Consider the following 57671-nt stretch of genomic DNA (forward strand, 5'->3'; position numbering starts at 1 on the left):
ACCGAAAAACCCATCAGTAAGACCAACAAGACAAAAAAGAAAAATATGAAGAAGATAAATTTAAACATAACCTGATCTTTTTTAGCGCATCCAATAGGTTGCAAATATATGAAAAGCCGAATACAAAATCAAGTTTGCTTGAATTATGTCAAGGCGTATTCTGTATTCTATAAATAAAAAAAACGTATCTATCCCTTTTTGTTAAAAACAGACAAGACGATATACAGGAGGATGGTGCCGGCTATCCCGAGAAATCCCCAGAGGATCACAAACAAGAGAGCGCCAACAACCAGTATATAACGAATTTCGTTCCCTTTCCAGGAGAGCGATTTTATTTTTAAGGAGAACATCGGAATCTCGGAAACCAGTAATAAGGAAGATAAAAAGGCGGTCAAAACAGTGAGACCGACAAATAAACATTCGTTCCCTGCAATCACCGGACGAACCGAACACCCTATCGCTGCCCAGAAAAGCGCATGCGCCGGCACGGGAAGGCCGATAAAAGAGGTCGTCTGTCGCTCATCGATATTGAATTTGGCTAGTCGTAAAGCCGAAAAGACCGGAATCACAAACGCCAGATAAGGCAGATATATATTGATATTTCCCAATGGCAAGATAGGAGCCGCCTCGCTGAGTAGGCGAAATACGATCATGCCCGGAGCCACTCCGAAACTCACCATATCCGCCAGCGAATCCAACTCTTTCCCCATCGGTGAATAGGCCTGCAACAGACGTGCCGCAAATCCGTCCAGAAAATCAAAGAGTGCTGCTGTGATAATCCACCAGGCCGCACCCCAAAGATCCCCTTGCAGGGCATTTACGACCGCAACAGATCCCGCTACCAGACTCAGGCAGGTGATTGTATTCGGTATATGTTTGCGTATATTCATTGATCACTCTTTTTTTGCATCCGTGCCAATACCGTTTGATTCCCCGTTACCTTATCCCCCATTTCGATCAAAACTTCCGAATCCAACGGCAAAAAGATATCTACCCGTGAGCCGAATTTAATGAAGCCCATCTGTTCGTCGACATGACACGGCTCACCTATTTTGGCATATGTCACAATCCGGCGTGCCATCGCTCCGGCGATCTGACGGGCGAGGATCTCTACCCCGTCACGGGTGGTGATTACGACGGTCGACCGTTCGTTCTCCGTACTGCTTTTCGGCAGGTAGGCAGCCATAAACCGTCCGTTGTGATGAGCGGTGTATTTCACCGTGCCATTGACAGGAAACCAGTTGGCATGCACATTAAACACCGACATAAAGATAGAGATCTGCAGCCGTTTTTCATGCAGTACCTCATGTTCCATGACCTCTTCGATGGCGACGATCGTTCCGTCGGCCGGCGCGATCACTAACCCTTCGGAGTCGAAAGGAAACCGGCGATGCGGACTGCGGAAGAAGTTCAGTACCAATAGGAATAGAATAGCAGAAATTGTGGCAACCGAATAAAACAGCGTGTTACGGCCGGAAGTGTGGTACAACGTCACGTTTACGATAAAAAGTATCGTAAAGAGGGTAAGTAGCAGACCTGTTCCTTCCCGGTGTATTTTCATGCGTACCCGACGTATTTTTATTCCCATACGCGTTCGTTTGATTAGCGTTTTAGATGCAAAAGTATTTAAATTTATGGAATAAAGCGAATCAGAGGTTAAAGAAGTTGTTTGTTGCGGTGCGGGTTGAGAGTCATGATGCCAGATAGTCAGGGTATTAATAAGTTGTACGGTTTGGTGAGTGCAAAGAAATCTGTTTAGTGAAAGCTTTGCCTGAACCTTCCCCTCTTGAGAGGGAGCAGGGGGATTATACTCTTCTTTCTTTGATTCTTGCTTTCTTTGCTTGAACCTTCCCCTCTTGAGAGGGGGCAGGGGGTGTGTTATGAGCGGAGCGAATTTTCTACGAGAAGAAGAACCAATTTGAAAAAAATAATCAACTAATCTGTTCCATCCTCGTTTCCTTTTTCGATATAATCCAAAATCACCCCTATAACATAATCGATATTCCCCAATACCTCTGCGTCCTGAAAACGAATCAGTTCTATCCCCAGCGTGCGAAGATAAGCTTCTTTCCGCTCATCTTTCTCTACCGTTTCTTCCCAATGATGAGAGATCCCATCTAATTCTATGGCTAAATGCAATTCTTTACAATAGAAATCCACAATATAGACTCCAATCGGTTTCTGACGGATAAAACGGTATCCTAATTGTTTCCCTTTTAGATATTTCCATAAATAAATTTCAGAACGGGTACTTTCATTGCGGAGGTTGGATGCTAAGGCTTTAAGTTTTTTGTTGTATCGGATGATCATATGCATAAAATTTTGGTTATTAGAAGATAAAGATAGTTGTTTTTGATAAAATGCAAAAATTAATAGGCTTGTCTTTGACTGGTGATTTGCTGCAGCCTTCGCTTGTGCCCCCCCCTCCTGAGAGATTCGCTTCGCTCATAACACACCCCCTGCCCCCTCTCAAGAGGGGAAGGCTCAGGCAAGGCCTTCGTTGAGGAATGGGCGGTGTTCAAAAGTTTAATGTTCAATGGTTAATTATTCCTTCTCCATTCCCTCTCTTTTTCAAACCGGATCAATCTGATTCAGTTCAACGTACCATAGATAGCCTTCCACCTCTTTATACCCCATTTCACCGATCAGTTTCATATAATGGGCAACTTGTCGGCGGTGGCGTTGTTCTTTGTGTTCGCCGAACTTATAATCGATCACGGTGGCGCGTCCCTCTTTGATGACCACCCGGTCGGGGCGTCGTGATGCTGTCTTGTCGAAAAGGATATCTACCTCGTTCAATACCGTAGCCGAGCCGTCGAACCATTTGCTGATCACCGGACGGTCGAGTAGCTGCTGCAGTTGTTCGGTGATCATCATCGCCTCTTCCTGGTCGATCATACCCATCTGCCGGAAACCCTCTACCGCCCGGGGAATATCCTGGCGGGTGTGGATCCGGCTCAGTACGTCGTGCATCAAAGCGCCGTGTTTGCGTTGTGGCTGATCGAAGAAAAAACCTTTGCCATGCAAGCGGAGGCTTAACCGGTCGTTGGGTGTGGCCGACGACAATCGTCCTGTCGTCAGTTCTTCGTTGTCGCTATGCGACGATTCCGTCTGGGGTGGCAGCTGCCAGGTACCCGATTCAAAAAGTCCCGATTCAGCATCAAAATGTGCGGTTAAATCGGTAAAATCGTCTTTCTGTTCCGGTGGATCGACTGTGGTGACCAGGCTGTTCCAAAGCAGTGTGGATATAGAGTCTGTTTTTTCGATTTCACCGGTTTTTTCGTCTATTTTCTTCGGGCGTGGGCTCAGGAGGATCAACTCCTCCTTGGCACGGGTCAATGCGACGTATAAGGTGTTGAGGTTGTCGATCGATGCATGGAGTTTCTCATTGAAATAATCCCCGGCAAAAATCGTCTGGCTCAAGGTTTGTCCGTAGCGGACAGGTACCAGTTGCAAGCGGTCGAACGGTGCTTCCTTGGGATGACACCAGAGAATCACCGGTTTCCCGGCTTTGTGGTCGATCTCCCACTCTCCGAAAGGGAGGATTACCACTTTGAATCCCAGTCCTTTCGATTTGTGTATCGTCAGGATACGGATCGCATTCTGCCCATCGGGGGTGGCGATTGCTTTTTTATAACCTGTCTCGTCCCACCAGGTTAGGAAGCGGTCGATATCACTCTGCTCTTTCCGGGAGAAATCGGCGACCTGGTCGAAGAAGGCCTGTATAAATACCTGTTCGTTCTCAGGGAGTTGGTCGCTTAACAGGCGGTAGATGGTTTCGGTGGTTTCGTAGAGGGAGTGGGAGGTCAAGCCTTCAAAGAGGGAAGGCTCGCCTGTGGCTCGTGACACACTCCCGACCCCTCTCAAGAGGGGAGAGGCCTGCGGCTCGTGACACACCCCCTGCCCCCTCTCAAGAGGGGAGGAAGAGAGGTTACCCTTCTTGTGGGGAGAGGAAGAGAGGTTTTCGTTGGTGGCGCGATAGGCCAATTCGGCTAACTGGCGAGCGGTCTGATCTTCCGGGTTTTTCAGGTGGCGCAACAGGGCGACCATCAGGCGCACGGCGGGTGAACTGCCGACCAGTAACGCCTCGTCGGAGATAATGTCGTAGGCCCAGGGATCGTCGGGATGGTTTTCGCTGTAGGTCAGTAGTTTATCGGCCACCAACGCCCCTTCCTGGTTGGTGCGTGTCAATATAGCGATATCTTTCAGTTGATACCCGTTGGTTTGCAATTGGCCGAGGATCTCGGGCAGCCGTTCCAGTGCCTGTGTTTTCCAGTCGGATGTTTCGTCTGTCTGCGGCAGGAATTCGATCCTGACATGTCCCCCTTTTGTCCGGAACGCGGATGGCGACTGCTGTTGACTGTCGCTGTAGGCTGAGAGGATACGGGAGGATAATTGGTGATTGCTTATTGATGATTGACCATTAAAAAGTGGGGAGGACTCCAGTTGTTCGTTGTACGTCTGTTGCAACAACAGGGGGGCGATATGGAAGAGTGCGTTGTTGAACGCTACGATCTGTTGGCCACTTCGCCAGTTGTCGCGTAAGGTCTCTTTGCGCAACAGGCGCGAAGGGAAGTCGTTGTATAACTGTTCATCAAGCAGTTTCCAGTCGGAATTCCGGAAGCGGTAGATGCTCTGTTTAACGTCGCCTACGATCAGATTCGTTCGTTCGTGAGCCAGACTTTCCTCGATCAAAGGGCGGAAATTGGCCCATTGCATACCACTGGTATCTTGAAATTCGTCGATCATATAATGGTCGACCATTGTGCCTGTCTTTTCGTAGATAAAAGGGGCGTCGCTGCCGTCGATCACTTTGTTGAGCAGTTCGGTCGTATCGGCGATCAACAGGATATTTTTCTCTTCGCGATAGACGGCCAGCTGCCGGGAGATATCAGACAGAATGCCGAGTGTATACGAGTAGCGGGTGATCTCTTTAGCGGTAAAATACGCGGTCAAATCGCTAAAACGGTGAATAATTGCCTGGATATGTTTGTTCAGCCCTCCCTCGAATGTTCGGATGATCGCTTCCCGGATCTCGGGATCGGTGGTTTTCGTGTAACACCCCTCGACGTGATCGGCCAGAGCGATAAAGGTGGCCGACGGTGGTTTTGTCTCCCCTTTCGCCAGCCGCTCGAAAAATAGGAGGGGCGACCGGCTACCTCCCTTGAAATCTGTCGGTTCCAGTCCGAACCTCCGGAGCAGTACCAACCCCTCTTCGCCGAGTGTGCGCATCTCCTGTTCGACCGACCGGATCATCGTGTATAATGTTTTCAGGTAGTCGTCGAGCGATTCTTTATCTTTAATATCCCGGATAACCTCCTCGCTGAAAGCCTTGTAGCTCTCCTTGAACAGTTCGCGGCTAAGTTCTGTGATGTCCTTGCGCAGGTTCCATTGTCCGCCACTTTCGATCTTCTCCTCGGCAAAACGGAGTAGCCAACCCAATAGTGGTTTCTGTTCCGGGCGTTCCAGTCCTGCCAATAGACTGTCGATCACCTCGGTCAGTACCAGTTCCTGATCCATCTCGATCCCATAACCACCCTGCAGACCAATCTCCCGTGTAAAGGCCCGCATCGTCTGCTGGAAAAAACGGTCTATCGTACTGATATTGAATGATGAATAGTCGTGCAGGATCCGGATCAGGATCTCCTGTGCCTGTCGGCGTACATCGGTTTCCGAAAGGGTGTAGGTCTCCGCCAGTGCGGAGAGGTAGGCCGACCGTTCGCCCGATGACAGCTGATAAAGTTCTTCGATGATGCGGCGTTTCATCTCGTCGGTCGCCTTATTGGTAAAGGTAACCGCCAATATCTTACGGTATGCTTGCGGGTGGGCAAACAGCAATGTCAGGTATTCACCCGTTAGTTTGTGGGTCTTACCTGCTCCGGCGGAAGCTCTGTAGATTGTTAATGCCATTAACAATCTACAATTGAAAGTTGATAATTGGCAACCTCCGTTTGATAATTGGCAACCTCCGTTTGATAATTGGCTAAGGCCGATCTTCGATTGATCATAGATAAATTAGTATTATGCATTTTTTGCGTATTCATCGTTGTTTTTAATTATTCTTTTATTTGTTTTCTCTTCTCTTCTGGCGAAGGTATACCTGAGCCTTTCCCCTCTAGAGAGGGGGTAGGGGGTGTGTTATGAGCGAAGCGAATCTTCCAAGAGGGGAAAGGGGCGTGTTGCGAGCCGCAGGCGAGCCTTCTCTTCGCGAGCGAAGCCCTCTCCTAAGCAGCGCAGGTTGAACCTGCTTCGCGGTTGTTGTGAGTGGGGTAGCTATCTACCCCGGGGTTATGCATATATTACCCCCTGCGGGGTAACTGCTTATAATAATAACTGCTTCAAAGAACGTTTTCTTTTTTGAGGTACATCTTTCTTTATTAGAACGTCCATCTGCGGGTTGTTACATACTCACTGCTCCTCTCGGAAGATTCGCTTCGCTCATAACACACCCCCTGCCCCCTCTCGAGAGGGGAAGGCTCAGGCAAGCCTTCGCAAAAATAATACCTCTCAAATTGTCCATTACCGCACGCAATGGACGTTTTTTTCTCCATTCTCAACTGTCAATTCTTACCGCGCCATACCCTTCTCCTTTCAGGATCTCAGCGACTTTTTGCCGGAAATCGCCCTGGATGATAATCTCCCCATCCTTGGCCGATCCGCCGACTCCGCATTTGACTTTCAATAGTTTACCCAAAACCTCCAGATCGGCAGCACGGCCACGGAACCCGGTGATCAGTGTCACCATCTTACCACCTCGGTTACGTTTGTCGAGCGAGATACGCAAGCGTTGTTTCTCTTTCGGTAAGGTCTCCTCTTCGGCAGTGTCGCCGGTATCGTATTGAAAATCGGGATTGGTGGAGTACATAACCCCTAATCGCTCTTTCCAGTCGTTTTTTGCCATAGGTTTCTGTTTTTACTATACATTATATTATATAGGCGCAAAAGAATTATGAATGATGAAGTATGAGTTATGAGTTGAAGAATAAGCGTTATTCATCATTCATAATTCATACTTCATCATTCTTCATTGCATTACTCTTTTCTCTGTTCACAAAAATAACGAATAAAATCGGTTTCTATATAAACGGTTGGTTCTATTTGTTGGCACTTTCGAGATTCTTCACTGTGGCGATCCGATTCGATCGGCAAGGGAAATTCGTTTGACAACTGTCGAATGAATGGTCTACAATTGTTAAATGATCATTCGACAATTGTGTAATGATCGTTTGACGATTGTCGAATGAAAATTTGATCACCTCTCCCCTAGCCCCTCTCCACAAGAGAGGGGGAAAGAGATCCCTTATCCCTCTATTAACGTGAGTTCGGTATAAAGAGTTCTCTTTGGATTGTGTAAGATTGGAAGATTTCAAAATTAGTAAGTGGACATTCTCTGCTCCTTGCCTGGACAGGCGAGGGGGACCGCTGCCCCGCAGCGGTGGAGTGGTTGTATGGTGATTGAGTGGCTGATAATATTGTTAGTGTGTTGGCCATAGCTATTTAACCCCAAAAACAACCTCTCCACCCCCCCCCGCAAGCGGCGGTCCCCCTCTCCTGGCCAGGAGAGGAGCCAAGATAGTACTGGTCGCTATATTTGTATCTTCACATTTTCTTCCATTCGCAACTCACATGAACGGGTATACTCTTTGTCTTTTTGCAGGAAAATCCCTGGCAGGATTTCCACCTAAAAGCGATAAACTTATTCCCTCTATAAGTATTCTTCTATAAATCTCTAATGGTATCTCCTTCCCCCTCTCTTGTGGAGAGGGGCCGGGGCGAGGTGTATTCCTTTGAAAATGAGCCCAAAATCTTACGTTTGTTGAATAAATGGTTTAACATCTTGTAAAAATGCTTCGTTGTCTAAACCGTGGGTTTGGTACCTCAAAACGACCCAAAAGGATAAGAAAGGGGTAAAAAGGGGAAAAAAAAACGGGAAATCAATTGCTTGTATGAAAAGTATCCGTATTTTTGCTGACGGATTCTACTTGGGGGTATTCCCTCCGGGTGTATTCGCTAACCCCTGATAACAGGGATTGATGAAAACAAAGAACTTATTTTAATTAACACTTTATTTTTTTATTCATTTAAATTATTAAATTATGAACAAAAAGTTTTTTACACTTGTGGCGCTATTTATGGCCATGGTCGTAGGAACGGTTAATGCTCAAACGCTATATAATAGTGGATTGGACATTACTAATTTCGACGAAAGGGTAACTTCTGTTTATGAAGACTACTCTTATCAGTTGACTACGGCTGGAGGTACTGAGTACCTTTATATGTATGAAGGTGCAAATGGTTTGTATTATTTAGCTGTTGGTTCTTGGGCTACTCCTGTAGACCCTATTGGTAACAGAATTGACTTGATGCAAACATTATGGACTGTGAAAACACAACCGAATGATGAGTCAGTTATTTCTTGGACATTTGTTAACAAAGCTTTCGGCATGGAGTTGACATTTAACTCGGAAGATGCTCTTGTTAACGGTACGACTGTTTCAATACCTAATGTTCCTCAAGCTGTTGGTGGTGACGTTAGTCCTTGGAAATGGTTTAATGGAACGTATGGTGTAGGACTTACTCCTGGAGGGGTAGAGAATCAAAAAACATTGGAACATAGCGTTTCAGCAAAAGACAGAGTTGTTGTGGCTGTTAATGGTTTAAGTCAAGTTTACACTGTAAAATATAATGTAAACGAAGCTTTGAACGGTGCTATTTCTGTATTGAAACTGGAACCTCGTCAAGCTGCTCCGCTTTATCTGACTGCTGACGCGTTGAATACCATGTTAGGTACACAAGAGGCTAAAGAAAAAATGAGCCTTGGGTTTACTAAAGATCAGGAAAATGGTTTGCCTAACCTTTGGACAAAGAAATATGAGGCAATGCAGGCTATCGGAACAAACGCTGCATTCTTTGCTGCTGGCGCAAGTACTGCTGCTGATCAGGCTGTTGTAGATGCTATCGTAGGAGCTTGGGAAGATCCTGCATTGTTTACGGATGCTGTTGACGATTATAAAACTACAAATCCTGGTTTGGATGCTGCTACAGTAACTGCTCTTGATAATGCGGCTACTGCTGCAACTAATCCTGCTGCTGGGTTTGCTGATTTAGCGACTGCGATTACAGATGCTACAGATGCTAAAGATAAAGCTACAGAGATAGATGCTCTTCTCCTAGAATTTACAACTGCCTTTGTTGGATTTACTTATGGACCATCACCTGATATTGAGGATGTAGATGGCTGGAATGCTGAATTAGCTAATATTGTTCCAACTGGGACGTATGCAATTTTAACATCTGCAGAAATCGATGCTATCCAAGCTGCTCTTGCAATCACAGCGCCTGGAACAACTCTGTTAGCAGATGATGCTGCTGCTGCTACTTATTATAATGTTTTAGTTGCTGCTCAAGCACCAAATCCATCAACTGCAGATCTTACAACTATTGAAACAGAATTAATGGCTGCTCAAACAGCCTTATTAGCTACTGTTGCTGCAGACGCAGCTACTGCAGCTACTACTGCTATCGGTGCTAGCACTGAACCTGCTGTTGCAGATTATACTACTAATGCTGTTTTAGGTGGTACAGACTATACTGCTGATTACTCTGCAGTAGATGCATGGGCTACAGCTTATACTCCTACAAGTACAGTCATTACTCCAGACTATACACATGCGTATGTAGATGGTATTGGTGTAAATAAAAAGTTACCAACTCCTGATGATTTAGACTGGTTGTCTTTATCTGCTGGTGATGACAAATATTTAATGGTGGATACTACGTTGTTAACCAATGGTATTGGAGCAAGAAACTTGGCTTTCGGTGTGAAGAAATTTGACGTTCCTACGTTGAATTCAACAGGTGGTGCTATCGGTGCTGATATGGCTGCTGATTTCGAAGGTCGTTATAACTTTACATTCTACTATTTCCCAAGTCAGGACTCAGTGATTATCACTGCCGGTGGTTTCTCTATGATCCCACAAACAGGTGCTACTAAGAAATGGGTAGATATGACAGATGCTGAAGTTCAAGAATCTTGGTATTATGGTGACGCTACTAAAACTCGTGCTGCAAACTTGGTTAAGTTGGCTCACTTAGGTAAAGATCATAAAGAGGTGACTCTTGGTCGTTACGAAGAAGTGTATGGTGATGCTGGTGTAGTTGTAGACTGGACTATGAATACCCGTATCTTTATCGGTTATAGCTATGACTCTAACAGAACTACATTGCCTTCAGGATTGTATTTCTTCAACTTAGTGAAAAAAGACGATGTACAGAACGGTTACTACTGGGTAGCTAACTATGCTGGTGATAAGAGAGTTTATGAAACTGAAGAAAGTATGCAGTTGTACAACAAGGCTCAGGACTTCGGTCATATGCCACGTACACAGTGGGTTGTTAAACAAAATCCTGGTGTTGCCGGTCAACAGACTGTGACGATCACCAACCGTGAATTCCCACACTTCCAGTACAAGAACGTACAGCTTCTGAAAGATAAAGATGGAAACATCTATGCTTCTGCATTCAACGCCGATGATGTTTATTCAGCCACATTGGTAATGACTCAGAAACCGAATTCAGGTGCAAATGTGAACAAGTACTTAGGATACAAGAAAATTTCTGAAAAAGACTTGTTCGAAAAATATTATGCCCTTGAATATCTGCATGGTATTGGTTTAGGTCACTATGTAAATGTTAGTTCAAGCAACAACGATACAACTGTATATGTTGATGTGAAAGGTAACTCAGCATTCTTCCAGGTGCTTGAAGCTCCAGGTGGATCTTATTTCGGCGCGGATAACAAATATGGTTATGCTGATTCAACAGTAAATGGTGCAATCCAATTGTACAGAACAGCTTATGTCTTCAGAATCCACGACTCTAATAAACTGTCTAACGATGGTAAATATTTAGTTTACGATGAAGGTAGCAACTCTTATACTGTTTCTAACTTAGAATCAAGATTTGCTAACGACAGTATTGCTAAATGGATTACATCTAGAAAGTTACCTGTATTCTTCCTGAAAGAAGAAAATCAATTGTTCCCAGGAGCAACTGAGTCAGTAAAAGATACAACTTGTTACTTTGCTTTACAAGAAGCTGAACCACTTTGGTCTTGGAAACCTGGAACTACTGCTCATTTGGATTCTATTGTATATACACAGTATAATCCGACATCTCCAGCTATCATTAATGAAAATGTATGGGGTCGTAACAAACGTGTTGGTGTACGTGACGCTTCATTGCTGCTCACTCAGGAGCCAATTCAGAACGCTGGTACAGGTGGTGAAAAACGTATTGCTACATTCACATTACGTGATAACCCAGTTCCATTGTATCGTCGTTTAGGTGTTACAGATCCGGAAGATGGATTTAAAGATATGCAACCTGCAGAAGGTGCTAAGATCTATACCATTATGAGTAGCGAAAGACAGTATCTGTATGAAGATGCAAACTCTAAATATGCATTGAAACCTGACGGAGGAAATATTCCTTCTGACGATAGAGGAAGCATTAAAGACCAGATCAACTACTTAGGTTATGAAGGTAAAGGTGACGATATGTTGTCAACACTTTATGTAGATACAGCGTATGTACGTTTCGAAACAAATATGCCTCAGTATATGTTTGCTGTTGGTGTAGATGTTCAAGCTGAAGGTAAATGGTGTCCTTACGACCCAGAACACAACACAACTGAATGGCGTGATAAGAATGGCGGACCATGTCCTCACGCAGTTCCAACTGCTGGTTACAAAACTGGTCGTTATTTGATCAATGCTGAAGACTCAGTGAAATGGGCGATCAACAAGAACAATACGGATTATGTATGGCAGTCTAAATACACTCGTTTGGCATTTGTTCCTGCAAAACATATCAACGATACATTGATTATCGAACGTAATGGTGGTTATGACAAAGATGTAATCGAAACAAGAGACTCTATCTTCTTAGGTGACAACTTGCATAATATCAATACTGAAAACGGAAAGAATACATTTGCTAAATTACCTGCTGATTATCTGAATGAAAAAGGTAATGAAACTATCAAACGTATTCACGAATCTCATAAGTATGGTATCAAGAATGCAGTATTTGCATTGCGTTTGATCAACGATGAACCTCAAGCTGACTTCTTAATCGAGTCTACTGGTAACCAGAAATTGCCTACTAACAACACAGGTCGTTGGGTAGCTATCAAGAATGGTGTTCCTGTAGTAGCTGCTTATGCAACATACAATGACGCGATTATCGATGCTGAACGTTTCAATATCGAAGTATCTGAACTTGCTCCGACTTCTAACGAAGGTCCTGCTGCATCTGATTTCGCAGTAGTAGCTGGTAACGGTGAAGTGACTATTAAGAATGCTGCAGGTAGCAAAGTTGTTATCTCTAACATCTTAGGTAAAGCTATCGCTACACAGACTATCTCTTCTGACAACGCAACTATCGCAGTACCTGCTGGTATCGTAGTAGTAGCTGTTGACGGACAGGCAGCTGTTAAAGCAGTAGTTAGATAAGTAATCACTTATTCTAAATAAATTTAAAGAGCGGGGTGAAAACCTCGCTCTTTTTTTTGTGTTTTGTGTTTTGCTTTTGTTTTTTGTTTATTCTTTATTCTTCTCCAATCCTCCCCCTTCCTCTAAATCTCCGCTAATTCTTTCAGTCTGTCTTTATATCTATTGGCTGAAGCACCAGCAATCAAAGATCGGCTTTAGCCAATGGATAAAAGAGGGCTGAAAGCATCCTGCAAGAGATAAAAGAGCACTAACCTCTAAGAATCTTCACCTTTTATTTCTTTCGAAGTCCATTTTTAGATTGAGTTCATGTTAAATGAAAAAAGACCTCTCTTCAGAATGAAAAGAGGCCCTTCTTTTGCTTATACGGCTTGTCGCTTCGATTAATCCTTCCCAAAAAACGCATCAAACGCATGCGCAGATGGCTGGAAATCGATCTGTTTGGTAAACGCACACGACTCACGCGCACCGTGTTCACGGTCCATCGCACTGTCTTCCCACTCGATTGAGAGCGGTCCCTGGTAGCCGATGCTGTTCAGTGCGCGGATAATCTCTTCGAAATTGATTTTTCCTCGTCCGACGCTCCGGAAGTTCCAGTAACGGCGTGGATCGCCGAAGGGGACGTGTCCGCCGAATACACCTACCTGCCGGGGGGTGTCGCTCCAGTAAACATCTTTCATATGTACATGGAAGATACGGTCGGGGAACTGATAGATGAAATCGACGTAATCGACACCCTGGTACCCCATATGGCTGGGGTCGTAGTTGAATCCGAAAGCGGGGTGGTTGCCGACCGCTTCGAGCGCTCGCCGGGCTGTGACGGTATCGAAAGCGATCTCGGTAGGGTGTACTTCGAGTGCAAAGCGGACACCCAGTTTCTGGTATTCGTCGAGGATAGGGGTAAAGCGTCGGGCGAAATCGCGGAAGCCGTCTTCAATCATACGTTCGGTTACCGGTGGAAAGGAGTATAATAACGGCCAGATCGCACTTCCGGTGAAGCCCACAACGGTATCGACACCCAATGCCTTGGCGGCATGGCCGGTACGGATCATCTCTTCGGTGGCTCGGCGGTGGACACCTTCGGGATCACCGTCTCCCCAGACGTGTTCGGGCAGGATACTTTTGTGGCGCCCATCGATCGTGTCGCAAACGGCCTGGCCTACCAGGTGGCTCGAGATGGTGTGTAATTGCATACCGTGGTTCGCTAACAATGTTTTGATCCCTTGGTAATAGGTGGGATCGGTCTGACGAACGTCGAGGTGATCGGGTAGACCGATCTCAATGCCGTCGTAACCAAATGCTTTCGCTTTCTGACAAACTGTTTCCAGTGATAAATCTCCCCACTGGAGGGAATACAAAGTAACGGGACGTGCCATTTTTTCAAGGTATTAATGTGAATAAATAGGGGATTATTCCTCTTTTTCTGCTTTTTCGATCTTTCTTCATTCCTTTTTTTCTTATTTCTATCTTTCTTCTTCGGAATTCTTTCTCCAAATCTACTAAAATTCAACTTCTTCCTCCTGTTTTGCGGACTTAATATTTTTTAATTAGGGAAAGAATTGCTTTTTTTATAGAAGATAGAACTTCCATCTTCTTTAAAATAATTACTAACCAATAAATATAGACTATGAAAAGATTGTTTTTAGGCGTTTTAATCGCTGTTGTCTGTTTTTCTTCTTGTATGTATTCCGAGCCGGATCGTGTCGTTATTCCGGATAAATCCAGCACGTTGCAATGGCGTCTGTTGTTGGATGAGACATTACTCCCTTTTGGGGATACGCGGGTGATGCCACCCTGTTTGATCAATGAGCCGCAGGTGAAGGGTGGTGGAGGGGAGGAGTTGGAGTTGACCGACCTCTGTCAGACGATCGAATACCTGGTGTTTGATCTGGATGATGCCTACCGGAAAGTGAAACATAAGGTATATGAACCGGAAGATGAAGATTTTGGGATTGTCTACGACTCTCTGCCGGCTGGGAATTATCAGTTTGTACTGATGGCTCACAAAGCGGAAGCGTCGGAAGTTATCGGGCAGGTGATGACTTTCGGACAGTTGTCGGATACCTTCTATCATACTTTTACTGAGGAGATCAGCGTGGGTGAGGAGGTGATTGTGGAGAAAGTCTTGTCGCGCATTGTCGGGATGATCGAGTTTGTGTCGACGGATCAGGTGCCGGTCGGGGCGGAACAGTTGGTGATCGATATCACCGATTATCCCTGTGGGCTGGATCTGTTGACCGGATATGGTATCCCTTCGGAAGAGGTGGTGCGTAAAACATTTCTCTTCGATCCGGAGGATATCGGACAATCGGGGCATACACACGGTTTTTATGCCTTTGTTCCTGAAGAGGGAGCGGGGATGGGACTCGTATTGCGCACGCAGAAAGCCGGAGATGTTGTTATGAATGAACGGACGGTAACCGATGTCCTGCCTGTTGCCAACCGCATCCGCCGATATACCGGCCGCTTGTATACCGCCTCCGATTCGGAAGAGACCTTCGAAATTACCATAGCCGACAACGGTGCGTGGGGTGAACCGATCGAGGAGAATTTGGAGTAATCATTCACCATTCACCATTATTTTACGTATTTTTGCGGACAAAACAGCTATACGTTATGATGGGGATAGAACAACAGCTTATCGCAGCGATACAAGCCGGACTGCAGACGCTTTATGGAGCAGCGGTCGAGGCCGATCAGATACAGTTGCAAACGACAAAAAAAGAGTTTAAGGGGCACCTGACATTGGTGGTCTTTCCGTTTTTGCGGATCTCGAAAAAGTCGCCGGAGCAGACGGCTCAGGAGATTGGAGAGTATCTGCAGACTCAGGCACCGGCCGTTGCGGGATTTAATGTCATAAAGGGTTTTCTGAACCTGACGGTGGCATGCTCTGAATGGGTCGCACTGTTGAATGAGATCCATCTGCAGGAACAGTATGGTATAACTGCAACGACAGACGAATCGCCGTTGGTGATGGTCGAATACTCCTCGCCGAATACGAATAAACCGCTTCACCTGGGGCATATCCGTAATAACCTGTTGGGCTATAGCCTGGCTGAGATCCTGAAAGCGAACGGTAATAAGGTGGTGAAAACCAATATCGTGAATGATCGTGGTATCCATATCTGTAAATCGATGCTTGCCTGGCAGAAATGGGGCAACGGAGCGACGCCCGAATCGACCGGAAAGAAAGGTGATCATCTGGTCGGGGATTTTTATGTGTTGTTCGACAAGCAGTATAAAGAGGAGTTGAAAACACTTGAAGCGACAGGGTTAACCAAAGAAGAGGCGGAAAAACAGTCTGTCTTGATGGCTGAAGCGCGGGAGATGCTCCGCCAATGGGAAGCGGGAGATACGGCGATTTATGCGTTGTGGGAGATGATGAACGGCTGGGTGTATGGTGGATTTGACGAGACTTACAAACAGATGGGTGTCGATTTTGATAAGATTTATTATGAATCACAAACCTATCTGGAAGGGAAAGAGACAGTCTTGGAAGGATTGGAAAAGGGTGTTTTTTATCGGCGCGATGATGGTTCGGTCTGGGCCGACCTGACCGGAGACGGCTTGGATGAGAAGCTGTTGTTACGGGCTGATGGTACGTCGGTCTATATGACACAGGACATCGGAACGGCCAAATTGCGCTTTGACGATTATCCGATCGATAAAATGGTCTATGTCGTGGGGAATGAACAGAATTACCATTTTCAGGTATTGTCTATTCTACTGGATAAATTGGGCTTTGCTTTCGGAAAAGGATTGGTGCATTTCTCTTATGGTATGGTGGAACTGCCTGAAGGAAAGATGAAAAGCCGTGAAGGGACTGTGGTGGATGCCGATGACCTGATGGTCGAAATGATCGGTACTGCCCGTGAGATCTCGCAGGAGCTGGGCAAGCTGGATGAACTGACCCCGGAAGAGGCTGAACAGATTGTCCGTATGGTAGGGCTTGGTTCACTGAAATATTTTATCCTGAAGGTCGACCCTCGTAAGAATATGACTTTTAACCCGAAAGAATCGATCGATTTTAACGGGAATACGGGACCTTTTATCCAGTATGCCTACGCACGTATCTGTTCGGTATTGCGTAGAGCAGCCAGTCAGGGGATTGTTTTGCCGGAGCGTTTGCCGACCTCCTTGCTACTGTCGGAAAAAGAAGAACACCTGATTCAGCTGATTGCCGCATATGCGGTGACCGTCAAAGAAGCCGGAACGGAGTATAGTCCGGCGTATATAGCCAATTACATCTATGAACTGGTGAAAGAATACAATCAGTTTTATCACGATTACTCCATTCTGCGCGAAACAGATACCGAATTGCGCGATTTCCGTCTTGTCTTATCGGCAAATGTGGCGAAGATTATCCGCTCGGGCATGGCGCTATTGGGGATAGAAGTACCGGAAAGAATGTAAATATAATTAATGATTAATGGTGAATGATTAATGGCTAAAGGAATTAGAAGTCCCAATTAATCTTCACCATTCACCTTTAATAATCGGATTTAAATCCGATGATTTCCCGCACGTCTCTCAGTGTTTTGGAGGCGTTTTCACGGGCTTTTTCGGCACCCAATAGAGAGACTTTCTGCAGGTGCTCTTCGTCTTTTAGGAGTTCGAGGATACGTTCGCGGATAGGTGCACAGAAAAGGTTGATATCTTCCGCCAGTTGTTTCTTCATATCTCCATACCGGATCTGACAGGTATTATACAACTCATTGAAATGGTCGTAAGTCGATTTGTCGGAGACAATCTCCATCATGGTAAACAGATTGGCGATCGGTTCGGGCTTTTCGGCATTGGGCTCGGTAGGTCCTGAATCGGTGACTGCACGCATCACTTTCTTTTTGATCGTCTTCTCGTCGTCAATGAGGTAAATGGCGTTTCCTTCGCTTTTCCCCATTTTGCCTGAACCGTCCAAGCCGGGGATTTTTACCGCTTTATCGGAGAAGGAATAGGAGGCGGGTTCCGGGAAATAGTCGACCCCATAGATCTGGTTGAAACGGCGTGCGAATTTACGTGCCATCTCCATATTCTGTTCTTGGTCTTTTCCTACCGGCACTTTGGCGGCTCGGTGAATGATGATATCTGCTGCCATCAGACAGGGATAGGTCAGTAGTCCGGCATTGACATTGTCGGGTTGTGAGCGCACTTTATCCTTAAATGAGGTGACCCGTTCCAGTTCACCCAGATAAGCATTCATATTGAGGTAGAGGTAAAGTTCTGCTACTTCGCGCACATCGCTTTGTACATAGATCGTTGCCTTCTCGGGATCGATGCCGCAGGCCAGATATTCGGCCAGAATAGTCTTGACACTGTTACGGATATTTTCGGGATGGGGATGGGTCGTCAGCGAGTGCCAGTCGGCAATGAAAAAATAACAATTGTATTCGTATTGCATTTGTACAAAACTTTTTACCGCACCGAAATAATTACCCAGGTGCAGATTGCCGGTTGGGCGTATACCGCTTAATACTGTTTCCATCTTTCTTTTAAAATTTATTCACAAGTGGGCGCAAAGATACAAAATATATTCCCATCTTTGCGGCGACAAAAACATTTATTATCAAATACAAGCTCCATGATTTCGAACCGATTATTACTCTTAATGTTCGGCTTATTATTCGTCACTATTCACCTTCTTGCCCAGGAAAAACGATTTACTATCAGTGGAAGTATCAAAGATCAAAGTAACGGCGAAGACCTGATCGGCGCAAGTATCCTTGTGAAAGGTAGCCGTACCGGTGTGGTGACCAATGCGTATGGACTGTACTCCCTGAATCTTCCTTCCGGAAGATATACCCTGATCTATTCGTATATCGGTTATGGCTCGAAAGAGGTGGCAGTAGACCTGTATGCAGATACGCGTCAGCATGTGCAGTTGGCACTTGCCAGCAAGGCGTTGTCGGAGGTGGTTGTGTCGGCGGAAGGGCGAAATGCGAATGTTTCCAAAATAGAGATGAGCACGGAGAAGTTGTCTGTGAAAACCATCAAGGCAATCCCTGCTTTGATGGGTGAGGTCGATGTGATCAAGGCGATTCAGTTGTTGCCGGGTGTACAGTCTACCTCGGAAGGCTCATCGGGTTTCAGCGTCCGGGGAGGGGGACACGATCAGAACTTGATTCTGTTGGATGAAGCGACGGTATATAACGCCTCTCACCTGATGGGGTTCTTTTCGGTGTTTAATAACGATGCGATCAAAGAAGTGACTTTATATAAAGGGGATATCCCGGCAACTTTTGGCGGACGTTTGTCGTCGTTACTGGATATCCGCTCGAAAGACGGGAATAATCAACAGTTCTCGGGCGCAGGAGGGATTGGGTTAATCTCCAGCCGGTTGACATTGGAAGGTCCTATCGGCAGTGACAAAGCTTCTTTTCTGATTTCCGGCCGGCGTACTTATGCCGATCTTTTCTTGAAATTAGCCTCTGATAAAGACATCCGTGATTCGGGATTGTATTTCTATGATATGAATGCCAAGTTGAATTTTCGGATCAATGACAATAACCGCATTTACCTGGCGGGTTATTTAGGGGAAGACCGTTTCTCGACCCGTTTTGCCGGAATGAATTTTGGAAATAAAGCATTAACGCTCCGATGGAATCATATTTTTTCGCCAAAATTATTTTCCAATTTCTCCCTGGTTTCCAGTATCTATGACTACTACCTAAAGCTTGATCTGAATTCTCAGATCCGGCAGGACTGGAAATCTCAGATGCAGGATTACGGTTTTAAAATGGATTTCTCTTATCATCCGCATCCGGCACATACGTTGAAGTTTGGTATTAATAGCATGTATCATAATTTTATTCCGGGAAAAGGGGGAGGATTGGGTGAAGAAGCCGTAGTAGAACGTTTCAGTATGCCGCGACAATATGCGTTGGAAAGTGCAGTCTATCTTTCGAACGAATCTTCAATCGGTGATAAACTGAAACTAAAATACGGCCTCCGTTTTTCGCTTTTTCAGAATATAACGAATGGGGAGGAACTTGATTTTCTGGAGGATTATGAGGTCGCTTATACCAAAAACTATGACAAAGGGAAAATCTATCATCATCAGTCGCAGTTTGAACCTCGTTTGGGTGCGGTTTTTATGTTTAATGACGAAAACTCCGTTAAAGCGAGTTATTCGCGGACGGCACAATATATCCAGCTGGCTTCCAATTCGGCATCAGGTTCTCCTTTGGATATCTGGTTTCAGGCTTCTCAGAATGTAAAACCGCAGTTATGCGACCAGTTTGCTTTCGGATATTTCCGTAATTTCGCGGATAATGGGTATGAAGCCTCTGCAGAGGTCTATTATAAAGATATGCAGAACGTGATCGATTTTAAAGATCATGCGGAGTTGATGGGTAATGAGGATCTGGAGCATGAGGTACGTTTCGGGAAAGGGTATGCGTATGGATTGGAATTGATGTTACGGAAAAACAGCGGACCGTTGACCGGATGGGTGAGTTATACCTTATCGAAAAGCCGGCGAAAAGCGGATGATATCAATGAAGGTGCGTGGTACCGTTCGCCTTATGATAAACCGCATAACATCTCTGTTGTAGCGACATATGAACTTTCGCGCAAATGGTCGGTCTCTGCCAACTGGGTCTATTCGACAGGAATGCCGGTGACTTACCCGACGGGTCGTTACCAGATAGAGGATAATTATGTACCGATCTACTCCGGCAGGAATGAATACCGTTATCCGGACTATCATCGGTTGGATCTATCGGCCACCTTACAACTGTCGAAACCGGGGAAACGTTTCAGGAATGAGTTGAACTTTTCATTGTATAATGCCTACGGTCGAAAGAATCCCTGGACAATTTCTTTTATGGAGGATGAAGATCAACCGGGGGTGATGTATGGTGAAATGGTCTATCTCTTTTCTTTTATACCGTCGATCACCTGGAATTTTAATTTTTAAACCGAAGCGCCATGAAATTGAAACAAACCTATTGGAAAAATAGTCTGGTCGTACTGTTCGTTTGTCTGTTTATCGTACTTTTCTCGTGTACCGAACGTATTCAGATCACCACGGAAGATGCTCCTGAACATCTGGTGATTTATGGGTATATCACCAATGAAACGATGGCTCATTCCGTTCGGATCACCCGTTCGACCGGTTATTTCTCGCCGAATACTCCGGCAGGGGTGAGCGGTGCGGTAGTGCAGATCACGACAGGTAAAGAGGTTTTTAAGCTGACTGAAAATAAAAAAGATCCGGGTTTGTATGAGACTAAACCGGATGTGACTGGAGTCGCCGGAAAAGAATATGTATTATCTGTTTCTGTCGATGTTGATGGAGACGGGGTGAAGGAAGAGTTTGAGGCGACAGACTGTATGCCTTATCCGGCGGAGATCGATTCGATCAAGTTGCGTGAGTCGGTGGCCATTGACGATCACCTGGAGGTTCAGCTTTACGGAAGAGTACCCAAAGAGAATAAAAACAGCTATTTTAGTTTTCATGCGTATCGCAATGGGGCGTTGGTCAACGATTCGTTAACCGGCTTTTTTATCATGGATGATGAACACCTGGTGAAAACGGAATTTTTCGGGCTTCCCTGCTTCTATCTGGATCAGGACGATGATGTGAGTAAACTCAATCCGGGCGATTATATCACATTACGTGTAGATATACTGACCAAAGCGTATGCCGATTTTCTAAATAGAGCGCAAATGCAAGTCTACGGATCGAATCCGATTTTCAGCGGACCTCCGGCTAATGTGGAATCGAATATCCGTAGCGTGCGTAATACCAACAAGATACCGATAGTCGGGTTCTTCGGTGCTTTTTCAGGTAAATTGAAGAGTGCGGTGTATGAGTTGGAGAAATAATACAGTATCTCAAAAAAACAAAGTAGTTAAGTAGAAAAACAAATTGTTCTTACTACTTAACTTCTAATAAATGTCGAGTATAAACTACTCAGACTATCTTCTCTTATTTATATTCCTGCCAGCTTTTGATTTGAATCTCTTCGATCGGCATATTGCAGAATGCGTCGATAAAGGCACTGGCCAAGCGCGCATTGGTGATCAAAGGAATGTTGTGATCGATAGCTGCACGGCGGATTTTATATCCGTTGGTTAATTCCCGTTTGCTATGGTCTTTCGGAATATTGACAACTAATTCGAATACATGGTTGCTGAACATATCCATCACATTCATGCCTCCCTCTTCATCAGGCCAGTTGACGGCAGTTGTTTTGATGCCGTTATCGTTCAGGAATTGAGCCGTTCCAGCCGTTCCGTAGATGGTATACCCCTTTTCATGCAATAAGCGGCAAGGTTCCAACAGATCGACTTTACTTTTTGCTGCTCCCGAGGAGACCAGGATATTCTTTTTAGGTATGGTGTTGCCGACAGCGATCATCGCCGACAATAACGCTTCATTGAAATCATCGCCGATACATCCGACCTCTCCGGTAGAACTCATATCCACACCCAAGACCGGATCGGCTTTATGCAAGCGGGCAAAAGAGAACTGAGATGCTTTGACCCCTATCCAGTCGATGTCAAATGCACTCTTATCGGGTTGTGTATAAGGGGCGTCAAGCATGATACGCGTAGCCGTTTCGATAAAGTTGCGTTTAAGCACTTTAGAGACAAAGGGGAAACTACGTGATGCACGCAGGTTACATTCGATCACTTTGACATCGTTGTTTTTTGCCAGGAACTGGATATTGAAAGGACCGCTTATATTTAGTTCTTTTGCGATCATTTTACTGATTTTCTTAATACGGCGAGCCGTTTCGAAGTAAATCTTCTGTGCCGGGAAGACCAATGTGGCGTCACCCGAGTGTACCCCTGCAAATTCAATATGCTCGGAAATGGCATACTCAACCACTTCCCCGTTCATGGCCACCGCATCAAACTCCACTTCTTTGGCTCCCTGTAGGAATTCGGAAACTACTACCGGATATTCTTTGGATACTTTAGCTGCCAGATCCAGGAACTCTATCATTTGTTCTTTGGTGTAGCAGACATTCATCGCAGCACCGGAGAGCACATAAGAGGGTCTGATCAGGATCGGGAATCCCACCTTTTCAATAAACGCATCGATTTCATCCATACTGGTCACTTCTGCCCAACGAGGCTGATCGATGTTCAATATATCGAGCATACCTGAGAATTTATGCCTGTTCTCTGCACGGTCGATGGAAACGGGAGAAGTTCCCAGGATAGGAACTTGTTGGCGGTTCAGTTTCATCGCCAGGTTGTTCGGGATTTGTCCACCCATCGAGACAATGACTCCTTTGGGTGTTTCCAGATCGATGACATCCAGTACACGTTCCAATGATAATTCATCGAAATAAAGCCTGTCGCACATATCGTAATCGGTAGAGACCGTTTCAGGGTTGTAGTTGATCATGATCGACTTATACCCCAGTTTACGTGCAGTTAAAGCGGCATTGACCGAACACCAGTCGAATTCAACGGATGAGCCGATGCGATAGGCGCCCGACCCCAGGATAATGACACTCTTATCATTTTTATAATAGGGGAGATCGTGTTCCGTTCCGTCATACGTCATATAGAGGTAGTTGGTCAGTTCCGGATGATCGGACGCGATCGTGTTGATTCTTTTGACGGTAGGTAATACGCCCAGTTTCTTACGCAAGTGGCGAACCCGCATATTCTCTTTTTCCATATTGCCGGCCGGACTTTCTACATAACGGGCAATCTGGAAGTCGGAAAATCCCAGTCTCTTTGCTTCGCGGAGAATCTCTTCCGGTAAATCCTCAATCTGGGTATAACCGGAAAGCACAGCGGTATAATCGACAATGTTCTTTAATTTTTTGAGGAACCAGTGATTGATCTTTGTCAGTTCGTAGATACGGTCGATGGTATAACCGGCTTCTAAAGCCTGAGCAATGGCAAAAATACGCAGATCGGTGGGGTTGGCTAATTCTTCGTCGAGGTTGTCGAAAGTCAGGTCGTTGTTGCCGACAAAACCATGCATCCCTTGTCCGATCATGCGGAGTCCTTTCTGTATGATCTCTTCAAAGCTTTTACCGATCGACATAATTTCACCGACCGACTTCATACTTGAGCCGATCAGGCGGCTGACTCCTTCAAACTTCGTCAGGTCCCAACGCGGAATTTTCACAATCATATAATCGACTTCCGGCGCTTTATAGGCGGAGTAGGGTGTTCCCATCTCGCCAATTTCATCCAATCCGTAGCCCAATGCTAACTTAGCAGCGACAAAGGCCAACGGATATCCGCTCGCTTTGGAGGCCAGTGCAGATGAACGGCTGAGACGGGCATTGACTTCAATCACCCGGTAATCGTTTGTTTCTGAACTGTATGCATATTGAATGTTACACTCTCCCACAATACCTAAATGGCGAATGGTTCGGATCGACAATGCCTGTAGATCTTTTAATTCTTTATCGGTCAGTGAACAGGTCGGAGCAACAACGATACTTTCGCCGGTGTGTACACCGAGCGGATCGACATTCTCCATGCTAACCACAGTAAAACAGTGGTCGTTTTTGTCACGGATAACTTCAAATTCGATCTCTTTCCACCCTTTCAGCGACTCTTCCACCAGGATTTGCGAAGCATAGGCGAAAGCGCTTTCAGCCAGAGTGCGTAATTCTTTTTCATCCTGACAGATACCACTACCCATACCTCCCAAGGCATACGCCGAACGGATCATCACCGGATAGCCGATTTTCTCGGCAGCAGCAATGGCGTCATCCATTGTTTCGACCGCTTCGCTGACAGGTGTCTTTACATCAATTTCATCGAGTTTTTTCACAAAAAGGTCGCGGTCTTCCGTATACATGATGGCTTCAACCGAGGTTCCTAATACCTGTACATTGTATTTGGCTAAAGTGCCCTCATTGTATAGTTGTGTTCCGCAATTCAGCGCTGTCTGTCCCCCAAAAGCCAGTAGGATACCGTCAGGGTGTTCTTTTTTGATTACCTCCTCTACAAAATAAGGGGTGATGGGCAAAAAATAAACCTGGTCGGCTATCCCTTCGGATGTTTGTATAGTGGCAATGTTGGGATTCAACAAGACGGTATAAATCCCTTCTTCCCGCAATGCTTTTAACGCCTGTGACCCGGAGTAGTCGAACTCTCCGGCCTGTCCGATCTTAAGGGCGCCTGAGCCCAGTACGATCACCTTTTTGATTCCATTTCTCGACATAGTTTTTCAGAGATTGTTTTTATTTATTGTTTGTGTTTATAAAATGCATATCGTTGCGTCCGGACAAAAAAAATGCGTTAGAAATAGAACTAACGCATCATCTATTGTCAGATAAAAATTCATCAACACTAAAGAAATGAGCTTCGTAATCCGATAGGTAACCGGACGTGAATACATGATTTATGATATAGGTTGTATTCATTCTGAGAAGCGTTTTCAAAATTTGGACAAAGGTAGGATTTATATTTCAGATTCACAAAACTCTGTTCTTTTTCTTTCGGATGAAAGCGATCAGCCTGTTATGGGATGATGCGGTATTTGGTGGTCCAACCCGAACTTCCGGTGATGATATAGTTTGCTGGTGTGCATGTTTGAATGGAATGAATACTTTCTCCGGCCGGCTTTTCAACTTTCAATAGCGGGATGCCGGTGAGCGAGTAGATGGTAATTGTCTCGGCAGAAGGGGTATTGATCCAGAGTGTTGACCCCTTTATCTGAAGCGCAAAATCGGGTGGTAGGTTGAACTCCTTGGAAGAATCATTTATTTCTACTGCTTTCTTTATGTTGGTAATCATATATTCCAGATGCGAATAGTTGTATTTGTCGATATAGTTATCTGCTGTCGCAGTTAATGCCTCTAACGCGTAGTAGCCATTACAGTAGCCGCCCCATCCCCAATTGATATGTACATCCCCATTGTTGTAACCGTCACAGACAAAGCCATGACTGCCAACGGGATCCATACTTCGTCCGGTGTAGTACACCGGGCGGTTATGATCAATCTCGTCTTGAATGAAATGATACCACTCTTCATAGGAGTAGCCTCCTCCGTTTTTGGATATCAGTTTAATCTCAGGGTCATAATTAAAATGATCGACCAGAGCGGAAAGAAACTGGTAGTTTGATCCGGTCGTTATACTCACCCCATAATCGGCTTCCATACTTACTCCGCAATGGAAGATCAGGTGGGCTACAGCTTGTGCACTTGCATCCCTGTCGTTATGTTTATAGCTGTGTCGCATCAGATTCCAGTTATATGCAACATCTTCAAAAGTGGCAGACAGCTTTAATCCGGTTGTTTTCGTGTTGTATGTGTGTGCTCCTTTGCCTTTCTCGGGCCACCGGTGGTAGTGCATAATGATGGCCATAGCGGTAGGCAAACAGCCTGTCAATGCCTGGCCGTTCCCAATGACCGGACAGAATAGATTGTAGGGTGCATCTTGATCCCAGTTGGCGGTAAGGAGTCTTTTGGAGTTATATAACCGATTATCCGGGGATGTATTATTTTCTATCTGCATCCATTTGGCTTTTGTCTTATCGTCGGCGATTGCTTTTTTAGCGGTATAACGAGTGATCTCTTCGCGGTATTTCTGCAACCACCAGCTAAGGGCAGGAGGGAGGTGGGAGAAGTCGAATGTTCCTTCGATAGCGTAGGCCAATACCGGCTTGATCCGATCATCTCCGGCCACAATTACAAACCCGCCATCTTCTCCTCCACTGAAAATGTAGTAGAATGTTTCGGGACCGGAAGCGCGCAATGCATTCTGTTCGGCGTGTAACAAAGTCAGGGAGGTCTGTGTCTTTAGGGTTGTTGAACTCAATTGTTGAAAGAGATTATTCGCAATTGTTTGTGCCTTTTCGACAGATACATGTTCGGCAAATACCGGAAGAGAGAAGAAAATGAATAATCCGATAAGAAATTGTTTGGTTTTCATTGTGAATATCGTTTTAAAGTCTTGGTTATAAGGGCAAATGTAGACATTATTTTGAATTTTTGCAAATCGGTTAAACTTTTTTCAGCCGATTGTAACTTAGATTGATCAAGTTTGTCTGTTGGCGTAGGTATAGTTTCTGTATATTGAATGTATTGTTTTGCTATAGAAACCGTTAAATATGCGACATAAATTAATAAAAATTCGTTTTCGGCTAACGCTCGCTTTGGTTGTTTTTACTCAAATAGATGGCCTTTTTCTGCATTTCCGGCAAAAAACAGGTGGTTTTTACCGGTTTTTCCAGAAAATCCGTAGATTTTATCCGTATGATTTTTTTTAATGATGCTTATGATTTTGAAAATACATCCAAATGCTTTTACCTAATCATGCAGATGATTTTTCAAAAAGCGAAAAAACAGTGTCAAAATCGGCTGTTTTTTCTCTAGAATGACATTTTGTTTAGATCGAAAAAATAGATGATATAGTATGAAAATCATTATCTCTTACAAAAACAAACCTCATATCCGTGCGATTTTTTCAAACAAACCTGCGGATGGCTTCGAATAGACGAATCTCGAAGGGGTTCAAATGACAAATTGCTCAAATTGACATAGTGTAACCGGGCATATTTAGAAGCATCTGTTTCGGCTTATTCGTGATCGGACTAAGTTTTTCCTGAAAAGAAACAGTATATTTGTTTCTTCATACGGAACAAATTATGGCAAAAAGAAAATTCTATGTCGTCTGGAAAGGTCTTCAACCGGGAATTTACGAGAACTGGGAAGATGCAAAAACGCAGGTAGAAGGTGAAGAAGGGGCTAAATATAAGTCTTTTGAGACAAAAGAAGAAGCCACCGAGGCTTTTGAGAAAGGGTATGCACATTATCTGAAGAACAGTTCTTCGTCGAAAGCTGTTTCAAAACTGATGAGATCCCCTTCCGGGATCGGGAAACCGATCATGGAGAGCCTGGCAGTAGATGCTGCATGTAGCGGCAATCCGGGATTGATGGAGTACCGGGGTGTTTATACGGCGACCGGTCAGGAAATTTTCCATATCGGACCGATGACACAGGGGACAAACAATGTCGGAGAATTTCTGGCTCTTGTACACGGATTGGCTTTACTCAAAAAAAAGGAGAGTAAACTTCCTGTTTATTCAGATAGTGTGAACGCGATCAAGTGGGTTCAGAAAAAGAAAGCTAAAACATTGTTGGAGCGGACGGCTGAAAACGAACCGATTTTTGATCTGATAACACGAGCCGAAAAGTGGCTGAACGAAAACACGTACACGACTCCGATATTAAAATGGCATACAGCAGAATGGGGAGAGATTCCCGCTGATTTTGGCAGAAAATAAAAATAATTTATACTTTTACAGCAAGCGAAAGTAAATACCTAACTATTGTTGAGAGAAATACGAACTTTGTATAAACAATAAATAATACTGAAATATGAAAAAAAGTCTACTGGTTTTTATGCTTTTTATGAGCTTTATTGCTGGTAAAACAATGGCACAATCCATGCCCAACGGGTATTGGGATCAGTATGTTGCTACAAGTTTTGCCGGAGGAGACGGATCTGTTGAGACTCCTTTCTTAATAGAAAGTGCAGAGCAATTAGCCTATCTGGCACAGGAGGTGAACAGCGGCAAGCCTTTTACAAAACAATATGTTCAAATCAAAGCGGGCGTAAAAGAGTTGAATTTGTCGGCTCATTTCTGGGTACCTATCGGTACTTTTGAAGAGAATGATCTGAATAAAACCTTTCAAGGAAATTTTGATGGGAATAATGCGATAATCAGTGGATTGAATATCGGAGTTGCCTGTTTGCCCAAAACAAATAACACCATCGGACTTTTCGGTTACCTGTATGCCACCGATGGCAATACAATGGGTGGCATAAAAAATCTGACATTAAAAAATGGGAATATACAAGGATGGGCAGACTCTTTCCATTCGGGCGCATTTGCCGGTCATATAAGAGTCTATTCGGAAACAGGAAAAGCTAAAATACGCATTGATAACTGCCGGAATGAGAGTGTCTCCGTTCAGGGAGGAGGACAAGGCATTGAAATTTCCTATACCGGAGGTATCTTAGGAGCAGGACGTTCAGACAGCAAAGGATCTGGTATGGGCGAACTTATTATCGAGAACTGTGCGAATGAAGCGACTGTCCGTCGGGGAGAAATCGCTGCTGCTTATACCGGAGGTATTTTAGGATATGGCTATGGTTTGGGAACGATAGAGATCAAAAACGTGACCAATAGCGGTTCGGTGATCGGTGAAGGGAATTATACGTATACCGGAGGTATCATGGGAAATTGTTCGGGATATAGCCAATTGACCATGCTGAAATGTTCGAATAACGGAAATATCACGGGTGGAAAGTATATCGCATATACCGGAGGTCTTTTAGGTTGTGGATATGGAACAAGCTACGATACGGGTGTCGGTATACTGACAATCAAAGATTGTTATAGTTATGCCACGATCACAGCAGCGGGAGGATATGTTGGCGGATTAGGCGGGAGAATCGAAACGATCAGAGAAGGTTCGGTTTTTATTCAAAATGTGTATGCTGCAGGAACGATCTCGGGAGGCGAGTATACAGGTGGACTTGCGGGTATGTTGTCGCGTAGAAATAATGCGATACATATACCGGTTATAGAGAATAGTCTGGCTGTTCTGAAAGAGATCAAAGGAGATCATATTCATCGTGTTGTCGGACGAATAGCCCGGAGTGAAGAAGGGCTGGATATCTATATCGATATTACGAATGAAGAAGAGATTGTAAAATATATGGGAACAGGGAATTATGCCTTTATTCAAGCGGGTGGAAATTGGACTGATGATTTAAAAGGAGCGGATGGAGCAGAGTGGGAGAGCGATCTGACTCGGTTGAAAGATCTATTCGGTTGGACTGTCAATCATTGGAATATCTACGCTTCAAGCTTCCTGCCTCAGTTGAAATCTGTAGAAGGAACAGCGCTCATTCATCCTAAAATTTCATATCCTTTCTGGGATACCTCCGAGGAATATTGTACCGTTACGATTAGCGGGTTTGATCGTTTAACGGCTATTCCAGGTATGGGACATCATCAAAGAAAGAAAAAAGAGTCTTTTGCTGTAAGGTTTGAGTTGCCGCAGGGTTATGAGGCAGAAGATATTTTAGTGACTGTCAATGGGGTGAAAAATGAATTTAGCTTAGTGACCGGCAGAACATATCGCACTACAATTCGTGAGGTAATTGAAGATACTGAGATTTTTATTGGAAAAGCTCCGAGATTTGCGATCTCTGTTCCTCAGGGTGCCGGTTTCCGTGTGTTGCAATTCACAGATACAACATATTGTTACCCGACGAATGATCTATTGAAAGTGGGTCGCTTTGATACTCCTCTGATAGGAATCACACTCGAAGATGATTATGATCAGTCGGAGATCACCTTATTGGCTGACGGAGAAGAAGTAAAACCGATGGCATTACGCTCCAGTATCCTTTATTATCTGTTACCTGCTGTAGAGGGTGATATGAAACTTACAGTTGAAGGGGTGAAGAAGAATCAAACAGACGGTATGCAAAATCCATCGGAACAGTTTGCAATCCATATGGAGGGGCAAACATTGTATATCACTGTTTCACAACGTATGCCGATGACTGTTTATACGATAACAGGAAATACCCATACCGCATTGACTTTACCGGAAGGTACAACTTCGGTCAATTTACGACCGGGGATCTATCTATTAAAAATAGGCAATGATATTCGAAAAATAAAGGTGAAGTAATTTCTTGAATATTCAATAAAAAGAGGACGCATCAACGAACAAGGTTTTTTCTGTTGATACGTCCTCTTTTTGTATCTCTTTATTTTTTTTGTGGAAAAGGGTAACTGTTCAACATTTTTAAGCGTTGATGAACGTGATACTTGATCCTTTCTACACAAGCTACGGGGTCTAAATGTCGTTCTTTGGCATATACCTCTCCCATTGTTTCAAGCATCTCATCACTACCTAGTAAACGTTCGAAGTTTTTACACCCTTTTTCCAAAGAGACTTTGCCGAACACCATCCGGTTCAGATCAATCAGTTCAACAGGAATCTCTTTCAGAGAATCATCAAACAGAATATTGCCTTCCGAATAATCTTTATGTAATATCCCATGCATATGAAGATGTGCTGTCGTTCGAGCGATAGCAGTCAGGATCTCTTTCTCTCGGGAGAAAACCTTTGTGTAAAAATCTTTGTATAGGTGTGGACAGTCGGATTGTAAGGAGACAGAGTAGCTTTTTTCCATTAATAATCCGTCGCGACAAACAATATAACCGACCGGAGCAGGAGTACCTATTCCCAATTCGATTAACTTCAAGGCATACAGATATGCCCGCTCGGCTTTGGAGGCGCGTAGGCATGTATAAGCTATCCGATTAAACAAATGAGGTCTCTGGTATGATTTAACAATCAAAGGATACCCTTCTATATGAAAGAGGCGAAGTTCATTCCGCCCCTGATAGATCACTTCCCCTTCATGATCAAAAATGTCGGGTAACTGAAGGATAAACGACTCCAGTTTGTAGAATGTGGGATGAACAGTCCATTTGGTATGATGCATTTCAACAGGATTTGTTTAGATTTAGATTTTATCTCTCCGGTGGATCAGCTTCAACCAGTAATATTTGAGTGGATTGCTGTATTTTAACTGTTTCCATGGACGACTGCCATGTGGCTGATGAAAAACCGGCAATGTAGTACACAAATAATTATTGAAACCTTGTTTCAGTGACTCGTGTGAAATCGTGACATCATGCCAGGATTTGGAAGGATCCAACCGTTGAAAATTAAACTTTTGCATAAAGGCGGTCGTGAGCAATGAGCAGCAGAAACTCAAATGTTTACGGGTGGTAAAGACCTTGTTCTCTTCTCCTTTTGCGTATAAGTAAGGATAATTGATGAGCCCTTTATCATCGACCGTTACAGCTGCAGCGATTCCGCAGTCTGGCCGTTGTTGCGCCTCATCGAAAAGTCGTTGCAGTGTATCCGGATGAACCACCACATCAGATTCTACAATACATAATCCGGCGTCTTCTTTTAAAGCCTTTTCCTGGCTTAACTGAAGAACAAACAGGTAGTTGGGCGATGGGTTTTGAGTCAGGTCAGATAAATGCACCAGATTAAACCCATATTGTTGGGCTGCCTTATCAAGTATAGCCGAGTTTTCAGGAGTACTGAAATCATTGTATACGGTGTAGGTATAAGGAATCCGGAATTGCGAATGCGTAATCGCCTCTATTGTTTTTAGTGTTAATTCGATAGAGTCTTTAACCGGAGTGATGATATGTATTTTTTTCATTTGCATAATGTGTGCAAAGATAGACTTATGTTTTTAGAAAGAGTTCTTATCTCTTTCGGAAAAAGCATAAAAAAGAGGTCATTTAAAGGTCAAAAATTCATTTTCAACGCATTTTTTTTCAGGAATAATTGCCTACAGATGCTGTAATCCAAAAATAATTAGCTTAATTTGTGAATTGATAATCTAGGAAATTATATCCTTTTCTTAAATGTGATTGTATATGAAGGACTCCATTGAAGCTAATCTGCCCGAAGAAAGCGGTCAATTAGATGAAGCTAAAGCCCCACTCGAGGAAGTGGAAAAAAGTACGGTTGAGACATCGGTTAATGGTGAGCAGCCTGCTGCAGTTGAAACAGAAAAAATGACGGAAGAACCTCCTGTAAGCGGGACAGAGGCGGTTGAGTCTGTTCCTGAAACAGAAACGGAAAAATCTCCGGCTGAGGAAGAGTCGAAAGAACCGGATGCAACAGGCAAATTAACCAAAGAAGAGATCATTGTTAAAATCAGTGAATTGGTCGAATCGGCTGCAGATCGTGGTCGAAATGAAATGGAATCTTTGAAACAAGCATTTTATAAGATCCGCCGTTCCGAGATAGAAGAGTTGAAAAAAACGTTCCTTGAAGGTGAAGGTGAAGAAAAGGATTTTGTTGTTCCTGAAGATGAAGCCGAAAATAAATTAAAAGAATTATTGGCAACATACAAAGAGAAGCGTGCAGCTATTCATGCAGAAGCAGAACAACTGAAAGCGGCCAACTACGCACTCAAACTACAACTGATAGAACGATTGAAAGAGTTGACGGAAAGTCAGGACGATTTCAATAAATTATACAACGAATTTAAGGAGATCCAACAACGTTGGAAAGAAGCTAAAGCAATTCCACAGGAACATGCCAACGAATTGTGGAAAAACTACCAGATCTATAGTGAAAAGTTTTACGACCTGATCAAGATCAATAACCAATTCCGTGATTACGACTTTAAAAAGAATCTGGAGTTGAAGAGCGCTCTTTGCGAAGCTGTAGAGAAACTGGAAAATGAACAAGATGTCATTTCGGCGTTTCACCAACTGCAGAAATTGCACCAGCAATGGCGGGAGATCGGACCGGTGGCTAAAGATTTACGGGAAGAGATCTGGACGCGTTTCAAAGAGGCTTCTACCATCATCAACAAACGCCACCAGGAGCATTTTGAAGGACTGAAAGCCAAAGAACAGGAAAATCTGGAGGCTAAAACAGCGATATGCGAAGAGATCGAAGCGATCGATTATGAGGCTTTGAAAACATTTAAAGACTGGGAGGCTAAGAACAAAGAAGTGATCGCTTTACAGGAGAAATGGAGAACAATCGGATTTGCTCCTAAAAAGTATAATGTCAAAATATTCGAACGTTTCCGCACAGCTTGCGACGTTTATTTCAATAAAAAGAGTGTTTTCTATAAGTCTGTCAAAGAGGACATGGAAAAGAACTACGAACTGAAAAAAGCGCTCTGTGAACAAGCGGAAGAGTTGAAAGCGAGTACCGATTGGAAAACGACTACCGATAAAATGATCGCCCTTCAGAAAGAATGGAAAAAGATCGGGCCGGTAGCTCGTAAAAACTCTGATGCAATCTGGAAACGGTTCATAACAGCATGCGATGCTTTCTTTGAAGAAAAAAATAAAAATGTTGTTTCTCAAAAGAGCGTTGAACAAGATAATCTGGCAGCCAAAAAGGCGTTAATCGAAAAGATTAATGCGATCGGTGAAACCATGAATTCCGATGAGGCGCTTGCTGCACTGAAAGGACATATGGCCGAATGGAATACAATCGGTTTTGTACCGTTCAGAGAAAAAGATAAAATCTACAAAGAATATCATGAAGCTGTCGATAAACAATTCGACCGTCTGAAAGTCGATAAAAACGACCGTAAGATGCAATCATTCCGTGATAACCTCAGTGATATCACCAGCAGTGAACACGGAAAAGGTAAGTTGTATAGCGAGCGTGAAAAGTTGATGCGTATATACGAACGGATGAAAGCCGAATTGCAGACGTATGAGAACAACATCGGTTTCCTTAGTATCTCCTCAAAAGGCGGGGGCGGTTTAGTGAAAGAGATGGAACGCAAGATCGACAAGTTAAAAGAAGAGATGGGACTGACGATCAAAAAGATCGAAGCCATTGATGAAAATCTGGAATAATCACTGATAAATGAAAATAGCCGACAGTTGGCAGATGCATAAAATAATTGCGCTGCCAACTGTTTTGTTATAATCCGTTCTGTATATGTCACGACTGCATCTATTCAATCCCGGATATGAAATGGCTGTTGCTAATGAGACCGTTCAGTATACACCGCCTCTAAACGTACAAAAAATGCGTAGAGAGTTGGCTTTATTACCTATGTGGTACGGAGAGAAGGAGGATTATGTACTGATGGCAGATGAAACTCCTTCGTTTGACTTTGGAATTATTGATCGTATAAACTATCCGACTCCTGTTACTCTCCGGAGTATATATACTCAAATAAAGATCTCACCAGCCATGGAGTGTTCTCCCTGGGGGTTGTCTCCGGATACCATAGCCTGTTTGAACCGGTTGAAAGCCGATCATCCATCATTAATAGTCCCTGTCTGGAAGAAAGAATATCATCAGTTATCGGGGCGACAGACTGCTGCCGAGTGCCTTGATCTTATCCGCAATTATTTACCAGAGGATTATTTCCCCTCTGCCCCTGTCTTCTGTCAAGAAACAGGAGAAATCGACGCTTTTATCAGGGAAAAACAACCACCCTTTGTTTTAAAAACCCCATTCTCCTCTTCCGGAAGAGGTTTATGGTGGTTGTACGAAAACCGGCTGAATACAAATGATATCCAATGGATCAATGGAGCGCTTAAACGACAACGATTGATCAGTATAGAGTTGGGGTTGGACAAAGTACAGGATTTTGCGTTGGAGTTTTATCTTGATGATGAGGGAAAAGTCAGCTATGAAGGTATTTCTGTTTTTAACACGGTTGGCAAAGGGGCATATACCGGAAATCGTTTAGACAGTCAGGAGAACTTGCATCAAAGCATCTTTCAATTGACCGGTGGAACTTATTTCAACCGGATACGTCATGCGGTTCAGTCGATTATAGAAAACATATTCGGAGGAATCTATTCCGGTTATATCGGCGTAGATATGCTTGTCTACAAAACAGAAAAAGGGAATCTTATCCACCCTTTTGTAGAAATCAATATGCGGTATACTATGGGGATGGTCGCCATACAACTTGTCAGAAAGCATATTGCACCTTCTGCTTCCGGACATTTTAGTATGACCTACTCAGTCAATGCCTATGAAGAAGATGTGCTTCTGAAAGAAAAATATCCCTTAGTGATTGAAAACAATCGGATCAGACAAGGTTATCTCTCCTTATGTCCCGTGAATAGAGAAACACAGTTTCGTACTTTTGTCTTGGTCGATTGATGTTTTAAACTCATTCATTATTCCTGAATGGAGAGGAATTTCAGGCAAACCGGACTATCCAATAAAATGTCCTTCTGTATGTCTGTCAAAGCACCGTTTTCAGGATTGATGGCAAATAATTGTATGTTATGGCTGTCTTTATTGGCAACCAATAGGAACTTGCCATTGGGCGTAATGACCATATTACGGGGATGTACTCCTGTCGGTTGATAGCCTGTCTTTGCCAATTTGCCATCTTTTTGATTCAGGGCAAAGATAGCGACTCCATCTCCTTTCAAACGATTAGAAGCATAGACAAACTGTCCATCCGGAGTGATTGCAATATCCCCACTTCCTTTGGCGTTTAATGTATCAGCTACGATGGTCTGAATCTCTTTCAGGTTACCATTGTTATACAAGAAACCGGTCACTGTTCCTGCCAGTTCATTAATCAGATAGAGATATTTGCCTGACGGATGAAATTCGATATGACGCGGACCGGAACCGTCCGTCACTTTAAAAGAGGTTCGAGAGTCTTCTTTTATAAAAGGTTCTTTTTCTGAATGCGTTGTTTCAAAGCGATAAATATGGTCTGTCCCCAAATCTGTTGCAAATAAGTATTTCCCATCCGGAGAGAATTTAACACAGTGAAGGTGCGGAGCGTTCTGACGACCTTTTTCAGTGCCTTGTCCGGAGAATGTGATCACTTGTTTGACAGGCGATAAAGCTCCCTCCGTATTGGTGTCGAATACACTGATCGAACCTCCTCCATAATTTGCTGTGACGACATGATTTCCTGCGGTATCGACAGTCATATTACATGGGGAAGCACCAGCTGTCTCCGATCGGTTTATAAAGGTTAGTTGTCCACTTTCCGGATCAAATGAAAAAGCATTTGCATACGACGGATTCCCGTTGTTCTCTGTGACGGCATAAATGAATCGGTTATCTGGTGTGGAAACAAGATAAGACGGATTGTCCACTTTTGCCATAGAGACATAGGCGGCTTCCCCAGTCATTGTATTCAATTGATACACATACAGACCTTCACTCGCACCCATCGTATAGGTGCCTATCAATAAGTATAACATATACTGAATCATTTTTTCTGTAATTTCGTTTGATACATCAATGAGGCAAAGGTACATCTTTTTCTGTATGATCTTTTCTTTCTGACTTTGATACGATCCCATCAAAAAAAGGGCAAATCATCCAGATAATTCAGAAAAGATAAATATATTCGGGCAGTGATAATTATATTCTATCCATTATGACTACTGCTGATTTACTGAATATACGATTATACAATCAAGGGCTTGTTTGTGCAGGGTTTGAAAAACCTGAAGAAGTCGTTGCTTATATGGGCGCAATGCAATCTCAAGCCTATGAAATGGCCAAATGGGGGATTGGAGTCCGGCTGCCCGGTACGACGAATGCGTTGGTTGAGGAGGCGTTTAATCAAGGGCGGATCATTCGGACACATATTTTGCGTCCGACATGGCATTTTGTCGTTGCCGAAGATTTTCATTGGATGATGGAGTTGTCTTCTCCCAGACTGAGACCTGTATTTCTCAATTATGGAAAAATGCGCGGAATGGATGAGGAGGCGATTATGAAAGCCAGTCGCCTGGTTGTTCCTATTCTTGAAAAATACGGACATCTGACCCGTCTGGAGATAGGCGAACATCTTAAAACAAAAGGTGTCGATATTGACCGGCATGATATGTCGCATATTATGTCGCGGGCAGAATTGGATGGCATTGTGTGTAATGGAGCCGTTAAAGGGAATAAACAGACTTATGCCTTACTGGCAGAAAGGGTTCCGAAAGGCAATAGACTAACCAAAGAGGAGGCTTTGGAAAAATTAGCACGAAAGTTTTTTACAAGTCATGGCCCTGCTACACTACAGGATTACGTCTGGTGGTCGGGATTGCTCACATCTGATGCGCGTAAATCGGTCGAATGCATCAAAGACGATTTTATATGTGAAGAGATCAACGGGAAATCTTACTGGATGAAAAATGACATTCAGGAGCCAAAAGCAGAAACATCCGCCTTATTACTTCCCGCTTTTGATGAATATGTGGTCAGTTATAAAGATCGCAGTGAGATTTTATCCGAACCGCATTATCGTAAAATTATTACACGTACAGGGGTATTCAGCCCTACGATTACGTATAACGGGGAGATCATAGGCAATTGGAAAAGAGTAGTCAAAAGAAAAAGTATTACTGCTGAACTCGCTTTCTTTGAATCCGTAAATAAGCAGGTCGAACGCCTTTTTCAGCAAGCAGTTAAGCTATACGAACAGTTCTATGGCTAACTTAAAAATCGCATAGAATAGTGCTACCAGAGCATCTGGTATGAGTTAAATACAATAATAAAATGACACAAAAAAGGGAATTAATACAAGAGGCAAAAACGGAGATTGCCATCTTTGCCGGGGGATGTTTCTGGGGCGTTGAGTATTTTATGCATCAATTACCAGGTGTATTTCGTGTTGAATCGGGGTATATCGGAGGAACCAAAGAGGCTCCGTCATACGAAGAGGTATGTAGCCAGACCACCGGACATGTGGAGGCCGTTCGTATTCTTTTTGATCCGACAGAAACCGATTATGAAACATTGGCCAAATGTTTTTTTGAAATTCATGACCCAACCCAAACAGACGGTCAGGGACCGGACTTGGGAGAGCAATACCGTTCGGTGGTTTTTTATACGACATCTGAGCAAAAGCAGATTGCAGAACAGTTAATTGCAGAATTAAAAAAACGTGGATATGCTGTCGCAACACAGCTTACGCCTGCGACAACATTCTGGGTGGCGGAAGATTATCATCAAAATTATTATGAACGAAAAGGTACGTTGCCTTATTGTCACGGATACACCAAACGTTTTTAAATCCGCAGCAAACCGTTTATAATTTGTCGATACATATTCTTTGGTTCTGAAAGAAAAGAAGCCGCTCTCTTTCTCCTGTCTGTGAAATCAACATGGATGCTTTCTGTAAAGCTTCAATACGGGCTTTCAACTCGCAACAGGCGATTTGATCTGTTACGGTCATTGTTTGAAGAACAAATGTGATAATAATACCCAGGCAACTATTTTCCGACCATAAATAAGAGCGGGTAGATCCTAAATGAATATTCGATACATACAAGGAAAATCGGCTCGTATTCTTGGAAAAACGACCATTTGTGGCATATCGCTCAAGGTCTTCCATAAAATCAAACAACTCCTTTTTTAGTTGAACAGCATGTTGCGCATCTATATGTTTAATACTGATGTAATAGCTGATATTTTCAATAAAGTTCGGTATGATTGCCGGATCCCAGATGTAATAGGTATAAGTCATTTTTTTGAGGTAATAATCCATCCGGGCAAATTCCTCTTGTAAACGGTCTGCGACTTTATATTTGTCGAACGACTGAAACATCATCTTCTCTCCATATAAATGGAGAAATTCGTAACATAAAAACTTTAAGAGATTGGGGTAGGCGAGGCATATACCTAACGGTATGGAATTTAACGCCTGGGCATATTCCGAATAAGGGGCGGTGGTAATCTCTTTGATTTTTTCGACATAGTTGACCAATACGTCATAATTAATATCTTCCCTGGAAGCATGGATGGTGGATACGGTAGGGTGAGGATTATAACTAATCTCTGAATCGATCATACGATCTAACGAGAAGCCGAGTTTCCCGGCAATAGTAGCGGCCTCGTTTAGCGTGAAAGAGACCTCGCCCCTAAGCCGTCTGTAAACAGCTTCCTTCTCAATTTCCAACATATCGGTGAGTAGCGCCGAAAGTTCTTTTTTCTTAGGGAACTTACTGTTAAGTAGTTCCAACAACTGTACATGGATAAAATCTCTTTTCATCGTACAAAAATGGGTTAGTGTTGTTGAATATACCGAATTAAGAAAAAGGTTTTGGTTGAATGGTTCTTTTTATTTTAAGAAGGTCGGTTTTTAAGCCTCTCCCTGTATTCCTCCTATAGGGGGGATAAAATCATCAAATTTGGCTGTTTTACCACTATTGGCTTGCTCTTCAAATTTAGCCACATTATCCTGGAGGGCATAAAGTAGGCGTTTGGCGTTATCAGGAGTGAGTATGACTCTGCTTTTTACCTTTGCTTTTGGTGCCCCGGGAACCACGCGTATGAAATCTAAGATAAATTCAGAAGCAGAGTGTGAGATAATAGCCAGGTTGGCATAGGTACCTTGAGCGATTTCTTCTGAGATCTCCACTTGAATTTCATTGGAAGGTTTCTTGTTATCCATAAATGTTTGTTTTGTTCGTTGTTCAATGAAACAAAGATACGAAATATCCTCTAATGTATAAAAAAAGAGATGGCCACCTTCACAGGCAGCCATCTCAAAGTTGTGTTTTTAATTCTCAATTCTTTAGACCAATGTAAAAAAAAAATCTTTTTGTGTTTTATGTAATACCGTTTTGGGGTTTATATTAAGGATATCTGACTTATAGCTTTTTGTTTGTTGATTGTACAAAAATAAAACATTTATTTACAATTACCAAATACTATTTTATCAATATATGATACTATTTCTGCATCGCTTGATTTTCATCAATGCAGGTGGTTCGAATTACTCTCCTAAATCCGTACTACTCCTAAGAAGTGAAGGAGACAACAAAATCTCCCCCTTTGGCTGTATTAAACCGAAATAACCCAAATAAAAGACGGAACGTCCCATCGGTTTATTTGAAGTCTAATGAACACTTTTTTGTTAGAGGTACCTCTAAATTGTTTTACACGTACCTCTAAACGGATTTAGACGTACCTCTAAATTATTTTAGACGTACCTCTAACAGAAAACAGAGGTAGGTGTAACAGAAAAATGGACAGAATGCTACAGAAAAACAGTTGGTATCATGTTTTTATTTCCCTATTATATTCTAAAACGTGTACGGGCATAATATTCCCGGTACTTTGTAGGAGTCATCCCTTTCCTGCGTTTAAAGATGCGATTAAAGTTTGATAAATTGTTGAAGCCACACTTATAGCATATTTCAGAGATACTGTCGCTTGTATCGATCAAACGGCATACTGCTTCGGCAATACGGATATCGTTCAGATTATCGATAAATGTTTTGCCGGTCCATCTTTTGAGGAAACGGGTAAGCGATGATTCGCTCATGTTTATTAACGATGCTATTTCTTCCAACGATACATGGGACTGATAATTTTTATGCAGATAGCGCATGATACTATCCAGGCGATCGGCGTCTTCTAAAGACTGATTCTTAACTCGATTAACCGGATTTACGCAATGCGCCTGTTGGTCTAAGGATAAAATTTTCAGAATTTTTATCAGACGAAGGAGATTCAAGAAAGAAGCAGGATCTTCGGTGGAGAGCATTTTTAAGTCCTTTTGTACTTCCAGAATTGCTTGACTGCTAAACACTAATCCACAAGAGGCTTTCTCGAACATCTCTTTGATTGTTTTGAAATGTCGTTTTTCGATTAAACTGTCAAAGAGTGTCCGGTTGAACTGAATGGTAATCTCAAAGATCCCTTCGCAAAGGCATGTGTGGTTGGAATAGGCATGACGTATTCCTCCGCCGATGAGCACTAAATCTAATTCTTTCATCTCTTCAACGCCGTCACCGACAATCCGTATAGCTCCCTCTACATTCTCCAGATAATTCAATTCGAATTCGACATGTTCATGCAAGGGGTAATAGAACCCCGGTTTGGGTCGTTGTATGACCAAAAAACAGTCTTCATCTGAAAGCGATGTTACCTCAAGTAAAGCATCCTCTTTATTCATGCATTTATTGTACGGTTACCGGATGGTTAGAGTCGTCAATACAGGACAGTGGTCAGAGGGGTACAAGTGTCCCATACTTTCTGTTAAGACCCCATAACGTTGTGCCTGGATATTGCCTTTAATAAAAATATAATCGATCCAGCTGCGACGTTCTGCCGGGATTCGGCCATAATTGTGGAACGTCCATTCCGGTCCGTATTTGATGGGCGAAATATCCCGGGCGTGTGTCAGATGGCGCGGATCGTCTGATTTTGTTAAGACCTGAATCGGATCATCATCGGGTGTTGCATTAAAATCACCGGTAACAATCACTGGTAAATCGCCTGATAAGACTCTTACCTGTTCAAGGACTAATGAGGCGCCTTCGTGCCGTGCGATTTTCCCAACGTGATCCAGATGTGTATTTAGAAAGAAAAACTCTTTCCCGGTTATTTTATCTTTAAAGATCGCCCATGAGACGACACGTTCACAAGCGGCATCCCAACCTTTTTTGCCTACAGCATTCATATCTTCTGCCAACCAGAAATCTCCGTTTTTTAATACGGCAAAACGTTCTTTCTTATAAAAGATCGGAGCATATTCTCCTTTTGTTTTTCCATCTTCCCGTCCGACACCGACATAGCCGAAACCGGGTAAACGTTCGAGTAGGTCGGTTAATTGATGATGTTGCACCTCTTGTGCGCCAAAGATATCCACTTCATAGAATTTGATCAGATCGGCTGCATAATCTTTGCGGTGCGTCCATTGGTTCTCGGCATCTACATCGGCATCTAAGCGGATATTGAATGAGACTACGTTGATTTGTTGATCCATGGTTTGTGCTACAACACCTGATACTGAAAATAGTGCGGCTAAAAAATAAACTAAAAAGGTCTTCATTGTATGTGTATTACTGGTAAATATTATTTAAGGAACTGTCACAAAAATAGATTTTATGCTTATAATAACCAAATTGGGGAAAAGAAAAAGGCTATCGAATAGATCGACAGCCTTTTCCTAACTATTTTGATACGACTATTGATTAGTCATGTACGTTTTCCATATTGCCGAAATCAACAATGTTTCTCCGGTTGGCAAAGATACGTTCGAACTCATCCTGCGCTCCTACGACTAACTTGTCAAATTCACGCTGACCTGTACCTGCCGGGATCAGATGACCACAGATCACGTTTTCTTTCAATCCTTCCAAACGGTCTACTTTTCCATTGATGGCCGCTTCGTTCAACACTTTCGTTGTTTCCTGGAAAGAGGCAGCAGACATAAAGCTGTTGGTCTGTAATGCTGCACGGGTAATACCCTGAAGAATCTGATTGGCGGTAGCAGGAACTGCATCACGTACTTCGACCAGTTTGAGGTCGCGACGTTTCAACATACTGTTTTCATCTCTAAGTTTACGTGCTGTCACAATCTGTCCGGCATGTAATGTTTGAGAATCTCCAGGTTCCAATACCACCTTTTTACCCCAGATACGATCGTTCTCGTCCATCACTTCAAGTTTATCTATCACTTGTTGCTCAAGGAAGCGGGTATCTCCCGGATCAACAACTTCTACTTTACGCATCATCTGACGAACGATTACTTCAAAGTGTTTGTCATTAATCTTTACTCCTTGCAGACGATAAACATCCTGCACTTCGTTCACAATATATTCCTGAACGGCAGTAGGCCCTTTAATCGCCAAGATATCAGAAGGTGTGATCGCTCCATCCGACAGAGGCATCCCTGCACGGATATAGTCGTTTTCCTGTACCAATAACTGTTTGGATAGCGGCACCATGTATTTCTTCATTTCACCCAGTTTGGATGTAACGGTAATCTCACGGTTACCACGTTTGATTTTACCGAATCCAACTTCTCCGTCGATTTCAGAAACAACAGCCGGATTAGATGGGTTACGTGCTTCAAACAACTCGGTTACACGCGGAAGACCTCCGGTGATGTCACCCGTCTTACCTACTGCACGTGGGATCTTAACCAAAACTTCACCAGCGTTGATCGTGTCGCCGTTTTCTTTGACAACGTGCGCGCCTAAAGGCAAAGAATAGTTTTTCAGATAATTTCCATTTTCATCAATGATATGAGCAGCAGGTGCTTTGGTCTTATCTTTAGATTCGATGATAATCTTCTCTTTCAAACCTGTTGTTTCATCACTTTCAATTTTATAAGTAATATTTTCAACAACATTTTCGAATTCGATTTTACCAGATACCTCAGAAACAATAACAGCATTGAATGGATCCCATTCTAAAATGACATCCCCCTTCTTCAATATATCACCACTGTTAAAGAACAATTTAGATCCATAAGGAATATTATGGGTCAATAGTACGATGTTGGTGTTGGGGTCGATTATTCGCATTTCAGCCAAACGACTCACAACAACCTGATGTTTTTTACCTGTTGCATCTATGGCATCTACTGCGCGAAGTTCATCGATTTCCAGACGACCTTCATATTTAGAGATAATACTGTTTTCTGTCGCGATATTGGAGGCGATACCCCCAACGTGGAATGTACGCAAAGTCAACTGAGTACCCGGTTCACCGATTGATTGGGCGGCAATAACACCGACAACCTCACCTTTTTGAACCATCTGACCGGTAGCCAGATTACGTCCGTAACATTTCGCACATACCCCTTTCTTGGATTCACAAGTAAGTACCGAGCGAATCTCCACGCTTTCGATGGGTGATTCCTGTATTTTTCTTGCTGCATCTTCACGGATCTCTTCACCTGCATTGACCAGAACTTCTCCTGTTTGCGGGTGTTGGATATCGTGTACGGATACACGGCCTAATATACGTTCGTAAAGCGAGGCGATCACTTCTTCATTATTTTTCAACTCTGTACAGATCAATCCACGCAAAGTACCGCAGTCTTCTTCATTCACGATCACATCATGTGAAACGTCAACCAAACGACGTGTAAGGTATCCGGCATCGGCTGTTTTCAAGGCTGTATCAGCCAAACCTTTACGGGCACCGTGGGTAGAGATGAAATACTCCAATACAGACAACCCTTCTTTAAAGTTAGAGAGGATCGGGTTTTCAATAATCTGTCCACCGTCAGAACCGCTTTTTTGTGGTTTGGCCATCAATCCACGCATACCGGATAACTGACGAATCTGCTCTTTTGATCCACGGGCACCGGAATCCATCATCATGAATACGGAATTAAATCCGTCGTTGTCTTCAGCCAACTTTTTAATCAGAATATTAGAAAGTTTACTATTGACATGTGTCCAGGTATCGATGATCTGATTATAGCGTTCATTATTGGTAATGAATCCCATACTATAGTTGGCTACAATCTGATCTACTTCGTCGTATCCTTCGCTTACCAAAGCTTCTTTTTCATCCGGGATCAACACGTCTGCCAGATTGAATGACAAACCACCCTTGAAGGCCATTTGATAACCCAGATCTTTAATATCATCAAGGAACTGAGCAGTACGGGCTACACCACAGGTTTTAATTACCATACCGATGATATCACGTAACGCTTTTTTTCCTAATAATTCATTAACAAAACCAACGCTTTCAGGAACAAACTCATTGACCATTAACCGGCCAACAGATGTTTCTACCATTTTTCTGACGGAATTACCCTCTGCATCTACATCGTTGACATAGACTTTGATCGGTGCATGGATAGCGAGTCTGCCTTCATTATAAGCAATGGTAGCTTCTTCTGGTCCGAAAAAGGTTAAACCTTCTCCTAATGTCCCTTTACGTATTTTAGTGATATAGTACAATCCAAGTACCATATCCTGAGAAGGAACAGTGATCGGTGCTCCATTAGCGGGGTTCAAAATATTATGAGAGGCCAACATCAGCATTTGTGCTTCCAGAATAGCTTCATTCCCTAATGGCAAGTGAACAGCCATCTGGTCTCCGTCGAAGTCAGCGTTGAACGCGGTACATGCTAACGGGTGCAACTGAATAGCCTTGCCTTCTATCAATTTGGGTTGGAACGCTTGGATACCTAAACGGTGCAATGTCGGAGCACGGTTCAGTAATACCGGATGACCTTTCATCACATACTCCAGAATATCCCATACGACAGGTTCCTTGCGATCAACAATTTTTTTCGCTGATTTAACGGTCTTAACGATACCACGTTCAATCAGTTTACGGATAACGAAAGGTTTATAGAGTTCGGCAGCCATATTTTTAGGGATACCGCATTCGTGCATCTTTAATTCAGGTCCTACGACGATAACCGAACGTGCTGAATAATCGACACGTTTACCTAATAGGTTCTGACGGAAGCGACCTTGTTTTCCTTTCAAGCTGTCGGACAACGATTTCAACGGTCTGTTGGCATCTGTTTTAACAGCACTAGACTTACGGGAGTTGTCGAATAATGAGTCTACAGCTTCCTGAAGCATACGTTTCTCATTACGCAAAATAACTTCCGGCGCTTTTATATCGATTAACCGTTTCAGACGGTTATTACGGATAATCACACGGCGATAAAGATCATTCAAATCGGAAGTAGCAAAACGTCCTCCATCCAGTGGAACTAACGGACGCAATTCCGGTGGAATAACCGGAACAACTTTGACAATCATCCATTCGGGTTTGTTACGTCCACGGGATGCTCTGAAAGATTCTACGACTTGCAGACGTTTCAGTGCTTCATTTTTACGTTGTTGTGAACTATCTGTACTTGCTCTGTGACGCAGATCGTAAGAAATCGCATCCAGATCAAGACGAGCTAACAAGTCGTAAACCGCTTCTGCTCCGATCTTCGCAATAAATTTATTCGGATCAGTATCTTCCAATAATTGGTTTTCTTTTGGAAGATTATCCAGAATCTGAAGATATTCTTCTTCAGACAATAAATCTAATTCAGCAACAGTCTCAACTGTGCCTGGTTGAATAACGACATATCTTTCATAATAGATAATCGAATCCAACTTTTTAGTTGGTAATCCTAACAGATAACCTATTTTGTTCGGTAAAGAACGGAAATACCAGATATGAGCTACGGGTACAACCAAATGGATATGTCCCATACGCTCACGACGTACTTTCTTTTCTGTAACTTCTACACCGCAACGATCACAAACAATGCCTTTGTAACGGATGCGTTTGTATTTCCCGCAATGACATTCATAATCCTTGATCGGACCGAAAATGCGTTCACAGAAAAGACCATCACGTTCGGGTTTGTACGTGCGATAGTTGATCGTTTCAGGTTTTAGTACTTCACCACTCGAGTTTTCAAGAATCTCTTCAGGAGAAGCCAAACCGATTGTTATTTTTGAAAAGTTACTCTTTATCTTATTTTCTTTTCTAAAAGCCATGTTCTTTAGAGTTGAAAGTTGAAAATTGAAAGTTGAAAGTTAATCTTGAAAATGTATTTCAACGATCAACTTTCTACTAATATACTTAGTCCAGAGTGAAACTCAAGCCTAGGCCGCGGAGTTCGTGTAACAATACATTGAGTGATTCGGGGATGCCCGGTTGTGGCATCGGTTCACCTTTTACAATTGCTTCATAAGCTTTCGAACGTCCTGTCACGTCATCAGACTTGATTGTCAGTATCTCCTGAAGAATATGAGCGGCACCGAATGCTTCAAGCGCCCAGACTTCCATTTCTCCAAAACGTTGGCCACCAAATTGTGCTTTACCTCCCAATGGTTGTTGTGTAATCAACGAATATGGACCAATGGAACGGGCATGCATCTTATCGTCGACCATGTGACCCAGTTTCAGGAAGTAAGTGACTCCTACTGTTGCCGGTTGGTCAAAACGTTCACCGGTACCTCCGTCATACAGATAAGTCTTACCGTAACGTGGTATTCCAGCTTTATCTGTCCAGGCATCGAGATCTTCCAAAGAGGCTCCATCGAAAATAGGGGTAGCAAACTTGACATCTAATGTTTTGCCGGCCCAACCCAGTACAGCCTCAAAAATCTGACCTAGATTCATACGAGAAGGTACTCCGAGGGGATTCAAACAAATGTCGACAGGTGTTCCATCTTCCAAGAAAGGCATATCTTCTTCGCGAACGATTTTTGATACAATACCTTTATTTCCATGTCGTCCTGCCATTTTATCACCAACCTGAATCTTACGTTTCTTAGCAATATATACTTTGGCCATCTGAACAATACCGGTAGGTAGTTCGTCGCCGATGGTCAGATCAAACTTCTTACGCCTTAATTCGGCATCCAACTCTTTATATTTCTTAAGATAATTAAGAATAACCAGTTTGATCAATTCGTTCTTTTGATCATCTGCGGTCCATTTGCTTACCTGTACTGAGTTGTAGTCCAAGTCGTCCAATGATTTGCGGGTAAACTTCGCCCCTTTAGCAATGACCTCGGTATTCATATAATCTTTTACGCCCTGAGAGACTTTTCCGTTGGTTAAAACCAATAGTTTATCTACCAACAGGCTTTTCAGGTCTGCTATCTTTTGTTCGTATTCTTCATCTAACTTGGGAAGAATCGCTTTATCCGTCAATCTGGATTTACGTTTTTTTACCGCTTTTGAGAACAGGCTGGTATCAATAACAACACCATGTAAAGAAGGAGTCGCTTTCAATGAAGCATCTTTTACATCTCCTGCTTTATCTCCAAAGATAGCACGTAATAACTTCTCTTCCGGTGAAGGATCGGATTCTCCTTTTGGAGTGATTTTACCAATTAGAATATCTCCGGGTTCTATACGGGCACCTATACGAACAATACCTCTTTCATCCAGATCTCTTGTCGCATCTTCACTTACGTTTGGTATATCCGATGTTAATTCTTCCATACCTCGTTTGGTTTCACGTACTTCGAGGATATATTCATCTACATGGATAGAGGTGAAGACATCTTCACGAACAAGGCGTTCGTTTAGCACTATCGCATCTTCATAATTATACCCTTTCCAAGGCATATAGGCTACCTTTACATTGCGTCCCAAAGCTAATTCTCCGGCTTGTGTCGAATAGCCTTCAGTCAGAATATCTCCGGCTTCAACTTTTTGTCCGACAACACATATCGGACGTAAGTCGACCGTCGTGCTTTGGTTTGTTTTACGCCATTTAGGTATATCATATGTTTTAACCGAATCTTCGAAGCTGACAAAATCTTCATCTTCCGTCCGGTCATATTTTACTTTTATCGTTGTTGCATCTACATACACGACTTCTCCGGATCTTTCGGCCATAATCTGTGTACGAGAATCACGTGCCACCTGTTCCTCAATACCTGTTCCGACAATCGGAGAATCTGTTCTCAACAGTGGTACTGCCTGGCGCATCATGTTAGATCCCATCAACGCACGGTTGGCATCGTCATGTTCCAGGAATGGAATCAATGAAGCGGCAATAGATGCAATCTGCGTAGGAGAGACGTCCATCAAGTTCACTTCATTAGGAGTGACAACAGGAAAATCTGCTTCAAAACGTGATTTTACTTTATCACGAATAAAGCGTCCATTATCATCTAATGGCGCATTTCCCTGTGCGATGATCAGTTCTTCTTCCTCTTCTGCAGTATAATAGGTTAATCCTTCTTCAGAAAAATCAACTTTCCCGTTTTCTACCTTACGGTATGGAGTAGCAATAAATCCTAATTCATTAATCTTGGCGTACACGCATAGAGAAGAGATCAAACCGATATTTGGTCCTTCCGGTGTTTCAATCGGACATAAACGTCCATAATGTGTATAGTGTACGTCACGCACTTCAAATCCCGCACGTTCTCTGGATAATCCTCCAGGGCCTAAAGCCGACAAACGTCTTTTATTGGTAATCTCAGCCAATGGATTTGTCTGATCCATAAACTGGGATAAGGCATTTGTTCCGAAGAATGAATTGACAACGGATGAGATTGTTTTAGCATTAATCAAATCAATTGGTGTAAAGACCTCATTGTCGCGCACATTCATTCGTTCACGAACGGTACGTGACATACGTGCCAATCCAATACCAAACTGATTGTATAATTGTTCACCGACGGTACGGACACGACGGTTACTTAAGTGGTCGATATCATCAACGATAGCCTTTGAATTAATAAGTTCAATCAGGTATTTGATGATTTCAATAATATCTTCTTTGGTTAAGACTTTGATCTCTTCGCTGGTCGTAAGACTTAGTTTTTTATTAATTCGATAACGTCCTACTTCTCCTAAATCATAACGTTTCTCTGAGAAAAACAGATTAGTGATCACTTCACGTGCACTTGCTTCATCGGCTGGTTCTGCATTTCTTAATTGTCTGTAAATGTATAGTACAGCTTCTTTTTCAGAGTTACTTGGATCTTTCTGTAGCGTATTATAGATAATCGCATAGTCTGAAAGATTCTGATTTTCCCGATGTAATAAAATATTTTGTGTTCCCGATTCTAAAATCGCTTCAACATTATCTTGATCCAATATGGATTCACGGTCTATAACAACATCATTTCGTTCGATGGATACCACTTCACCGGTATCTTCATCCACAAAATCTTCCACCCACGATTTCAATACGCGGGCAGCCAGTTTACGTCCAATAAATTTCTTCAGATTTGTTTTGGTTACTTTGACCTCTTCTGCCAGGTCAAAGATTTCGAGAATGTCTTTATCACTCTCATAACCAATTGCTCTTAACAGTGTTGTAACCGGTAATTTCTTTTTGCGATCAATATACGCATACATCACGTTATTGATATCTGTTGCAAATTCAATCCATGACCCTTTAAAAGGAATGATACGAGCTGAATAGAGTTTTGTTCCGTTGGCGTGTGTACTCTGTCCGAAGAACACCCCTGGTGAACGGTGCAGCTGTGAAACAACAACACGTTCGGCTCCGTTAATGACAAAAGTACCTTTCTCCGTCATATAGGGGATAGGACCCAGGTATACATCCTGTACTACTGTGTCAAAATCTTCATGATCAGGATCCGTACAATAGAGTTTTAGTTTGGCTTTTAACGGGACACTATACGTCAATCCACGTGCAATACATTCGTCGATAGTATAACGCGGAGGATCGATATAATAGTCTAAAAACTCTAAAACAAAATTATTGCGTGTATCTGCTATCGGGAAATTTTCAGCAAATACTTTATACAAACCTTCTTTTTTCCTTTTTTCAGGAGCCGTATCCAGTTGGAGAAAGTCTTGGAATGACTTCAATTGAACTTCGAGAAAGTCCGGATAAGGTAGGGAATTCTTTATCGAAGCGAAATTAACTCTTTGGTTTTTAATTGTTGAAGACATTTAGTAGAAATTTATTGAACTTATTGAAATTATAGACACAAAAAGGTTAAGAGTCTCTTTTTCGATAGAGACCCCTAACCAAGCTTCCTGATAACCAGGATATAAAGACTATTTAAGCTCAACTTCAGCGCCTGCTTCTTCTAAGCTCTTTTTCAATCCTTCAGCTTCAGTCTTAGCTAAACCTTCCTTGATCGGGCTAGGTGCACCGTCAACGATATCTTTAGCTTCTTTCAAGCCAAGACCTGTTAATTCTTTTACTAATTTAACGATAGCCAACTTGTTCGCACCCGGTGCTTTCAAGATAACATCAAAAGATGATTTTTCTTCTTCAGCAGCTGCGGCACCACCTCCAGCAGCAGGACCTGCAACAGCAACAGCTGCAGCAGCAGGTTCAATACCATACTCTTCTTTAAGGATAGTAGCCAGTTCGCTAACTTCTTTTACAGTCAAGTTTACTAATTGTTCAGCAAAAGCTTTCAAATCTGCCATTTTTGTATGATTTAAATGTTTGTTTTAACTAAATAATAAATAATTGATTATCTTTCTTCGAGCGTTTTCAATACGCCAGAAAGTGTTTGTCCTCCTGATTTCAAAGCAGAAATAACATTTTTTGCAGGAGACTCCAACAGAGCCATAACATCTGCAATAAGTTCGTTTTTGCTCTTCATATTTACTAAAGCGCTCAGGTTTTCGGCACCGATATAGAAGCTTTCCTGTACATAGGCTGCCTTTAATTGTGGTTTACCTTCACCTTTTGTCTCTTTCGTAAAATCTTTAATCAGACGAGCCGGAACATTTGCCACTTGTGCAAACATAACAGCAGTATTGCCTTTTAGCGAACTGTCAAGTTGAGAAAAATCTCCCTCTATATTCTCTAAGGCTTTCTTAAGTAAAGTATTCTTTACTACGACCAGTTTAACTTCTTGTTTAAAACATACCCTTCTCAACTGACTTGTTTTCTCTGCATCTAATGCTTCGATATCAGTCAAATAGAAATTAGGATACTCTTTTAAAGTAGCAGTTAATTGCTCTATAACTTTGCTTTTATCTTCCTTTCTCATTGTTCAATTCGTTTTTTAGTTTTCTTCAATTGATTTTGGATCAATCTTAATACCCAGACTCATTGTACTTGAAAGATAAATGCTCTTTATGTATGTACCTTTAGCCGCAGTCGGTTTCAACTTGTTCAATGTTGAAACAAATTCTTTGGCGTTATCACGGATTTGATCAGGGTTGAAAGATACTTTTCCTATTGACGTATGAACAATACCTGTTTTATCAACCTTAAAGTCGATCTTACCTTGTTTGACATCTCTTACCGCATTTCCCACTTCATTGGTAACCGTACCGCTTTTAGGGTTAGGCATCAAACCACGAGGGCCTAATACACGACCTAAAGCACCGATCTTACCCATGATAGAAGGCATAGTGATAATCACGTCAATATCGGTCCAACCGCCTTTGATCTTATCGATATACTCATCCAATCCGACATAGTCTGCACCGGCTTCTTTAGCCTCTGCTTCCTTATCCGGCGAACATAATGCGAGAACTCTGATCTGTTTACCTGTTCCATGTGGCAAAGAGACAACGCCTCTTACCATTTGGTTGGCTTTACGAGGATCTACCCCTAAACGGACGTCTATATCCACAGAAGCATCAAACTTTGAAGTGGTAATCTCTTTTACCAAAGCAGAAGCTTCTTTCAGTGTATAAACTTTTCCCGGTTCAATCTTGCTTAAAGCCAATTTTTGATTTTTTGTAAGTTTACTCATCTCAATTGATTTTTTTAATTGTTACCCGGAAAACTTCCTTTAACAGTAATACCCATACTTCTGGCAGTACCGGCAACCATTTTCATTGCCGATTCTACTGTAAAGCAATTCAGGTCGACTAACTTGTCTTCTGCAATTGTTTTCACCTGTTCCCAGGTTATTTCAGCCAACTTCTTACGGTTAGGCTCAGCAGAACCACCTTTTAATTTAGCAACTTCCATCAACTGGATAGCTACCGGAGGTGTTTTAACAATAAAGTCAAAAGATTTATCAGCGTAGTAGGTAATTACCACAGGTAATACTTTACCAGCCTTGTCCTGAGTTCTGGCATTAAATTGCTTGCAAAACTCCATAATATTAATACCCTTAGAACCCAGAGCAGGGCCTACAGGGGGAGAAGGGTTTGCGGCTCCTCCTTTGATCTGCAATTTTATTTGTCCAGCAATTTCTTTAGCCATTTTTCTAAAAATTTAGATATATAACATAAAAACAGAAGAAATACACCGGCTTCGTAACAAGCCTCTTATTCCTTCTCAACTTGCATATAGCCTAACTCAAGCGGGGTTTTACGTCCGAAGATTTTTACCATCACTTTGAGTTTCTTTTTCTCAGCATTGACTTCTTCTATCACACCACTAAAACCATTAAATGGCCCATAAGTCACCTTAACGGTTTCGCCAACATAGAATTGGATATCCAAATCATCTTGTTGTTCCTGCAATTCATCTACCGTACCTAAGATACGGCTCACTTCTGCCGGACGTAGTGGAATGGGGGTTTCAGATCCGCCAAGGAACCCTATCACATTGGGAATATTTCTCAATCGATGGGCAACCTCTCCAACCAATGCAGCTTCTACCAAAACATAACCAGGTAAATAGGCACGTTCTTTCATGACTTTTTTCCCGTTACGAATAGTAAAAGTTTTCTCAGTCGGAATCAAGACCTGCGATACATACTCACCTAAATCAGTATTTTTCAATTCAGCTTCAAGATATTCCCGTACTTTGTTTTCTTTACCACTAATGGCTCGGAGAACATAAAACTTTCTCTGGATATCAGACATATTACTGAATTACTGATTAAAAGATTTTCTCGTAAATAAATCGCATGACTCCCTCAAAACCCAAGTCAATCACGAAAATTAATGCTGCAATTATTAGGGAAGCAAACATGACAACCACAGCACTATTGGAGAGCTCTTTTCGTGTAGGCCAAGAAACTTTATAAACAAGTTCGTTATAAGATTCTTTAATATAACTTATTATTTTCTTCATCGAATCTATAGATTTTTTGCACGGAAGGAGAGGCTCGAACTCCCGACACCTGGTTTTGGAGACCAGTGCTCTACCAACTGAGCTACTTCCGTAAATATAGCCGACCTCCCGATCGGCTATAGGAGACTTATTGTATTAGTCTAATAATTCAGTAATCTGACCAGCACCTACTGTACGTCCACCTTCACGGATCGCGAAACGCAAACCTTCGCTACAAGCTACAGGGTAGATCAATTCTACAGTAATAGATACGTTGTCACCTGGCATTACCATTTCAGTTCCTTCAGGAAGAGTAATCTCACCTGTTACGTCCAATGTACGGATATAGAACTGAGGACGATATTTGTTATGGAATGGAGTGTGACGGCCACCTTCTTCTTTCTTCAGGATATACACCTCAGCTTTAACTCTTGAGTGAGGTTTTACTTTTCCTGGGTGAGTGATAACCATACCACGTTTGATTTCGTTTTTGTCGATACCACGAAGTAATAAACCTACGTTATCACCAGCTTGGCCTTCGTCCAAAATCTTACGGAACATTTCAACACCTGTTACAACAGATTTCATGTTTTCTGCTCCTAAACCGATAATAGCAACTTCTTCACTTGTTTTGATGATACCTGTTTCGATACGACCTGTAGCAACAGTACCACGACCAGTGATAGAGAACACGTCTTCAACTGGCATCAAGAAAGGTTTGTCAACTTCACGTGGAGGAAGTGGGATCCATGTATCACATGCTTCCATCAATTCCATGATTTTATCTTCCCATTGTGCGTCACCGTTCAATCCACCTAAAGCAGATCCACGGATAACCGGAGTGTTGTCACCGTCGAAGTTATAGAATGAAAGAAGTTCTCTCATTTCCATTTCAACAAGTTCCAGCATCTCTTCGTCATCAACAGAGTCGCATTTGTTCATGAAAACAACCAATTTCGGAACGTTTACCTGACGAGCCAAAAGGATGTGCTCACGAGTTTGAGGCATAGGACCATCGGTAGCAGCAACTACGATGATAGCTCCGTCCATCTGAGCAGCACCAGTAACCATGTTTTTCACATAGTCGGCGTGACCCGGACAGTCAACGTGAGCATAGTGACGATTTGCAGTCTGATACTCTACGTGAGAAGTGTTGATAGTGATACCTCTTTCTTTTTCTTCAGGAGCGTTGTCGATAGAATCGAATGAACGCAATTCTGAAAGACCTCTCTTTGCCAATACTGTCGTAATAGCAGCTGTCAAAGTCGTTTTACCATGGTCTACGTGACCAATCGTACCGATATTTACGTGCGGTTTCGATCTGTCAAATTTTTCTTTTGCCATAACTTAATTGTTCTTTATTTGATTAATGATCATGTTTCTAATTCTAAAAAAAAATGAGCCGGTGCCGAGACTTGAACTCGGGACCTCTTCCTTACCAAGGAAGTGCTCTACCGCTGAGCTACACAGGCATAAACAGAGCGGAAGACGGGACTCAAACCCGCGACCCTCAGCTTGGAAGGCTAATGCTCTATCAACTGAGCTACTTCCGCAGTTTAATTGACAATTGACAGTTGACAATTATAAAATGAAATGAAAACATTTCATTGTCCATTTTTCATTGTCAATTTGAGCGAGCCTGCTCGCTCATGTGGGTAGTGATGGATTCGAACCACCGAAGTCGAAAGACAGCTGAGTTACAGTCAGCCCCATTTGGCCACTCTGGAAACTACCCCTGTTTTTTTAATTGACAATTGACAATGCATCATTGGCAATTAATAGTTTGTATCAGTATTTCTGGAATAAATGTCGACCGCTATCAACAATTCGTTGAGTATCTTTGTTCTTTAATTGTCAATTGTCAACGATCAATTGTCAATCAGTGCGCTTTACGCATTTTGAGCCTCTTGTCGGATTCGAACCAACGACCCCGAGATTACAAATCACGTGCTCTGGCCAACTGAGCTAAAGAGGCAATTACTTTTACAAAATGAAACCGTCTCGTCAAAGAGGCGAAACGGCTGCAAATTTAGGTATTATTTCTTAGATACCAAATATCTTTTCTTCTTTTTTTATTTTGCTTTTGATTTTTCTTTGTATTTGGCCAATTGCTTTTCCAATGCGAGTATACATTCGTCTACAGATGCTTCAAAAGTATCATTCACTTTCTCTGCAAAACAATCGCCACTTTTAATTTTCAACATAATCCCCGCTTGCTTATTATTTGCCGCTTCCGGCTTCACAACTTTTAGTGTTACTTCTGCCGACATAATTTCATCGTAGAATTTTTCCAACTTTGAAACTTTTTTCTGAATAAACGCTTCCAGCTGTTCTGAAGCATCGAAATGAATTGCTTGAATTCTAATTTCCATAATGACCTCCTTTTTTTTTGCTCGAGGATGAGCATGATACACTTTTTTTAATTCTTCAAAGGTTGTATGCGTATAAATACTGGTTGAAGCCAAACTGCTGTGACCGAGTAGTTCTTTTACGGCATTCAACTCTGCACCGTTATTCAGCATGCTTGTGGCGAACGAATGCCTTAATACATGCGGTCCCCTTTTTGCTAATGCGGGGATATCTGCCAATCTTCTTTTGACTATTAAATAAACATTCTGGGGAAGCAATTGTTTACCGCTTTTGCGCACCAACAACCACTCTTCCGTTTTTCCTATCTCGCGATTTCTGACCTCTATGTACGTTTCAAGCAGGTTTTTTAACCGTTCTGCGAAAGGAATGATTCGTTGTTTGTTGCGTTTGCCGGTCACTTTCAACTGCATGGCCTCCATATCCAGGTCTTCGTTTTTTAGTCCGGCCAATTCCGAGCGTCGAATGCCTGTGTCGTACAGTAATTCCAAAATCAAATGATCCCGAACCCCTTCAAAGTCATTTTCGAATTCGCCTTCATCCAATAAAAGATCGAGTTCGTTTTCCTTTATAAAATAAGGTAAAGGTTTTTTGGTTTTTGGTCCGGCGATCAATCGCATTGGATTGACAGCGATCGTTTCGCGTTTGACGAGATATTTAAAAAAAGATTTCAAAGAACTTAATTTCCTGTTTACCGAAACCGCAGTGATGTGGTCGTTCAGTAAATAAACAATCCAGTTCCTGACAATATCTGCATCGATTAACGTAGGGTCAAATAAATGATCATGATGAATTTTTACATATTCTTCAAACTGATTCAGGTCTTTCGAGTAAGCAGTTATCGTATAATTGGAATAATTCCTCTCATACCGAAGATAATCTAAAAATTCATCAATCAACTTCATTCGTCACAAAACCTTTGATTATGCAACGAATATACTAATAAGTATCTAATAAAACAAAATCTTATAAGACAAATTCCATGTGGAATTTACTCTTCTATCTGCTGCAATTGTTGCACGTAGACAGCGCGCATATTTTGTTTTCTTTTAGTGACAGAAGGTTTGATAAACGCCTGACGGCTTCTCAGTTCTTTCACAACACCTGTTTTCTCAAACTTTCTTTTGAATTTCTTCAGCGCTTTTTCTATATTTTCGCCTTCTTTTAATGGTACTACGATCATAATGTAATTGTATCTATTTTATTTAGTTATTTTTATGCTCTTAAAATGGGCAGCAAAATTACGGATTGTTTCTTTATTACCAAAACTTTCTGGTTATTTTTCTCAAATTAACGCGTAAAACCCGCAACGAAGACCGCTCGATACCGAATGATCACTCTCCGTAAATCGTCCGGTACCAGGACAAGTTGTCCTTATACCACTGATTTAACTGTGGGTGTTGTTCCCTGAAAGTATATATGGAAAGGCCGGAGAAAGTGGTAATATCAAACGATCCGCTTGAAGCTGAATAAGATCTGTCGGTCGTATAGCTGCTTACGACGGTATTCGCTAAAGCTACATTGAATGGCTCCAACAACTCTTGTTCCTGTGTCAAATGTGTTATAGCATCTTTGATGTCGTACAGTTCCGGAGCGCGGGACAAATAGGATAAGACCTGAATGTCCTGATAAGGTAAATCGTAGATCATCGTTTCTTCTACTGTTTCCAGAATGGCTTTTGTCGCGCTTGCCAGATTCTCCAACTCGCTTGTTTTTACAACAGAGATATTTGCATAAGGACTTTTTCCGCTGTTGTATTCTGTCTTGTAGTGCTCATAGAATGTCCATGCGATCTGCGAGGGGTCTACGTTTGTTTTAAAACACAATGGCATGATCTTGTCATACGGGAAGCCAGGTGCCAGAATTTCAGAAGGGGAGGAGATGATATAATCGGCATTGTTTCTCAATTCGTATACACACTCTATCCCACCCATACTACAGGCATCAAATATAATATAGTCAAAGAAGTTTCCGCTATTGTCCAATGCGTTTCTTAATTCGTTGATTTCCATCTGGCGTTTATTCTCTTCGCCGAAAGCACGAAGCATATTGACATAACCAGTCGGTAGCCACGAGGTGCCATGGCTTGAGAAAAACAGTCCTTTCTGTTCTGAGGGGTAGAGTTTA

At 42.7% G+C, this 57671-nt stretch carries 38 protein-coding genes, 5 tRNA genes and 1 pseudogene (2 of these 44 cut by a window edge); 11 read left to right on the forward strand and 33 right to left on the reverse strand.

What is annotated here, in order from left to right; all coding sequences use genetic code 11:
- The 6 genes from M2135_RS02645 to M2135_RS02670 all read right to left on the reverse strand — a co-directional run.
- On the reverse strand, positions 1-68 hold the 5' portion of the coding sequence (locus M2135_RS02645; RefSeq protein WP_280747046.1) for a DUF4834 family protein. It extends 178 nt beyond the left edge of the window; only the first 68 of its 246 coding nucleotides appear in the window; it begins with the start codon at positions 66-68; its stop codon lies off the left edge, out of view.
- Between the two features lie 120 nt (positions 69-188).
- Complete coding sequence (pssA, locus tag M2135_RS02650; protein ID WP_280747047.1) at positions 189-890, reverse strand: CDP-diacylglycerol--serine O-phosphatidyltransferase; 702 nt, start codon at positions 888-890, stop codon at positions 189-191.
- The gene (locus M2135_RS02655; protein WP_280747163.1) at positions 887-1561 is read right to left on the reverse strand and encodes a phosphatidylserine decarboxylase family protein; all 675 of its coding nucleotides are present in this window, start codon (positions 1559-1561) and stop codon (positions 887-889) included. The genes pssA and M2135_RS02655 overlap by 4 nt, the downstream gene beginning before the upstream one ends.
- Before the next feature lie 374 nt (positions 1562-1935).
- Positions 1936-2316 (reverse strand): DUF559 domain-containing protein, encoded by a 381-nt coding sequence (locus M2135_RS02660; RefSeq protein ID WP_280747048.1) that lies wholly within the window; start codon positions 2314-2316, stop codon positions 1936-1938.
- Between the two features lie 255 nt (positions 2317-2571).
- Complete coding sequence (locus M2135_RS02665; protein WP_280747049.1) at positions 2572-5910, reverse strand: UvrD-helicase domain-containing protein; 3339 nt, start codon at positions 5908-5910, stop codon at positions 2572-2574.
- 643 nt (positions 5911-6553) lie between these two features.
- Complete coding sequence (locus M2135_RS02670; protein WP_280747050.1) at positions 6554-6901, reverse strand: translation initiation factor; 348 nt, start codon at positions 6899-6901, stop codon at positions 6554-6556.
- Positions 6902-8096: 1195 nt separating this feature from the next.
- Between M2135_RS02670 and M2135_RS02675 the strand changes: the two genes are divergently transcribed.
- Complete coding sequence (locus M2135_RS02675) at positions 8097-12515, forward strand: DUF6383 domain-containing protein (RefSeq protein WP_280747051.1); 4419 nt, start codon at positions 8097-8099, stop codon at positions 12513-12515.
- Between the two features lie 380 nt (positions 12516-12895).
- Here M2135_RS02675 and M2135_RS02680 read toward each other — a convergent pair whose 3' ends face one another.
- Positions 12896-13888 (reverse strand): sugar phosphate isomerase/epimerase family protein, encoded by a 993-nt coding sequence (locus M2135_RS02680; RefSeq protein ID WP_280747052.1) that lies wholly within the window; start codon positions 13886-13888, stop codon positions 12896-12898.
- Positions 13889-14139: 251 nt separating this feature from the next.
- Between M2135_RS02680 and M2135_RS02685 the strand changes: the two genes are divergently transcribed.
- Positions 14140-15072: a hypothetical protein gene (locus M2135_RS02685; RefSeq protein ID WP_280747053.1), complete on the forward strand. Its 933-nt coding sequence runs from the start codon at positions 14140-14142 to the stop codon at positions 15070-15072.
- Positions 15073-15131: 59 nt separating this feature from the next.
- A complete protein-coding gene (gene argS, locus M2135_RS02690; RefSeq protein ID WP_280747164.1) occupies positions 15132-16925 on the forward strand; it encodes an arginine--tRNA ligase in 1794 nt (597 codons plus the stop codon).
- Between the two features lie 76 nt (positions 16926-17001).
- Here the strand turns inward: argS and trpS are convergent, their stop codons facing one another.
- Entirely contained in the window at positions 17002-17994 is a 993-nt protein-coding gene (gene trpS / locus M2135_RS02695; protein ID WP_280747054.1) for a tryptophan--tRNA ligase, read from the reverse strand.
- A 96-nt stretch (positions 17995-18090) separates the two neighbouring features.
- Here trpS and M2135_RS02700 point away from each other — a divergent pair, with 96 nt between their 5' ends.
- Together M2135_RS02700 and M2135_RS02705 are read left to right on the forward strand one after the other, a co-directional pair.
- Complete coding sequence (locus M2135_RS02700; protein ID WP_280747055.1) at positions 18091-20427, forward strand: TonB-dependent receptor; 2337 nt, start codon at positions 18091-18093, stop codon at positions 20425-20427.
- A gap of 11 nt (positions 20428-20438) precedes the next feature.
- Positions 20439-21338, forward strand: coding sequence for a DUF4249 family protein (locus tag M2135_RS02705; RefSeq protein ID WP_280747056.1), 900 nt, complete (start codon positions 20439-20441; stop codon positions 21336-21338).
- 103 nt (positions 21339-21441) lie between these two features.
- Here the strand turns inward: M2135_RS02705 and carB are convergent, their stop codons facing one another.
- Both carB and M2135_RS02715 read right to left on the reverse strand, forming a co-directional pair.
- Positions 21442-24660 (reverse strand): carbamoyl-phosphate synthase (glutamine-hydrolyzing) large subunit, encoded by a 3219-nt coding sequence (gene carB / locus M2135_RS02710; RefSeq protein ID WP_280747057.1) that lies wholly within the window; start codon positions 24658-24660, stop codon positions 21442-21444.
- 299 nt (positions 24661-24959) lie between these two features.
- Positions 24960-26375, reverse strand: coding sequence for a C10 family peptidase (locus tag M2135_RS02715; protein WP_280747058.1), 1416 nt, complete (start codon positions 26373-26375; stop codon positions 24960-24962).
- A 715-nt stretch (positions 26376-27090) separates the two neighbouring features.
- Here M2135_RS02715 and M2135_RS02720 point away from each other — a divergent pair.
- On the forward strand, positions 27091-27729 hold the full coding sequence (locus M2135_RS02720) for a viroplasmin family protein (protein ID WP_280747059.1): 639 nt from the start codon (positions 27091-27093) through the stop codon (positions 27727-27729).
- Positions 27730-27823: 94 nt separating this feature from the next.
- Complete coding sequence (locus tag M2135_RS02725) at positions 27824-30157, forward strand: hypothetical protein (RefSeq protein ID WP_280747060.1); 2334 nt, start codon at positions 27824-27826, stop codon at positions 30155-30157.
- 79 nt (positions 30158-30236) lie between these two features.
- Here M2135_RS02725 and M2135_RS02730 read toward each other — a convergent pair whose 3' ends face one another.
- A complete protein-coding gene (locus tag M2135_RS02730) occupies positions 30237-30980 on the reverse strand; it encodes a lipopolysaccharide kinase InaA family protein (protein WP_280747061.1) in 744 nt (247 codons plus the stop codon).
- Between the two features lie 21 nt (positions 30981-31001).
- Positions 31002-31718, reverse strand: a complete 717-nt coding sequence (locus M2135_RS02735; RefSeq protein WP_280747062.1) for a glycosyltransferase family A protein — start codon at positions 31716-31718, stop codon at positions 31002-31004.
- 220 nt (positions 31719-31938) lie between these two features.
- Between M2135_RS02735 and M2135_RS02740 the strand changes: the two genes are divergently transcribed.
- Positions 31939-33897 carry a DUF349 domain-containing protein gene (locus tag M2135_RS02740; RefSeq protein ID WP_280747063.1) on the forward strand — a complete coding sequence of 653 codons (1959 nt, stop codon included), beginning with the start codon at positions 31939-31941 and terminating at the stop codon, positions 33895-33897.
- A gap of 85 nt (positions 33898-33982) precedes the next feature.
- Positions 33983-35167: a hypothetical protein gene (locus M2135_RS02745; RefSeq protein WP_280747064.1), complete on the forward strand. Its 1185-nt coding sequence runs from the start codon at positions 33983-33985 to the stop codon at positions 35165-35167.
- Positions 35168-35184: 17 nt separating this feature from the next.
- Here M2135_RS02745 and M2135_RS02750 read toward each other — a convergent pair whose 3' ends face one another.
- Complete coding sequence (locus tag M2135_RS02750) at positions 35185-36237, reverse strand: lactonase family protein (protein WP_280747065.1); 1053 nt, start codon at positions 36235-36237, stop codon at positions 35185-35187.
- A 179-nt stretch (positions 36238-36416) separates the two neighbouring features.
- Between M2135_RS02750 and M2135_RS02755 the strand changes: the two genes are divergently transcribed.
- Positions 36417-37469, forward strand: coding sequence for a winged helix DNA-binding domain-containing protein (locus M2135_RS02755; RefSeq protein WP_280747066.1), 1053 nt, complete (start codon positions 36417-36419; stop codon positions 37467-37469).
- Positions 37470-37558: 89 nt separating this feature from the next.
- Positions 37559-38047, forward strand: a pseudogene (gene msrA, locus M2135_RS02760) (peptide-methionine (S)-S-oxide reductase MsrA); the annotation flags it as partial.
- Between the two features lie 16 nt (positions 38048-38063).
- Here msrA and M2135_RS02765 read toward each other — a convergent pair.
- The 20 genes from M2135_RS02765 to M2135_RS02860 all read right to left on the reverse strand — a co-directional run.
- The gene (locus tag M2135_RS02765; RefSeq protein ID WP_280747067.1) at positions 38064-39026 is read right to left on the reverse strand and encodes a helix-turn-helix domain-containing protein; all 963 of its coding nucleotides are present in this window, start codon (positions 39024-39026) and stop codon (positions 38064-38066) included.
- Between the two features lie 90 nt (positions 39027-39116).
- Positions 39117-39428: a DUF3467 domain-containing protein gene (locus M2135_RS02770; RefSeq protein ID WP_280747068.1), complete on the reverse strand. Its 312-nt coding sequence runs from the start codon at positions 39426-39428 to the stop codon at positions 39117-39119.
- A 627-nt stretch (positions 39429-40055) separates the two neighbouring features.
- Entirely contained in the window at positions 40056-40937 is an 882-nt protein-coding gene (locus tag M2135_RS02775) for an AraC family transcriptional regulator (protein WP_280747069.1), read from the reverse strand.
- Between the two features lie 15 nt (positions 40938-40952).
- Positions 40953-41816, reverse strand: a complete 864-nt coding sequence (locus M2135_RS02780) for an endonuclease/exonuclease/phosphatase family protein (RefSeq protein WP_280747070.1) — start codon at positions 41814-41816, stop codon at positions 40953-40955.
- Between the two features lie 142 nt (positions 41817-41958).
- Positions 41959-46248, reverse strand: coding sequence for a DNA-directed RNA polymerase subunit beta' (gene rpoC, locus M2135_RS02785; protein ID WP_280747071.1), 4290 nt, complete (start codon positions 46246-46248; stop codon positions 41959-41961).
- 85 nt (positions 46249-46333) lie between these two features.
- The gene (gene rpoB, locus M2135_RS02790; protein WP_280747072.1) at positions 46334-50146 is read right to left on the reverse strand and encodes a DNA-directed RNA polymerase subunit beta; all 3813 of its coding nucleotides are present in this window, start codon (positions 50144-50146) and stop codon (positions 46334-46336) included.
- 108 nt (positions 50147-50254) lie between these two features.
- Positions 50255-50635 carry a 50S ribosomal protein L7/L12 gene (rplL, locus tag M2135_RS02795; protein WP_280747073.1) on the reverse strand — a complete coding sequence of 127 codons (381 nt, stop codon included), beginning with the start codon at positions 50633-50635 and terminating at the stop codon, positions 50255-50257.
- A gap of 47 nt (positions 50636-50682) precedes the next feature.
- Positions 50683-51207: a 50S ribosomal protein L10 gene (gene rplJ / locus M2135_RS02800; protein ID WP_280747074.1), complete on the reverse strand. Its 525-nt coding sequence runs from the start codon at positions 51205-51207 to the stop codon at positions 50683-50685.
- A 15-nt stretch (positions 51208-51222) separates the two neighbouring features.
- On the reverse strand, positions 51223-51921 hold the full coding sequence (gene rplA, locus M2135_RS02805) for a 50S ribosomal protein L1 (protein ID WP_280747075.1): 699 nt from the start codon (positions 51919-51921) through the stop codon (positions 51223-51225).
- Positions 51922-51935: 14 nt separating this feature from the next.
- The gene (rplK, locus tag M2135_RS02810; protein ID WP_280747076.1) at positions 51936-52379 is read right to left on the reverse strand and encodes a 50S ribosomal protein L11; all 444 of its coding nucleotides are present in this window, start codon (positions 52377-52379) and stop codon (positions 51936-51938) included.
- 65 nt (positions 52380-52444) lie between these two features.
- A complete protein-coding gene (nusG, locus tag M2135_RS02815; RefSeq protein WP_280747077.1) occupies positions 52445-52987 on the reverse strand; it encodes a transcription termination/antitermination protein NusG in 543 nt (180 codons plus the stop codon).
- Positions 52988-53217: 230 nt separating this feature from the next.
- Positions 53218-53290 (reverse strand) — tRNA-Trp (locus M2135_RS02820).
- A gap of 43 nt (positions 53291-53333) precedes the next feature.
- Positions 53334-54521 (reverse strand): elongation factor Tu, encoded by a 1188-nt coding sequence (tuf, locus tag M2135_RS02825; RefSeq protein WP_280747078.1) that lies wholly within the window; start codon positions 54519-54521, stop codon positions 53334-53336.
- Positions 54522-54577: 56 nt separating this feature from the next.
- A tRNA-Thr gene (locus M2135_RS02830) sits at positions 54578-54649 on the reverse strand.
- Positions 54650-54657: 8 nt separating this feature from the next.
- Positions 54658-54730: transfer RNA gene (locus tag M2135_RS02835), tRNA-Gly, on the reverse strand.
- A gap of 99 nt (positions 54731-54829) precedes the next feature.
- Positions 54830-54912, reverse strand: a tRNA-Tyr gene (locus M2135_RS02840).
- Between the two features lie 166 nt (positions 54913-55078).
- Positions 55079-55152 (reverse strand) — tRNA-Thr (locus tag M2135_RS02845).
- A 97-nt stretch (positions 55153-55249) separates the two neighbouring features.
- Positions 55250-56449 (reverse strand): ribosome-associated translation inhibitor RaiA, encoded by a 1200-nt coding sequence (gene raiA, locus M2135_RS02850; protein WP_280747079.1) that lies wholly within the window; start codon positions 56447-56449, stop codon positions 55250-55252.
- An 86-nt stretch (positions 56450-56535) separates the two neighbouring features.
- Entirely contained in the window at positions 56536-56727 is a 192-nt protein-coding gene (gene rpsU / locus M2135_RS02855) for a 30S ribosomal protein S21 (RefSeq protein ID WP_280747080.1), read from the reverse strand.
- 151 nt (positions 56728-56878) lie between these two features.
- Positions 56879-57671, reverse strand: partial view of a clostripain-related cysteine peptidase gene (locus M2135_RS02860; RefSeq protein WP_280747081.1) — the 3' portion only. Its footprint extends 368 nt past the window's final position; only the last 793 of its 1161 coding nucleotides appear in the window; its start codon lies off the right edge, out of view; it ends in the stop codon at positions 56879-56881.

The organism is Parabacteroides sp. PF5-9, assembly GCF_029893105.1.
Taxonomy (GTDB): domain Bacteria; phylum Bacteroidota; class Bacteroidia; order Bacteroidales; family Tannerellaceae; genus JARXWG01.

What these genes read in the sequence shown, in the direction of transcription:
- pssA (WP_280747047.1), bottom strand. Translation starts at nt 890, where the DNA reads ATGAATATACGCAAACATATACCGAATACAATCACCTGCCTGAGTCTG.
- M2135_RS02655 (WP_280747163.1), bottom strand. Translation starts at nt 1,561, where the DNA reads ATGAAAATACACCGGGAAGGAACAGGTCTGCTACTTACCCTCTTTACG.
- M2135_RS02660 (WP_280747048.1), bottom strand. Translation starts at nt 2,316, where the DNA reads ATGCATATGATCATCCGATACAACAAAAAACTTAAAGCCTTAGCATCC.
- M2135_RS02665 (WP_280747049.1), bottom strand. Translation starts at nt 5,910, where the DNA reads ATGGCATTAACAATCTACAGAGCTTCCGCCGGAGCAGGTAAGACCCAC.
- M2135_RS02670 (WP_280747050.1), bottom strand. Translation starts at nt 6,901, where the DNA reads ATGGCAAAAAACGACTGGAAAGAGCGATTAGGGGTTATGTACTCCACC.
- M2135_RS02675 (WP_280747051.1), top strand. Translation starts at nt 8,097, where the DNA reads ATGAACAAAAAGTTTTTTACACTTGTGGCGCTATTTATGGCCATGGTC.
- M2135_RS02680 (WP_280747052.1), bottom strand. Translation starts at nt 13,888, where the DNA reads ATGGCACGTCCCGTTACTTTGTATTCCCTCCAGTGGGGAGATTTATCA.
- M2135_RS02685 (WP_280747053.1), top strand. Translation starts at nt 14,140, where the DNA reads ATGAAAAGATTGTTTTTAGGCGTTTTAATCGCTGTTGTCTGTTTTTCT.
- argS (WP_280747164.1), top strand. Translation starts at nt 15,132, where the DNA reads ATGGGGATAGAACAACAGCTTATCGCAGCGATACAAGCCGGACTGCAG.
- trpS (WP_280747054.1), bottom strand. Translation starts at nt 17,994, where the DNA reads ATGGAAACAGTATTAAGCGGTATACGCCCAACCGGCAATCTGCACCTG.
- M2135_RS02700 (WP_280747055.1), top strand. Translation starts at nt 18,091, where the DNA reads ATGATTTCGAACCGATTATTACTCTTAATGTTCGGCTTATTATTCGTC.
- M2135_RS02705 (WP_280747056.1), top strand. Translation starts at nt 20,439, where the DNA reads ATGAAATTGAAACAAACCTATTGGAAAAATAGTCTGGTCGTACTGTTC.
- carB (WP_280747057.1), bottom strand. Translation starts at nt 24,660, where the DNA reads ATGTCGAGAAATGGAATCAAAAAGGTGATCGTACTGGGCTCAGGCGCC.
- M2135_RS02715 (WP_280747058.1), bottom strand. Translation starts at nt 26,375, where the DNA reads ATGAAAACCAAACAATTTCTTATCGGATTATTCATTTTCTTCTCTCTT.
- M2135_RS02720 (WP_280747059.1), top strand. Translation starts at nt 27,091, where the DNA reads ATGGCAAAAAGAAAATTCTATGTCGTCTGGAAAGGTCTTCAACCGGGA.
- M2135_RS02725 (WP_280747060.1), top strand. Translation starts at nt 27,824, where the DNA reads ATGAAAAAAAGTCTACTGGTTTTTATGCTTTTTATGAGCTTTATTGCT.
- M2135_RS02730 (WP_280747061.1), bottom strand. Translation starts at nt 30,980, where the DNA reads ATGCATCATACCAAATGGACTGTTCATCCCACATTCTACAAACTGGAG.
- M2135_RS02735 (WP_280747062.1), bottom strand. Translation starts at nt 31,718, where the DNA reads ATGAAAAAAATACATATCATCACTCCGGTTAAAGACTCTATCGAATTA.
- M2135_RS02740 (WP_280747063.1), top strand. Translation starts at nt 31,939, where the DNA reads ATGAAGGACTCCATTGAAGCTAATCTGCCCGAAGAAAGCGGTCAATTA.
- M2135_RS02745 (WP_280747064.1), top strand. Translation starts at nt 33,983, where the DNA reads ATGTCACGACTGCATCTATTCAATCCCGGATATGAAATGGCTGTTGCT.
- M2135_RS02750 (WP_280747065.1), bottom strand. Translation starts at nt 36,237, where the DNA reads ATGTTATACTTATTGATAGGCACCTATACGATGGGTGCGAGTGAAGGT.
- M2135_RS02755 (WP_280747066.1), top strand. Translation starts at nt 36,417, where the DNA reads ATGACTACTGCTGATTTACTGAATATACGATTATACAATCAAGGGCTT.
- M2135_RS02765 (WP_280747067.1), bottom strand. Translation starts at nt 39,026, where the DNA reads ATGAAAAGAGATTTTATCCATGTACAGTTGTTGGAACTACTTAACAGT.
- M2135_RS02770 (WP_280747068.1), bottom strand. Translation starts at nt 39,428, where the DNA reads ATGGATAACAAGAAACCTTCCAATGAAATTCAAGTGGAGATCTCAGAA.
- M2135_RS02775 (WP_280747069.1), bottom strand. Translation starts at nt 40,937, where the DNA reads ATGAATAAAGAGGATGCTTTACTTGAGGTAACATCGCTTTCAGATGAA.
- M2135_RS02780 (WP_280747070.1), bottom strand. Translation starts at nt 41,816, where the DNA reads ATGAAGACCTTTTTAGTTTATTTTTTAGCCGCACTATTTTCAGTATCA.
- rpoC (WP_280747071.1), bottom strand. Translation starts at nt 46,248, where the DNA reads ATGGCTTTTAGAAAAGAAAATAAGATAAAGAGTAACTTTTCAAAAATA.
- rpoB (WP_280747072.1), bottom strand. Translation starts at nt 50,146, where the DNA reads ATGTCTTCAACAATTAAAAACCAAAGAGTTAATTTCGCTTCGATAAAG.
- rplL (WP_280747073.1), bottom strand. Translation starts at nt 50,635, where the DNA reads ATGGCAGATTTGAAAGCTTTTGCTGAACAATTAGTAAACTTGACTGTA.
- rplJ (WP_280747074.1), bottom strand. Translation starts at nt 51,207, where the DNA reads ATGAGAAAGGAAGATAAAAGCAAAGTTATAGAGCAATTAACTGCTACT.
- rplA (WP_280747075.1), bottom strand. Translation starts at nt 51,921, where the DNA reads ATGAGTAAACTTACAAAAAATCAAAAATTGGCTTTAAGCAAGATTGAA.
- rplK (WP_280747076.1), bottom strand. Translation starts at nt 52,379, where the DNA reads ATGGCTAAAGAAATTGCTGGACAAATAAAATTGCAGATCAAAGGAGGA.
- nusG (WP_280747077.1), bottom strand. Translation starts at nt 52,987, where the DNA reads ATGTCTGATATCCAGAGAAAGTTTTATGTTCTCCGAGCCATTAGTGGT.
- tuf (WP_280747078.1), bottom strand. Translation starts at nt 54,521, where the DNA reads ATGGCAAAAGAAAAATTTGACAGATCGAAACCGCACGTAAATATCGGT.
- raiA (WP_280747079.1), bottom strand. Translation starts at nt 56,449, where the DNA reads ATGAAGTTGATTGATGAATTTTTAGATTATCTTCGGTATGAGAGGAAT.
- rpsU (WP_280747080.1), bottom strand. Translation starts at nt 56,727, where the DNA reads ATGATCGTAGTACCATTAAAAGAAGGCGAAAATATAGAAAAAGCGCTG.